General features: G+C 66.8%; 52 protein-coding genes and 1 pseudogene (1 of these 53 only partly in view). 35 read left to right on the forward strand and 18 right to left on the reverse strand.

Features of this window, described 5'->3' with window-relative positions; translation table 11 throughout:
* Positions 1-625: the 3' end of an inorganic phosphate transporter gene (locus BMI01S_RS03825; RefSeq protein ID WP_028230651.1), read on the forward strand. Its footprint begins 965 nt before the window's first position; 625 of the gene's 1,590 nt are visible here — the last part of the coding sequence; its start codon lies beyond the left edge, outside the window; its stop codon occupies positions 623-625.
* Positions 626-710: 85 nt separating this feature from the next.
* Here the strand turns inward: BMI01S_RS03825 and ppk2 are convergent, their stop codons facing one another.
* The 3 genes and pseudogenes from ppk2 to BMI01S_RS03840 form a co-directional block, all read right to left on the reverse strand.
* A complete protein-coding gene (gene ppk2, locus BMI01S_RS03830) occupies positions 711-1,646 on the reverse strand; it encodes a polyphosphate kinase 2 (RefSeq protein WP_028209629.1) in 936 nt (311 codons plus the stop codon).
* An 89-nt stretch (positions 1,647-1,735) separates the two neighbouring features.
* Entirely contained in the window at positions 1,736-2,116 is a 381-nt protein-coding gene (locus BMI01S_RS03835; RefSeq protein WP_036017664.1) for a VOC family protein, read from the reverse strand.
* Between the two features lie 363 nt (positions 2,117-2,479).
* A pseudogene (locus BMI01S_RS03840) lies at positions 2,480-3,142 on the reverse strand (FadR/GntR family transcriptional regulator); the annotation flags it as partial.
* A 253-nt stretch (positions 3,143-3,395) separates the two neighbouring features.
* Here BMI01S_RS03840 and BMI01S_RS03845 point away from each other — a divergent pair.
* From BMI01S_RS03845 to BMI01S_RS03895, 11 genes are all read left to right on the forward strand, one after another.
* Positions 3,396-4,190 (forward strand): (Fe-S)-binding protein, encoded by a 795-nt coding sequence (locus tag BMI01S_RS03845; protein ID WP_028230652.1) that lies wholly within the window; start codon positions 3,396-3,398, stop codon positions 4,188-4,190.
* Entirely contained in the window at positions 4,187-4,921 is a 735-nt protein-coding gene (locus tag BMI01S_RS03850) for a LutC/YkgG family protein (RefSeq protein ID WP_028230653.1), read from the forward strand. The genes BMI01S_RS03845 and BMI01S_RS03850 overlap by 4 nt, the downstream gene beginning before the upstream one ends.
* Positions 4,922-4,983: 62 nt before the next feature.
* The gene (locus BMI01S_RS03855) at positions 4,984-6,444 is read left to right on the forward strand and encodes a LutB/LldF family L-lactate oxidation iron-sulfur protein (protein ID WP_028230654.1); all 1,461 of its coding nucleotides are present in this window, start codon (positions 4,984-4,986) and stop codon (positions 6,442-6,444) included.
* Between the two features lie 91 nt (positions 6,445-6,535).
* Positions 6,536-8,245, forward strand: a complete 1,710-nt coding sequence (locus BMI01S_RS03860) for a lactate permease LctP family transporter (protein WP_028230655.1) — start codon at positions 6,536-6,538, stop codon at positions 8,243-8,245.
* A 192-nt stretch (positions 8,246-8,437) separates the two neighbouring features.
* On the forward strand, positions 8,438-8,923 hold the full coding sequence (locus BMI01S_RS03865) for a hypothetical protein (protein ID WP_063619591.1): 486 nt from the start codon (positions 8,438-8,440) through the stop codon (positions 8,921-8,923).
* A 305-nt stretch (positions 8,924-9,228) separates the two neighbouring features.
* Complete coding sequence (locus BMI01S_RS03870; RefSeq protein ID WP_028230656.1) at positions 9,229-12,030, forward strand: monovalent cation/H+ antiporter subunit A; 2,802 nt, start codon at positions 9,229-9,231, stop codon at positions 12,028-12,030.
* A complete protein-coding gene (locus BMI01S_RS03875) occupies positions 12,030-12,383 on the forward strand; it encodes a Na+/H+ antiporter subunit C (protein WP_028230657.1) in 354 nt (117 codons plus the stop codon). Before BMI01S_RS03870 ends, BMI01S_RS03875 begins: the two co-directional genes overlap by 1 nt.
* Entirely contained in the window at positions 12,380-14,062 is a 1,683-nt protein-coding gene (locus tag BMI01S_RS03880) for a monovalent cation/H+ antiporter subunit D (RefSeq protein ID WP_028230658.1), read from the forward strand. The genes BMI01S_RS03875 and BMI01S_RS03880 overlap by 4 nt, the downstream gene beginning before the upstream one ends.
* A gap of 1 nt (position 14,063) precedes the next feature.
* On the forward strand, positions 14,064-14,558 hold the full coding sequence (locus BMI01S_RS03885; RefSeq protein ID WP_028230659.1) for a Na+/H+ antiporter subunit E: 495 nt from the start codon (positions 14,064-14,066) through the stop codon (positions 14,556-14,558).
* Positions 14,552-14,827 carry a K+/H+ antiporter subunit F gene (locus tag BMI01S_RS03890; RefSeq protein WP_028209638.1) on the forward strand — a complete coding sequence of 92 codons (276 nt, stop codon included), beginning with the start codon at positions 14,552-14,554 and terminating at the stop codon, positions 14,825-14,827. Before BMI01S_RS03885 ends, BMI01S_RS03890 begins: the two co-directional genes overlap by 7 nt.
* A gap of 11 nt (positions 14,828-14,838) precedes the next feature.
* Entirely contained in the window at positions 14,839-15,255 is a 417-nt protein-coding gene (locus BMI01S_RS03895; RefSeq protein ID WP_042288359.1) for a Na+/H+ antiporter subunit G, read from the forward strand.
* 6 nt (positions 15,256-15,261) lie between these two features.
* Here BMI01S_RS03895 and BMI01S_RS03900 read toward each other — a convergent pair whose 3' ends face one another.
* Positions 15,262-16,170 carry a LysR family transcriptional regulator gene (locus BMI01S_RS03900; RefSeq protein WP_028230660.1) on the reverse strand — a complete coding sequence of 303 codons (909 nt, stop codon included), beginning with the start codon at positions 16,168-16,170 and terminating at the stop codon, positions 15,262-15,264.
* A 147-nt stretch (positions 16,171-16,317) separates the two neighbouring features.
* On the opposite strand from BMI01S_RS03900, the gene BMI01S_RS03905 reads away from it, so the two are divergent.
* The 5 genes from BMI01S_RS03905 to BMI01S_RS03925 all read left to right on the forward strand — a co-directional run bounded on the left by BMI01S_RS03905 (position 16,318) and on the right by BMI01S_RS03925 (position 24,429).
* Positions 16,318-18,441, forward strand: a complete 2,124-nt coding sequence (locus tag BMI01S_RS03905) for a 3-hydroxyacyl-CoA dehydrogenase NAD-binding domain-containing protein (protein ID WP_028230661.1) — start codon at positions 16,318-16,320, stop codon at positions 18,439-18,441.
* Between the two features lie 20 nt (positions 18,442-18,461).
* Positions 18,462-19,670: an acyl-CoA dehydrogenase family protein gene (locus BMI01S_RS03910; protein WP_028209641.1), complete on the forward strand. Its 1,209-nt coding sequence runs from the start codon at positions 18,462-18,464 to the stop codon at positions 19,668-19,670.
* Between the two features lie 10 nt (positions 19,671-19,680).
* Positions 19,681-20,829 carry an acyl-CoA dehydrogenase family protein gene (locus BMI01S_RS03915; protein ID WP_028230662.1) on the forward strand — a complete coding sequence of 383 codons (1,149 nt, stop codon included), beginning with the start codon at positions 19,681-19,683 and terminating at the stop codon, positions 20,827-20,829.
* A 65-nt stretch (positions 20,830-20,894) separates the two neighbouring features.
* Positions 20,895-22,109, forward strand: coding sequence for a CaiB/BaiF CoA transferase family protein (locus tag BMI01S_RS03920; RefSeq protein WP_028230663.1), 1,215 nt, complete (start codon positions 20,895-20,897; stop codon positions 22,107-22,109).
* 238 nt (positions 22,110-22,347) lie between these two features.
* Positions 22,348-24,429 carry a VTT domain-containing protein gene (locus BMI01S_RS03925; RefSeq protein WP_028209644.1) on the forward strand — a complete coding sequence of 694 codons (2,082 nt, stop codon included), beginning with the start codon at positions 22,348-22,350 and terminating at the stop codon, positions 24,427-24,429.
* Positions 24,430-24,439: 10 nt separating this feature from the next.
* Here BMI01S_RS03925 and BMI01S_RS03930 read toward each other — a convergent pair whose 3' ends face one another.
* Positions 24,440-24,712 (reverse strand): hypothetical protein, encoded by a 273-nt coding sequence (locus BMI01S_RS03930; protein WP_042288363.1) that lies wholly within the window; start codon positions 24,710-24,712, stop codon positions 24,440-24,442.
* A 170-nt stretch (positions 24,713-24,882) separates the two neighbouring features.
* On the opposite strand from BMI01S_RS03930, the gene BMI01S_RS03935 reads away from it, so the two are divergent.
* Positions 24,883-25,980 carry a Dyp-type peroxidase gene (locus BMI01S_RS03935; RefSeq protein ID WP_028209645.1) on the forward strand — a complete coding sequence of 366 codons (1,098 nt, stop codon included), beginning with the start codon at positions 24,883-24,885 and terminating at the stop codon, positions 25,978-25,980.
* The gene (locus tag BMI01S_RS03940) at positions 25,973-26,776 is read left to right on the forward strand and encodes a family 1 encapsulin nanocompartment shell protein (RefSeq protein ID WP_028230664.1); all 804 of its coding nucleotides are present in this window, start codon (positions 25,973-25,975) and stop codon (positions 26,774-26,776) included. The genes BMI01S_RS03935 and BMI01S_RS03940 overlap by 8 nt, the downstream gene beginning before the upstream one ends.
* A gap of 84 nt (positions 26,777-26,860) precedes the next feature.
* On the opposite strand, the gene BMI01S_RS03945 is transcribed toward BMI01S_RS03940, so the two are convergent.
* Positions 26,861-29,089: a TonB-dependent receptor gene (locus BMI01S_RS03945; protein WP_028230665.1), complete on the reverse strand. Its 2,229-nt coding sequence runs from the start codon at positions 29,087-29,089 to the stop codon at positions 26,861-26,863.
* A 344-nt stretch (positions 29,090-29,433) separates the two neighbouring features.
* Between BMI01S_RS03945 and ppnP the strand changes: the two genes are divergently transcribed.
* The gene (gene ppnP / locus BMI01S_RS03950; protein WP_028209648.1) at positions 29,434-29,754 is read left to right on the forward strand and encodes a pyrimidine/purine nucleoside phosphorylase; all 321 of its coding nucleotides are present in this window, start codon (positions 29,434-29,436) and stop codon (positions 29,752-29,754) included.
* A 77-nt stretch (positions 29,755-29,831) separates the two neighbouring features.
* On the opposite strand, the gene BMI01S_RS03955 is transcribed toward ppnP, so the two are convergent.
* The 4 genes from BMI01S_RS03955 to BMI01S_RS03970 form a co-directional block, all read right to left on the reverse strand.
* Positions 29,832-31,010, reverse strand: a complete 1,179-nt coding sequence (locus BMI01S_RS03955; protein WP_028209649.1) for an enoyl-CoA hydratase/isomerase family protein — start codon at positions 31,008-31,010, stop codon at positions 29,832-29,834.
* A 3-nt stretch (positions 31,011-31,013) separates the two neighbouring features.
* Positions 31,014-31,799: an enoyl-CoA hydratase gene (locus BMI01S_RS03960; protein WP_028209650.1), complete on the reverse strand. Its 786-nt coding sequence runs from the start codon at positions 31,797-31,799 to the stop codon at positions 31,014-31,016.
* 19 nt (positions 31,800-31,818) lie between these two features.
* Positions 31,819-33,528: an AMP-binding protein gene (locus tag BMI01S_RS03965; protein ID WP_028209651.1), complete on the reverse strand. Its 1,710-nt coding sequence runs from the start codon at positions 33,526-33,528 to the stop codon at positions 31,819-31,821.
* 63 nt (positions 33,529-33,591) lie between these two features.
* Positions 33,592-34,725 carry an acyl-CoA dehydrogenase gene (locus BMI01S_RS03970; protein WP_028209652.1) on the reverse strand — a complete coding sequence of 378 codons (1,134 nt, stop codon included), beginning with the start codon at positions 34,723-34,725 and terminating at the stop codon, positions 33,592-33,594.
* Positions 34,726-34,951: 226 nt separating this feature from the next.
* Between BMI01S_RS03970 and BMI01S_RS03975 the strand changes: the two genes are divergently transcribed.
* A complete protein-coding gene (locus BMI01S_RS03975) occupies positions 34,952-35,950 on the forward strand; it encodes an AraC family transcriptional regulator (protein ID WP_036017742.1) in 999 nt (332 codons plus the stop codon).
* A gap of 108 nt (positions 35,951-36,058) precedes the next feature.
* Positions 36,059-36,325, forward strand: coding sequence for a DUF4148 domain-containing protein (locus tag BMI01S_RS03980; protein WP_028209654.1), 267 nt, complete (start codon positions 36,059-36,061; stop codon positions 36,323-36,325).
* 478 nt (positions 36,326-36,803) lie between these two features.
* Here BMI01S_RS03980 and BMI01S_RS03985 read toward each other — a convergent pair whose 3' ends face one another.
* Entirely contained in the window at positions 36,804-37,361 is a 558-nt protein-coding gene (locus BMI01S_RS03985; protein ID WP_036044727.1) for a fimbrial protein, read from the reverse strand.
* A 339-nt stretch (positions 37,362-37,700) separates the two neighbouring features.
* Here BMI01S_RS03985 and BMI01S_RS03990 point away from each other — a divergent pair, with 339 nt between their 5' ends.
* Complete coding sequence (locus BMI01S_RS03990) at positions 37,701-39,002, forward strand: NCS2 family permease (protein ID WP_028230667.1); 1,302 nt, start codon at positions 37,701-37,703, stop codon at positions 39,000-39,002.
* Between the two features lie 171 nt (positions 39,003-39,173).
* Positions 39,174-39,707, forward strand: a complete 534-nt coding sequence (locus BMI01S_RS03995) for a cytochrome b (RefSeq protein WP_028209657.1) — start codon at positions 39,174-39,176, stop codon at positions 39,705-39,707.
* 83 nt (positions 39,708-39,790) lie between these two features.
* Here BMI01S_RS03995 and BMI01S_RS04000 read toward each other — a convergent pair whose 3' ends face one another.
* Entirely contained in the window at positions 39,791-40,084 is a 294-nt protein-coding gene (locus BMI01S_RS04000; RefSeq protein ID WP_028209658.1) for a DUF1488 family protein, read from the reverse strand.
* Between the two features lie 356 nt (positions 40,085-40,440).
* Positions 40,441-40,671 carry a DUF2964 family protein gene (locus BMI01S_RS04005; protein WP_036017668.1) on the reverse strand — a complete coding sequence of 77 codons (231 nt, stop codon included), beginning with the start codon at positions 40,669-40,671 and terminating at the stop codon, positions 40,441-40,443.
* A 250-nt stretch (positions 40,672-40,921) separates the two neighbouring features.
* On the opposite strand from BMI01S_RS04005, the gene BMI01S_RS04010 reads away from it, so the two are divergent.
* The 3 genes from BMI01S_RS04010 to BMI01S_RS04020 all read left to right on the forward strand — a co-directional run bounded on the left by BMI01S_RS04010 (position 40,922) and on the right by BMI01S_RS04020 (position 44,448).
* Positions 40,922-42,877: a sigma-54-dependent Fis family transcriptional regulator gene (locus tag BMI01S_RS04010; RefSeq protein ID WP_028230668.1), complete on the forward strand. Its 1,956-nt coding sequence runs from the start codon at positions 40,922-40,924 to the stop codon at positions 42,875-42,877.
* Positions 42,878-42,964: 87 nt separating this feature from the next.
* Positions 42,965-44,107 (forward strand): VIT1/CCC1 transporter family protein, encoded by a 1,143-nt coding sequence (locus BMI01S_RS04015; RefSeq protein ID WP_028230669.1) that lies wholly within the window; start codon positions 42,965-42,967, stop codon positions 44,105-44,107.
* The gene (locus BMI01S_RS04020; RefSeq protein WP_042288367.1) at positions 44,104-44,448 is read left to right on the forward strand and encodes a 2Fe-2S iron-sulfur cluster-binding protein; all 345 of its coding nucleotides are present in this window, start codon (positions 44,104-44,106) and stop codon (positions 44,446-44,448) included. Before BMI01S_RS04015 ends, BMI01S_RS04020 begins: the two co-directional genes overlap by 4 nt.
* Positions 44,449-44,518: 70 nt before the next feature.
* On the opposite strand, the gene BMI01S_RS04025 is transcribed toward BMI01S_RS04020, so the two are convergent.
* The gene (locus BMI01S_RS04025) at positions 44,519-44,809 is read right to left on the reverse strand and encodes a DUF4148 domain-containing protein (RefSeq protein ID WP_028209662.1); all 291 of its coding nucleotides are present in this window, start codon (positions 44,807-44,809) and stop codon (positions 44,519-44,521) included.
* Positions 44,810-45,192: 383 nt separating this feature from the next.
* Here BMI01S_RS04025 and BMI01S_RS04030 point away from each other — a divergent pair, with 383 nt between their 5' ends.
* Positions 45,193-45,459 (forward strand): DUF4148 domain-containing protein, encoded by a 267-nt coding sequence (locus tag BMI01S_RS04030; protein ID WP_036017745.1) that lies wholly within the window; start codon positions 45,193-45,195, stop codon positions 45,457-45,459.
* Positions 45,460-45,629: 170 nt separating this feature from the next.
* Here the strand turns inward: BMI01S_RS04030 and BMI01S_RS42870 are convergent, their stop codons facing one another.
* From BMI01S_RS42870 to BMI01S_RS04050, 4 genes are all read right to left on the reverse strand, one after another.
* Positions 45,630-46,046, reverse strand: a complete 417-nt coding sequence (locus BMI01S_RS42870) for a hypothetical protein (protein WP_081723382.1) — start codon at positions 46,044-46,046, stop codon at positions 45,630-45,632.
* 139 nt (positions 46,047-46,185) lie between these two features.
* Entirely contained in the window at positions 46,186-46,380 is a 195-nt protein-coding gene (locus BMI01S_RS04040) for a YqaE/Pmp3 family membrane protein (protein WP_028209664.1), read from the reverse strand.
* Between the two features lie 42 nt (positions 46,381-46,422).
* Positions 46,423-46,617 carry a DUF1653 domain-containing protein gene (locus BMI01S_RS04045; protein WP_028209665.1) on the reverse strand — a complete coding sequence of 65 codons (195 nt, stop codon included), beginning with the start codon at positions 46,615-46,617 and terminating at the stop codon, positions 46,423-46,425.
* Between the two features lie 104 nt (positions 46,618-46,721).
* Positions 46,722-47,390 carry a TetR/AcrR family transcriptional regulator gene (locus tag BMI01S_RS04050; RefSeq protein WP_028230671.1) on the reverse strand — a complete coding sequence of 223 codons (669 nt, stop codon included), beginning with the start codon at positions 47,388-47,390 and terminating at the stop codon, positions 46,722-46,724.
* A 62-nt stretch (positions 47,391-47,452) separates the two neighbouring features.
* Between BMI01S_RS04050 and BMI01S_RS04055 the strand changes: the two genes are divergently transcribed.
* The 7 genes from BMI01S_RS04055 to BMI01S_RS04085 form a co-directional block, all read left to right on the forward strand.
* The gene (locus tag BMI01S_RS04055) at positions 47,453-48,088 is read left to right on the forward strand and encodes a glutathione binding-like protein (RefSeq protein WP_036017670.1); all 636 of its coding nucleotides are present in this window, start codon (positions 47,453-47,455) and stop codon (positions 48,086-48,088) included.
* Between the two features lie 87 nt (positions 48,089-48,175).
* On the forward strand, positions 48,176-48,388 hold the full coding sequence (locus BMI01S_RS04060; RefSeq protein WP_028209668.1) for a hypothetical protein: 213 nt from the start codon (positions 48,176-48,178) through the stop codon (positions 48,386-48,388).
* Between the two features lie 321 nt (positions 48,389-48,709).
* On the forward strand, positions 48,710-49,108 hold the full coding sequence (locus BMI01S_RS04065) for a hypothetical protein (RefSeq protein WP_042288371.1): 399 nt from the start codon (positions 48,710-48,712) through the stop codon (positions 49,106-49,108).
* A gap of 415 nt (positions 49,109-49,523) precedes the next feature.
* The gene (locus tag BMI01S_RS04070; protein ID WP_028230672.1) at positions 49,524-50,204 is read left to right on the forward strand and encodes an NADPH-dependent FMN reductase; all 681 of its coding nucleotides are present in this window, start codon (positions 49,524-49,526) and stop codon (positions 50,202-50,204) included.
* Positions 50,205-50,578: 374 nt separating this feature from the next.
* Positions 50,579-50,794 carry a hypothetical protein gene (locus BMI01S_RS04075; RefSeq protein WP_028209670.1) on the forward strand — a complete coding sequence of 72 codons (216 nt, stop codon included), beginning with the start codon at positions 50,579-50,581 and terminating at the stop codon, positions 50,792-50,794.
* 63 nt (positions 50,795-50,857) lie between these two features.
* Positions 50,858-51,778, forward strand: coding sequence for a ferritin family protein (locus BMI01S_RS04080; RefSeq protein ID WP_036044763.1), 921 nt, complete (start codon positions 50,858-50,860; stop codon positions 51,776-51,778).
* Positions 51,779-51,850: 72 nt separating this feature from the next.
* The coding region (locus BMI01S_RS04085; protein WP_042288375.1) for an amidase family protein at positions 51,851-52,407 on the forward strand (557 nt) is incomplete at its 3' end.

Genomic DNA, 52,407 nt, shown 5'->3' on the forward strand with positions numbered 1-52,407 from the left:
AGTGGAGCGCTTCATCGGCACACGCTCGCTCTCCAGCACGACGGTGCCCGCGCTCGCCGCGCTGTCGAACCAGGTGGCGGAGCAGGTTCGCGGCTACGGCTCGCTTGCGGCGGTGCCGCAATCGGTCGTCGACAACGTGCGCAACAACATGTACGTGGTTTCCGAAGCGATCCGCCTGATCGACAAGCAGAAGGCCGTGCCCTTCCCGGCCGAGGACGCGAAGGCGGTCCTCAACTTCCGCAAGCAGATCGACCACGCGACCAAGTTCATCCCTACGTGGGTGAAAGTGGCCGTGGCGATCGCACTCGGCCTCGGCACGATGGTGGGCTGGAAACGCATCGTGGTGACGGTGGGCGAGCGCATTGGCAAGCAGCATCTGACTTACGGCCAGGGCGGCTGCGCCGAGGTCGTGGCGATGGTGACGATCGGCGCGGCGGACGTGTATGGCCTGCCGGTCTCGACCACGCACGTGCTTTCGTCGGGCGTGGCGGGCACGATGGCGGCGAACGGCTCGGGCCTGCAGTGGAACACCGTGCGCAGCCTCGTGATGGCGTGGGTGCTCACGCTGCCCGCTTCGATCGTGCTGGCGGGTGCGCTGTACTGGGTGTTCAAGCACCTCTTCTGAGCCCGAGCGAACCGCATAAAGCAAAGCCGCGCTCTCCCGATGGGAAGCGCGGCTTTCCTCGTGGCACGGCACAAGCGTCAACACCTCAATAGATCTCCGGAACGAACATGTCCTGCGGCACCGGCTGACGAATGTAGTCGGGATGATGCACGCGCGCCGGCAGCGTGACATGCGGGTGCTCGATCTCGTGATACGGCACCTGGGTCAGCAGATGGTGAATGCAGTTCAGGCGCGCACGCTTCTTGTCCACGCCCTGCACGACCCACCAAGGCGCCTCGGGAATGTGCGAGCGCTGCAGCATCACCTCCTTCACGTGCGTGTAGGCCTCCCAGCGGCGGCGGCTTTCGAGGTCCATCGGCGAGAGCTTCCACTGCTTGAGCGGATCTTCGATGCGGCTCTGGAAGCGCACTTCCTGCTCGTCGTCCGTGATCGAGAACCAGTACTTGACGATCTGGATGCCGCTCCTCACCAGCATCTTTTCGAACTCGGGCACCGAGCGGAAGAATTCTTCGTATTCATCGTCGGTGCAAAAGTTCATCACGCGCTCCACGCCCGCGCGGTTGTACCAGCTGCGATCGAACAGCACCATCTCGCCGCCGGCCGGCAGATGCTGCACGTAGCGCTGGAAATACCATTGGGTGCGCTCGCGGTTGTTCGGCGCGGGCAGCGCGGCCACGCGGCACATACGCGGGTTCAGGCGCTGCGTGATGCGCTTGATGACGCCGCCCTTGCCCGCCGCGTCGCGCCCTTCGAAGATGACGACGAGCCGGTGCCCCGTGCTCACGATCCAGTCCTGCAGCTTCACGAGTTCGCCTTGCAGGCGGATCAGCTCGCGGAAGTAGACCCGGCGCAGCGCGCGCGCCTCGTCGCTGATCTGCAGGCCGCTTTCCTGCAGGCGATCGTCGACCTCCATTTCGAGTTCTTCGTCGTACGCATCGATGAGCTCTTCGTCCAGTCGCCGGCGGCGATGCACTTCGGAATCCCGCAGTTCGGCGTCCAGCGCGCGGTCGATTTCATTCATGGCGACTCTCTCCTTGGTCGGTATGCTGACAACTCGCGCCACTATCGGCGCGGCGAGTGTCACGAATATTTCAAATGCCTCGCGGCGGCTCACGCGAGCGGCTTCGCGAAGCTCAGTTCATGGCCGTCCGGATCGAGCAGATGGAAGTAGCGCTCACCCCACGGCGCGTCGCGCGGCGCGAATTCGGGCTGGGCTCCCACGGCCAGGGCGTGGGCGTAAAAGGCATCGACGTCGGCGACGTGGAAAATCACGCGCCCCCAGCCGCTCACCGCGCCATGCGCACCTTCCAGCAGGTTCAGATAGCAGACGCCCGCCGCGCCGCCCAGCTCGAACGATGCGAAGCCCGGCATGGCAGGCCCGGCTTTGCGCACGAAGCCCAGCGCCGCGTAAAAGGGCGCCGAGCGTGCGACGTCGCTGACGGTCAGCGTCACGGCGCTCAACGACAGGATCTGCGCGGCGCGCTCGTTCATATCTCCCTCCAGCCTTTGCCTGGGGCTTCGCGGCCCGATCAGCCGACTTTAGCAGCGTTCGCGGGCCACGGCCGCTGTACTGGCGCAGCGCAGCGATCGTCGCCTGGCAAAAGCGATTCAGCTGCCGCCAGACGGCGGACGGCGCCGCGTGCGCGTTCCATCCATGGTTCGTCCCCCCGGCGCCTCGCGCGTCGTAGCGCTCGCGCTGCGGCTCCCCTTGGCGCGCTTTTCCCGGGTTTCGTCGACATCCGTGGCATTCGACGATTTCGGGGCGCGCCCGCCGCTGGTCCTGCGCCCACTGTCCGGCCACGCCGGCGCCGGCACCGCATCGCCACTGGTTGGACCACTTTCCGGCCAGCCGATCTCCTCGCCTACCCGCGTGCGCACGAAGTCGATGTGCGTCTGCATCGCCGTGCGCGCCTCCTCGGGACGCCGGGCGGCGATCGCGTCGCACAGCGCCCGGTGCTGTTCCAGCAACCGGTCGGGCGCGTCCTCGTTCTGCACGCGCAACCCCGTGCCGTTGATCGTGATGTGCTCGCGCAACACGCCCAGCACGCTCGTATGCAGGTGCAGGAACATCGCGTTGTGCGAGGCCTGCGCAATCGCCTCGTGCAGTTTTGCGTCGGCGTCGGCCTCCGCAGCCTTGTCGTCCACTCGCCGCGTGCGCTCCAGTTCCTCCATCAGCGCACGGATGCGCGCAAGCTCGTCGTCGCTCGCGCGCAACGCCGCGAACCAGGCGGTGGCGCCTTCCAGCACGCGCCTGAATTCGAGGATGTCGTCGCGCAAGGCGGGATGATCGGCCACGAGTTGTCCCCATGGTGAAGCAAACCCCGTGCGCAACTGGTCGGTGACGAACACGCCCGCTCCCGGGCGGCTCTGCACGAGGCCGCGCGCGGCGAGCCGCTGGATCGCCTCGCGCACCGTATTGCGCGCCACCTCGTATTCCACCGCGAGCACGCGCTCCGAAGGCAGCTTCGCGCCCGCGCGCCAGGTGCCGTCGAGCAGCGACGTCTCCATCTGGCGCATCACGGTTTCCACGCGTCCGCGCGAGCCTGCCCTGCTCCTCATTGCCATAGCCATGCCACCCCGTGCCGTCCCCGAATTTCGCTGTCCAGGGCGGCCGTGGTCCAACCAGTTTGAACCGCGCGCCCGAAGCGGGAATTATGCGCTCAAACCAGCGCCCTTCCCCAAGCTGCGGATCCCGCCAACCCAGGCGGTCGCACAGGCTCAGCGGGCGCTACACGGCGTGCACCAACGCGCCAGGACACCGGAGCGAGACATGAAGCCACGGCAATACCCCAGCGCAAAGCGCCCCACCGACGTCTATCTGTTTGCTACCTGCCTCGTCGACCTGTTCGTGCCGCAAGCCGGCCTCGACGCGGTGAAGCTGCTCGAACGCGAAGGCCTCACGGTCCATTTCCCGCGCAGCCAAAGCTGCTGCGGCCAGCCCGCATACAGCAGCGGCAACCCGCGCCAGGCGCGCGAGGTGGCGCTCGCACAGCTCGGCCTCTTCGAAAATCCGTGGCCCGTGATCGTGCCCTCGGGCTCGTGCGCGGGCATGATGCGCCACCACTGGCCCACGCTGTTGGACGACGATGCCGCGAACGCCCGGCGCGCCGCGGCGCTTTCGGAGCGCGTGTACGAGCTCACCGAGTTCCTCGTGCGCGTGCTGAACGTGGATTTCAGTGCGTACGCTGCCAAGGGTTCCGACGGGCAGGCCACTGAAAGCATCGTGCTTCACACCTCATGCGGGGCGCGGCGCGAGATGGGCACGCGCGTGCACGGCGTCGAAGCCGTGGATGCGCTGCCGGGCGTCACGCGTATCGAGCACGAACGCGAGTCGGAGTGCTGCGGCTTCGGCGGCACGTTCTCGCTCAAGCATCCCGACATTTCCGGCGCGATGGTCGCCGACAAGATCGCCTCCGCCTGCGCGACCGGCTGCGAGCGCCTCGTTTCCGCCGACTGCGGCTGCCTGCTCAACATCGGCCACGCGGCGGCGCACAAAGGCGCGCCCCTCGCTGTGGAGCACCTCGCCTCGTTCCTCTGGCGCCGCACCGGCGGGGAGGCCGCATGAGCCTCGACACGACGAGTGCGCGCTCGCGCATGTTAGGACGCCTGCGCAGCCACGCGCCGGCTGCGCCTGCCACGACGGTCGAGGCGCTCGATGCGAGCATCGACGCGCATTTCGCCGCGCGCCGCGCACACGCGCCGCTTGCGCTGAACGAGCGTATCGCCCAGTTCCAGCAGATGCTCGAAGCCGCACACGCCGAGCTGATCCGCGCCGACGCCGCGAGCTGGGCCGCCGAGCTCGCGCAGCGGCTCGCCGCGGCGGGCGTGCGCAGCCTGCTGCTCGACACCGCATGCGCCGAAGGCCAGGCACTCGCGGCGGCGCTCCCCGCCGCCGTGCAGGCGCGCAGCTACGCACAGCCGATCGAGCAGTGGAAAGCCGAACTCTTCGACACCGTCGACGCGGGCTTCACGGTCGCGCGTTCGGGTCTCGCGGCGACGGGCACGCTCGTGGTCGCGCCCGACGCGAACGCGCCGCGCACGGTCTCGCTCGTGCCGCCGCTGCACATCGCGCTGATCCACGCGCGCACGCTGCACGCCGACCTGCACGCCGCCGTGGCGGCGGAGCGCTGGAGCGAGGGAATGCCCACCAATCTCGTGATGATCTCTGGACCGTCCAAGACCTCGGACATCCAGCAGACCACGGCCTATGGCGCGCATGGCCCGCGCGCACTGTGGGTCGTGATCGTGACCGATGACACAGGCGTTGCCAGCGCGCAGCCCGGAGCCGCCCAATGAACACGAACACGAACACGAACACGAACACGAGCACGAGCACGAGCACGACAGCGATCCCGCAGATGCCCCGCGCCCAAGGCCAGGAAAACACGCTCCACTTCGTGCCGACCGAGCAATTCCGTCAGCGCGCACGCGCGGCGCTGGACGACCCGCAACTGCGCAAGAGCTTTCGCGGCGCGATGGACTTCCTGCAAGGCAAGCGCGCCGCGCAGTTCCCCGAAGCCGACGAGCTCGAAGCCCTGCGCGACCTCGGCGAAGCGGTGCGCCAGCACGCGCTCGCGCGCCTGCCCGAATTGCTCGAGCAACTGGAAGCGAGACTGCGCACCAACGGCATCGAGGTCCACTGGGCCGAAACCGCCGACGAGGCGAACCGCATCGTTCACGCCATCGCCCGGCAGCATGCGGCCACGCGCGTGATCAAAGGCAAGTCGATGGCGAGCGAGGAAATCGAGCTCAACCATTACCTCGCGGAGCGCGGCGTCGACTGCATCGAGTCCGACATGGGCGAGTACATCGTCCAGCTCGCGGGCGAGAAGCCCTCGCACATCGTCATGCCCGCCATCCACAAGACGAAGGGCGACATCGGGCATCTCTTCGAAGAGCACATTCCGGATACGCCGTACACCGAAGACGTCGACACGCTCATTCAAACGGGCCGCCGCGCGCTGCGCCGCGCCTTCGTGGATGCGCAGATCGGCCTCTCCGGCGTGAACTTCGCCGCCGCCGACACGGGCACGCTCTGGCTCGTGGAGAACGAAGGCAACGGCCGCCTTTCCACCACGGTGCCCGACGTGCATATCGCGATCATGGGCATGGAAAAAGTGGTGGCGAAGCTCGAGCACATCGTGCCGCTTTCGAGCCTGCTCACGCGCTCGGCAACGGGCCAGCCGATCACGACGTATTTCAACCTGATCAGCAGCCCGCGCCGCGAAGGCGAAAAAGACGGCCCGCGCCACGTGCATCTCGTCCTGCTCGACAACGGCCGCAGCCAGGCCTACGCCGACGAGCAATTGCGCGCCACGCTGCAATGCATCCGCTGCGGCGCGTGCATGAACCACTGCCCCGTGTATGCGCGCATTGGCGGGCATGCTTATGGCACGACGTACCCGGGCCCGATCGGCAAGATCATCTCGCCGCATCTGCTCGGGCTCGACGCGACCGCCGAACTGCCCACGGCATCGAGCCTGTGCGGCGCGTGCGGCGAAGTCTGTCCGGTACGCATTCCGATTCCGCAACTGCTCGTGCGACTGCGCACCGAAGCGAACCGCGACCCCGAGGAAAGCGTCGCGCATCCGCTGCGTGGACAAGGCGCGAATCACAGCAGGAGCGAGCAGTTCATCTGGCGCTTCTGGAGCGGCGCGTTCGCGCACCCGCGCGCGTATCGCGCGCTGCGCTGGGCCGTCACGCGCTTGCGCGGCCTCGCGCCCTCGCAGCAGATGGGCTGGACCCAGCATCGAACGCCGCTCAAGCCCGCACCGCGCAGCCTGCACGACCTGCTGCGCGAGCGCGACCAGCCGCAATAGCGCCCGGTTGATCCGGCATGCGAAACAAATCCCAAAGCATGCCTGACGACCACGGATACATTTTCTACCCGCATTATCGGAGGAGACCGAAGTGCAACCCTGGCACCAGACCTATATCCCACTCGGCAGTCTATGGCTTTCCGCGCTCGTAGCCGCCGTTCCCATTCTGTTTTTCTTCGTCGCGCTCGCCGGCCTGCGCATGAAGGGCCACGTCGCCGCGGCGATCACGCTGTTGCTCGCCCTCGCCGTGGCGATCTTCGAGTACGGCATGCCCGTGCGCCAGGCGCTCACCTCGGCGGGCTTCGGCTTCGCGTACGGCATCTGGCCGATCGCGTGGATCATCGTCACCGCAGTGTTCCTCTACAAGATCGTCGTGAAGACGGGGCAGTTCGAAGTCATCCGCGCCTCGGTGCTCTCGATCACCGATGACCAGCGCCTGCAACTGCTGCTGATCGGCTTCTCGTTCGGCGCGTTCCTGGAAGGCGCGGCGGGCTTCGGCGCGCCTGTGGCGATCACGGCGGCGCTGCTCGTCGGCCTCGGCTTCGAGCCGCTCTATGCCGCGGGCCTGTGCCTCATCGCCAACACCGCGCCGGTCGCGTTCGGCGCGATGGGCATTCCCATCATCGTCGCGGGCCAGGTAACGGGCATCGACCCGTTCCTGATCGGCGCGATGGCGGGCCGCCAGCTGCCCCTGCTGTCGCTCTTCGTGCCCTTCTGGCTCGTCTTCATCATGGACGGCAAGCGCGGCGTCAAGGAAACTTGGCCCGCCGCGCTCGTCGCGGGCGGCAGCTTCGCTGTTACGCAGTACTTCACGTCCAACCACATCGGACCCGAACTGCCGGACATCACCTCGGCGCTCGTGAGCCTCGTCGCGCTCGCCGCGTTCCTCAAGGTGTGGCAGCCGCGCCGTGCCGCGCAAGGCGCGAACGTGCGGGTTGGCGGCGGCGCGGTGGCGCTCGGCGGCTTCGGCGGTGGTATCGGCGGGTCGCGCATGGCGGCCTCGAGCCGCCAGGCTTCGCCGTACAGCGTCGCGCAAACCGTGCGCGCGTGGTCGCCGTTCATCCTGCTCACCGCCATCGTGACGGTGTGGAGCCTCAAGCCGTTCAAGGCGCTCTTCGCAGCGAAGGGGCCGCTCGCCGGCACCGTTCTGAGCCTGCACGTGCCGGGGCTCGACCAGCTCGTCGTCCGCACGGCGCCGATCGTCGCGTCGCCCAAGCCCTATGAGGCCGTGTTCAAGCTCGACTGGCTCTCCGCCGTGGGCACCGCGATCATGATCACGGCGATCCTTTCCGCCATCCTGCTGCGCATGAAGCCGCGTGCGGCCGTGGCCGCGTTCTTCGAGACGCTCGGCGAGCTGCGCCGCCCCGTGCTCTCGATCGGCCTCGTGCTCGCTTTCGCGTTCGTCGCGAACTACTCGGGCATGTCGTCGACGCTGGCGCTAGCACTAGCCGGCACGGGTGCCGCGTTCCCGTTCTTCTCGCCGTTCCTCGGCTGGCTCGGCGTCTTCCTCACGGGTTCCGATACCTCGTCGAACGCGCTGTTCTGCTCGCTCCAGCACACCACGGCGCACCAGATCAACGTGTCGGACACCCTGCTCGTGGCGGCCAACACCTCGGGCGGCGTGAGCGGCAAGATGATCTCGCCGCAGTCGATCGCGGTGGCGTGCGCGGCAACGGGCCTCGTCGGCAAGGAGTCGTCGCTGTTCCGCTTCACGCTGCGTCACAGCCTGTTCTTCGCTGCCGTGGTGGGCGTGGTGACGCTGATACAGGCCTATGTGCTCACGGGCATGATTCCGCAGTAATCGCGAAGTCGCTTGCAACGCGCCGTAATGAAAGCCGGTGCCCGCCGTATGCGGGCACCGGCTTTTTCGCCTGCAACGGGCCGAAGCGAAAACACCTTGTTTTAAGGCACTTTTAAGCCGCCCTGCCTACCCTCTATTCATCCGGCACGCATTCGCGCCGGCATTCGGTCAACGAAACGATGGAGGTCAAAAATGAAAGCACGTTCAACTCCGTGGATCGGCGCGGCGCTCGCGCTCGCCGTGGTGGTCGGCACACCGGGCGCGTGGGCGGCTACCCCGGCAACCGGGACGAACGGCGCAAGCGCAAACGACACGGCCGCGACCGCCGGCGTCCTCCCGCCCGCGCAGCACATGGGCGACATCGCGTATGTCTCGGGCGGCATCGGCAGCGACCAGTCCGCGGCATTCAAGGCGGCGATGCCTCGATACCCGCTCTCGCTCGAATTCGCACAGCACTCGGCGGACGGCAACGAGTATCTCGCGGACGTCCCCGTGAAGATCGCCGACATGCATGGCAACCCCCTTCTCTCCACGCGCACGCGCGGCCCGTTCATGCTCGTTTCGATTCCCGATGGCCGCTACATCGTGACCGCGAGCCACGACGGCAATACCGAACGGCGCACGGTGGACATCGGCAAGACGACCCGCGCTCACGAGACCGTCGTCTGGCCGATGTGATGGATCGAGCGTAATACAGCCGGCTCTTCGCGCGGCGTGCCCCGCCGAAGGGCAGCTTTGACGTGGACGCCATGCGCTTGAGCGAGGCGTACACCCACCACGTCAATGGCCTTTCCATCGCCACACCCGCTCGAATCGCTGATGCGTCGCGAGACCCTCTGCGAGATGGCCTGACCCGCTGCACTGCATGGAGCGCCGCGCGTGTGCATCCATGCCACATGAATGAACTCCGTCCCCGATTGCGGCTATGATCGTGAACTGCGGCGCGCCGGCGCGCCGCCCAGTGGGATTCCGGGGGAGTGCGCATGGCAATGGGGTGGCTCGTCGTTTTACCGTTCGTCGCTGCGGCGCTCGTCGCGTTCGCGGGACGTCACGCGCCCGCCTCCGGCACCTGGATCGCGTTCGCAGCCGCACTTCTCGGGCTCGGCCTGCTGGGCAGCGAACGAGTGGGCATGGCCAGCCACGGCGTGCTTCAATGGCAGGCCGAATGGATCCCGCAGCTCGGCCTCTCGTTCTCGCTGCGGCTCGACGGTCTCTCGTTCATGTTCGCGCTGCTCGTGCTCGCGATCGGCCTGCTCGTCTTCATTTACGCGCGCTACTACCTCGCGGGCAGCGATTCGCTGCCGCGCCTCTATGCGCTGCTGCTCCTCTTCATGGGCGCGATGCTCGGCGTCGTGCTGTCGAACAATCTCCTGCTGCTCGTGATCTTCTGGGAACTCACGAGCGTCGTGTCGTTCCTGCTGATCGGTTTCTGGCCGTCGCGCCCCGAAGCGCGGCGCGGCGCGCGCATGGCGCTCACCATCACGGGTGCGGGCGGACTCGCGCTGCTTGCCGCCGTGCTGCTGCTCGGCCGCGTATGCGGCAGCTACGATCTCGGCGTGGTGCTCGCGCATGCGGGCACAGTCCAGCGCGATCCGCTTTATCCGGCCATTCTGCTGCTCGTGCTCTTTGCGGCCTGCACGAAGTCGGCGCAATTCCCGTTTCACTTCTGGCTGCCGCACGCCATGTCGGCGCCCACGCCCGTCTCCGCCTATCTGCATTCGGCGACCATGGTGAAGGCGGGCGTTTTCCTCATCGCGCGTTTCTACCCGGTGCTCGAAGGCACCGACTGGTTCTTCTATGCCACGAGCCTGATCGGCCTCGTCACGCTCACCAGCGGCGCGGCGCTCGCGCTCGTGCAGCGCGATCTCAAGGGGTTGCTCGCGTATTCGACCATCAGCCATCTCGGACTCATCGTGCTGCTGTTCGGCCTCGACACGCAGCTTTCCACCGTCGCGGCGCTCTTTCACACCTTCAATCACGCGGTATTCAAGGCCTCGCTCTTCATGGCCGCGGGCATCATCGACCACGAAACCGGCACGCGCGACCTTGGCCGTCTGCGCGGATTGAGGCGCTTCATGCCGCATACCGCCGTGCTCGCCAGCGTGGCGTCGCTCGCCATGGCAGGCGTGCCGCTGCTCAACGGCTTCCTCTCGAAGGAGATGTTCTTCGGCGAAACGCTCGCGCAAGGGCTGCTCGGCGATTTCAACTGGGTCATCCCCGCACTCGCCGTCATCGCCGCCGGGCTCTCGGTGGCTTACTCGCTGCGCTTCGTGTGGGGCGTGTTCTTCGACGGCGAGACGCCGCACGACCTCCCGCACTATCCGCCGCACGAACCCCCGCGCTTCATGAAGTTGCCCGTCGAGATACTCGTCGTGATCTGTCTGCTGGTCGGGCTCCTGCCGGAGCGGACCATCGGACGGATGCTCGATTCCGCCGCGTGGGTCGCGCTGGGCGGCGTCGTGCCCTCCTACAGCCTGAGCCTGTGGCACGGCATCAATCTGCCGCTGCTCATGAGCGGCGTGTCGTTCGTCGGCGGCGCGCTGCTGTTCTTCTTTCGCCGCGACGCGTTCCGCCATCATCGTTCGCGGCTCTCCGAGATGAACGCGAGCGAAGGTTTCGACCGCTTCGTCCAGCAACTCGAGAAAGCGGCCGCCGTTGTGGTGAGCCTCTTCGAAACGCGCTCGCTGCCGTCGTATCTTGCCTGGATGATCGCCGCGATGCTGATCGTGCCAGGCGCGGCGCTGCTCGCGCTGCCCTCGCTAGATGGCGCGTACCGTTCGGTCCCGCTCGACGCGATCACGCTTATCGGCCTCGGGCTGATGGCGCTGCTGGCCGTGGGCGTCGTGCTCGTTCGCGCGAATACGCTCTACGCGCTCGTGATGCTGAGCACCTGCGGGCTGCTCGTCACGCTCGCGTTCGTGCGCTTTTCCGCACCGGATCTCGCGCTCACGCAGATCTCCGTGGAAGTGGTGACCGTGCTGCTGCTCGTGCTCGCCATCTACTTCCTCCCTGTCGTGCAGCGCGCGCAAGAGTCCCTGACCGCGCGGGTGCGCAACGCCGTGCTCGCCGTCGCCGGCGGCGCAATGATCGCCGGGGTGGCGTACGCCGTCATGACGCGCGCGCCGGTGGCCGGCGTGGGCCGGTACTTTCTCGCGAACGCGCTGCCCGGCAGTGGCGGTCACAACGTCGTGAACGTGATTCTCGTGGACTTCCGCGGCTTCGACACGATGGTCGAGATCAGCGTGCTGGTGGTGGCAGGGCTCGCCGTGAAGGGGCTGCTGCGCGGCCTGCGCCTGAAAGCGCCCGACACCGGGCCGGGCGGCCTGCCGTGGTCCTCGCAATCGCACCCCCTGCTGCTCGCCATTCTGGCGCGCCTCATGTTGCCGCTCACCACGCTCGTTGCCGTGTTCATCTTCCTGCGCGGCCATAATCTGCCGGGCGGCGGTTTCATCGCCTCGCTCGTGATATCGATCGCGCTCCTGCTGCAATACGTGGCGAGCGGCGTGCTGTGGACGGAGTCGCGCATCCGCATCAGCTATGGCGCGCTGGCCGGCCTCGGCATTCTCGTTGCGGCCGCAACGGGTGCCGGTGCGATCGTGCTCGGCCAGCCGTTCCTCACGAGCGCGTTCGGCCATTTGCATCTGCCGCTGATCGGCGAAATCGAGCTGAGCACGGCCATGCTGTTCGACCTCGGCGCGCTCGGCGCCGTGGTCGGCACGACGCTCACGATCGTCTCGCATCTGGGCGTGCGCGACAAGGACATGCAACACGTGGAGAAAAGCTGATGGAAGCCGCCTTCGCCATAACGCTCGGCGTGCTCTGCGCCTGCGGCATCTACCTGCTGCTGTGCGCGCGCGTGCTGCCGGTGATACTCGGCATCACGCTGTTCTCGTATGCGATCAACCTGTTCCTGCTCGGCATGGGCCGGCTCTCCACCGGGAAGCCGCCCGTGATCGCGCCAGGCGGACAATATGCCGACCCGGTGCCGCAGGCGCTCGTGCTCACCGCCATCGTGATCGGCTTCGCAATGACGGCCTTCACGGTCGTGCTCGCGCTGCGCGCGCTCGCGATCGACGGCACCGACCATGTCGATGGCGGCACGCGCCAACGAATCGGCACGGAGATGCGCGGCGAATGAACCACGCTCTCGTCCTCCCGATCCTGATCCCGCTCTTTGCCGCCGGCGCGATCGTTGCGCTGCCGCTGCGCGCGAAGCGCCTGCAGCGTGCGATCAACGTAATTGCCACGCTCGCGCTGCTGCCGCTCGCGGTGGCATTCGCCGAACACGCGGCGCAAGGCGGGATTTCCAGCTATGCGCTCGGCGCGTGGCCGGCGCCCTTCGGCATCGTGCTGCAGATCGACCGGCTCGGCGCGCTCATGCTCGTGCTGACCGCGCTCCTCGCGTGCTGCTGTCTGCTCGGCACGACGAGCGCGGACGCGCGGCGCGGGCGCTACTATCGCGCGCTCGTGCAGTTCGAGCTGATGGGCCTGAACGGCGCGTTTCTCGCGGGCGACCTCTTCAATCTGTTCGTGTTCTTCGAGCTGCTGCTGATCGCCTCCTACGCGCTGCTGCTGCACGGTGGCGGCCGCCGCCGCGTGCGCAATGGCCTCCATTACATGCTGCTGAACCTCGTGGGCTCGTCGTTCTTCCTGATCGCGCTGGGCGTGCTGTACGGGCTCACGGGCACGCTCAACATGGCCGAAATGGGTGAGCACCTCGCGCATCTGGACGTCGCCTCGCTGCCGCTCGCCCGGTTCGCGGGCGCGACGCTCATGCTCGTGTTCGGCCTCAAGGCGGCCGTGTTCCCGATGTCGTTCTGGTTGCCGCAGGCGTATCGCAGCGCAATCGGGCCGGTGGCCGCGCTGTTCGCGATCATGACCAAGGTGGGCATCTACGCGATGCTGCGTTGCGACGCGCTCGTGTTCGGTGCAGCGGGCGGTCCCGCGGGCTCGGGCGGCATGCTCGACGCGTTCATGCATGACTGGGCATGGTGGCTCGCGATCGCGACGATCGTCTATGGCGCGCTCGGCGCGCTGGCGGTGTCGAGCCTCAAGACGACGACGGGCTTTCTCGTGCTGGTCTCCGTCGGCCTGCTGATCGCCGCCGTGACGCTGCAAACCGTGCTCGCATGGAGTGCGCTGCTCTACTATCTCATCAGCACGACGTTATGCACGGGCGCGCTGTTCCTGCTCGCCGATACGCTGGAGTCCGAAACAATCGAACCGGTCGCCGTGGCGGCCGCCGCCGAAACGCGCGAACCCGCTTCGCTCGAATCGCTCGATGACGCCACCGCACCCGCCATCACGCCCGAGGCCGACGAGGAGCCGGTGACGACGCCGCCGACAGCGGTGGATGTGGAAAAGAAGCCCGCGCCGTGGCCCTCGAACGCCGCAGGCATGCTCTATCTCGCGGCAGCCGTGGGCGCGGTCGGTCTGCCGCCGCTGTCGGGCTTTCTCGGCAAGGCCATGGTGCTCGCCGCCACACCGCTTTCGCAGGCCTTCGTGCTGTGGCCCGCCGTGCTGCTCTCGGGCCTCCTTTCGATCGTCGCGCTGAGTCGAACCGGCACGCGCCTCTTGTGGGCGATCCCCGCATCGCGCGCTTACACAGGCGCGCCCGATGTCGCGCCGCACGGCAGCCGCGCCAAACTCGGCGCGTGCGCGCTATTGCTCGCGGGCGTCGTGGCCGCAACGGTGCTGGCGGGCCCGCTCAAGCACTATCTCGACGCCACCGCCGCGCAATTGCTCGACCGCGAAGCCTACGTCCAGGCGATCCTGCCCGCGCAGGCGCCGCAACCCTCGCAGGGCGGAGGAAGCTGAAATGCTGAAGAGGCTCTTTCCGCACCCCTGGCTCACGATCGTACTGCTCGTTTGCTGGGTATTGCTGATGAACGACGTTTCGCCCGGCAACGTGCTGCTCGGCTTCGTGCTCGGCACCACAATCGCCTTCCGCGTGGGCGAAGGCCTGTGGCTCACGCCCGTGCGCTTCGGCAAACCGTGGCTGCTCGTGCGGCTCTTCGGGCACGTGCTCTACGACATCCTCGTGGCGAATCTCGAAGTCGCCCTGCTCGTGCTCGGCCCGATGAAGCGCCTGCGCCCCGCGTTCATCGAAGTGCCGCTCGACAGCACCCACGAAATCGCGCTCACGGCGCTCATCAGCATCGTTTCGCTGAGCCCCGGCACGCTGTGCGCCGAACTCGCCGACGACCGCACTCGCCTCGTCGTGCACGTGCTCGACCTCGAAGACGAAGCTGCGCTCATCGCCTCGATCAAGTCCCGTTACGAAGCCCCGCTCATGGAGATCTTCGCATGCTAGCCATCGTCATTCCGGTGTCGTTCGCGATCCTCGGGCTCGCCTTCCTGCTCACGCTCGTGCGCCTCGTGCGCGGGCCCTCGCTGCCCGACCGGCTCGCCGCGCTCGACACGCTCAACATCAACGCGATCGCGCTGATCGTCGTCTACGGCATCATGCTGCGCTCGACGGTCTTCTTCGAGATCGCGCTGCTCATTGCGGTGATGGGCTTCGTCGCGACGGTCGCGTTCACGAAGTACCTGCAGCGCGGCGATATCATCGAACTGAACTAGCGGGGCTCGTCATGCAAACCTTCATCGAAGCCATCGTCTGCGTGCTGCTTTTGCTGGGCAGCGCGTTCACGCTGATCGGCGCGATCGGCCTCGCACGCCTTCCGGACTTCTATATGCGCCTGCATGGCCCGACCAAGTCGACCACACTCGGCGTGGGTGGCGTCGTGCTCGCTTCCGTGGTCTATTTCAGCGCGCATAGCGATTTCGCCAGCCTTCACGAAGTGCTGATCCCGGCGTTCCTGTTTCTCACCGCGCCCATCAGCGCCCACATGCTCACCAAGGCCGGCATTCAGCAGCGGGTTGCGATTTCGGCCGTCACGCGCGGACGGCCGGCCGTCACCGGCGCCAGCGCCAGCGCCAGCGCTAACGCAAGCGGCGAACGCGCGCAAGACGCAAGCATGGATGAGAAACCGGCGCGCGACGCGTGAGGCCCGTCACGCGGCCGCGCCGCGCCCGGTCTTGCGGGCCTCGCCCAGCACGTAATCGATGAAAGTGGAGGCCGCCCGCGTGTGGTGGCGGTTCGGCATGTAGAGCATGTACATGTGCGTGCCGAAGATGCTCAAACGCCACGCATCGAGCGACGTGACGGCCGCGCCCTGGCGGATGTCGTCATGCATCACGTAGTCGGGCACGATGCCCACCCCGAGGCCGGCGAGAATCGACTGGCGCAGAAACAGGAAGTTCTCCGAAATGATCGATGGCTCGAGCAGCACCTCGTGCCGGTCCTCGTTCAGATAGCCGGCAAGGCGCAGTTGCCGCCCCACCACCGTTGCCGTAATGACGGGCGCGCGCGCGAGATCTTCGAGGGTTTGCGGCATGCAGTGCCGCTCGGCCCACGCCGTGCAGGCGCACGCGATGTACTTCACCGGCCCCATGTCGCGCGCCACGAGATTTTGCGGCGGCTCGTGCATCACGCGCACGGCGATATCCACTTCGTCGCGCAGCAGGTCTTCCACGCGATTTTCGAACATCACGTCGAGCACGATGCCGGGATACAGGCGCTTGAACTCGATGAGCCAGTCCGACATGACGAGCTGCCCATAGCCGCTCGGCACCGACAGGCGCACGCGCCCCTGAAGGCTCTGGCCCAGGGTGGAAACCGATTCGCGCGCCGCGAGCAGCGCGTTCTGGATGGCGCGCCCGTGCTCGTAGAGCTTAAGCCCAATCTCGGTCGGCTCGACGCGGCGCGTCGTGCGGCGCACGAGCTGCAAGCCGATCGACTTTTCCAGGTGATTGAGGTGATAGCTCACGTTCGCGCGGCTCATCTTGAGCCTGCGAGCGGCCTCGCTCAGGTTGCCCGCGTCGAGAATTTCGACGAGCAGGGTCAGCGCATTGACGTCCATGGCAAGTTCGCTGTCAAAGGTTCTTTGACAGTCTGTCAATCAACGATGGGATTGTCAATTAGCCCTGACGCGCCGAGAATCGACCCGAACATAGAACACTTGCGGCCTGGCGCCCTAGTCCGGCCCTCATTCTGGAGACAGCATCCCATGGCATCCGATCCGCTGAACGCCTCGCCCGTCACCCACGAACTGCGCGGCAAGGTGCTGCTCGTCACCGTCGACAATCCGCCCGTCAATGCGCTGGGCGTGGATGTGCGCCGCGGCCTCGCCGCCGCCATCGAGCACGCCGAGGCGAACGACGCCGTGCAGGCGGTGCTGATCGTCGGCGCGGGGCGCAATTTCATCGCCGGCGCGGACATTCGCGAGTTCGGCAAGCCGCCTCAGCCGCCCGCGCTGCCCGACGTGTGCAACCGCATCGAGGCGTGCCACAAGCCGGTGATCGCCGCCATTCACGGCGCGGCGCTCGGCGGCGGCCTCGAAGTGGCCCTCGCGGCGCACTACCGGCTTGCCGTGGCGGGCGCGAAGCTCGGCCTGCCCGAAGTGCAGCTGGGCCTGCTGCCCGGCGCAGGCGGCACGCAGCGCACGCCGCGCCTGATCGGCGCCGAAGCCGCGCTTTCGCTCATGCTCAGCGGTCGCCACGCAAGCGCACAGGAAGCGCTCAAGCTCGGACTCGTCGATCGTGTGGGCGCGAGCGACGACGTTCTCGCCGAAGGCCTCGCGTACGCGCAGGAACTGCTCGCGAGCGCGGCACCGGTGCGCCGCACGCGCGACGCGCAGGCGCTCGCGGACCGCGCCGCCGCGCAAGCCGCCATCGACGCCGCGCGCGCCGACACCGCGAAGAAGTCGCGCGGCCTCTTCTCGCCGCTGAAGATCGTCGATTGCGTGCAGGCCGCGCTCGATCTTTCGTTCGACGAAGGTCTGCGCTTCGAGCGCAAGCAGTTCGTCGAATGTCTCGAAAGCCCGCAGCGCGCGGGCCTCGTGCACGCGTTCTTCGCCGAGCGCGAAGTCCAGAAGGCCCCCGAAACGAAGCGCGCGAAGCCGCGCGCGATCGAATCGGTGGGCGTGGTCGGTGGCGGCACGATGGGCGCGGGCATTGCCGTGGCCGTGCTCGACGCAGGCCTGCCCGTGACGATGATCGAGCGCGACGACGCCGCGCTCGCTCGCGGCCGCGCGCACGTGGAGAAGGTCTACGACGGCCTGATCGCCAAGGGCCGCATGAAGCCGGAAGCGAAAGACCAGATTCTCGTGCGCTTAAATGGCAGCACCTCGTATGACGCCCTCGCGAACGTCGATCTCGTGATCGAAGCCGTGTTCGAGGACATGGCCGTGAAGCAGGCCGTATTCGCCGAACTCGACCGCGTCTGCAAGCCGGGTGCCGTGCTCGCGACCAACACCTCGTATCTCGACATCGACGCCATCGCGGGCAGCATCGAGCGTGCGCAGGACGTGGTGGGCCTGCACTTCTTCTCGCCCGCCAACATCATGAAGCTGCTCGAAATCGTGGTGCCGAAACAGGTGAGTGCCGACGTCGTGGCCACCGCGTTCGAGTTGGCGAAGAAGCTGCGCAAGGTGCCCGTGCGCGCGGGCGTGTGCGATGGCTTCATCGGCAACCGCATTCTCGCGGTGTTTCGCACGGCCGCCGATCATCTGATGGAAGACGGCGCCTCGCCGTACCAGATCGACAAGGCCGTGCGCGAATTCGGCTTTCCGATGGGCCCGTACCAGGTGGTCGATCTCGCGGGCGGCGACATCGGCTGGGCCGCGCGCAAGCGCCGCGCCGCCACGCGCGACCCGAAGGCGCGCTATGTGCAGATTGCCGACCGCATTTGCGAGCGCGGCTGGTTCGGCCAGAAGACGGGCCGCGGCTTCTATCTCTACCCCGAAGGCGCGCGCACCGGCACGCCCGATCCCGAAGTCGAGGCGATCATCCGCAGCGAGCGTGAGCGCGCCGGTGTCGAGCCGCGCAGCTTCACCGACGAAGAGATCATGCGCCGCTACATGGCCGCGATGATCAACGAAGGCGCGAACGTCGTGCACGAGAAGATCGCGCTGCGCCCGCTCGACGTGGACGTCGCGCTGCTCTACGGCTACGGCTTCCCGCGCTATCGCGGCGGCCCCATGAAATACGCCGACACGGTGGGGCTCGCCAACGTGCTCGCCGATATCCGCGAGTACGCTAAGGAAGACCCGATCTTCTGGCGCCCCTCGCCGCTGCTCGTCGAACTCGTCGAGCGCGGCGAGAATTTCGCGAGCCTCAATCAATCGGCCTGACACGCACGGAGCACCGGCACATGGACCTGAAATTCACCGCCGAGGAAGAAGCGTTCCGCAGCGAGGTGCTCGCGTTCCTCGCGGCGCGTCTGCCGCAGCGCATCGCCGACAAGGTGCGTAACGGCAAACGCCTCACGCGCGACGACATGGCCCAATGGCATGCCATCCTCAACGAAAAGGGCTGGCTCGCGAATCATTGGCCGAGGGAGTATGGCGGCCCCGGCTGGAGCGCCGTGCAGAAGTTCATCTTCGAAAACGAATGCGCGATTGCGGGCGCGCCGCGCATCGTGCCGTTCGGCGTGAACATGCTCGGCCCGGTGCTCATCAAGTACGGCAGCGAGGCGCAAAAACGCTACTGGCTGCCGCGCATTCTCGACGGCGCCGACTGGTGGTGCCAGGGCTATTCGGAGCCGGGCGCGGGTTCCGACCTCGCTTCGGTGCGCACGACGGCGGTGCTGAAAAAAGATAGCGACGGCGACCACTACGTGGTGAACGGCCAGAAGACGTGGACCACGCTCGGCCATTACGCGAACATGATCTTCTGCCTCGTGCGCACCGCGACCGACGTGCGCAAGCAGGAGGGCATCAGCTTCCTGCTGATCGACATGAACTCGCCGGGCGTCGAAGTGCGGCCGATCATCACGCTCGATGGCGAACACGAAGTCAACGAGGTGTTCTTCACCGACGTGCGCGTGCCGGCGGCGAACCTGGTTGGCGAAGAGAACAAGGGCTGGACGTACGCGAAGTATCTGCTCACCTACGAGCGCACCAATATCGCGGGCGTGGGCTTCTCCGTGGCCGCGCTCGACCGTCTTAAGCGCGCGGCGCAACGCGTCACGCGCAACGGCAAGCCGCTCGCGGAAGATCCGCAATTCGCGGCGCGCGTCGCGAAGGTCGAGATCGACCTGGAGAACATGAAGACGACGAACCTGCGCGTGATCGCCGCCGTGGCGGGCGGCGGCGTGCCGGGCGCGGAGAGCTCCATGCTCAAGATTCGCGGCACCGAGATCCGCCAGGAGATTTCGTCGCTGCTGCGCCGCGCGATGGGCCCCTACGCGGCGCCGTTCGTCGAGGAAGCGCTCGAAGAAGGTTATGCGGGCGAGCCGATCGGCCCCGACGAAGCCGCCAGCGCCGCCGCGCAGTACTTCAACAACCGCAAGCTGTCGATCTTCGGCGGCTCCAACGAAATCCAGAAAAACATCATCTCGAAGATGATTCTCGGTCTTTGAGAGGCTCGCCATGGACTTCCAGCACACTGAAGACCGCCGCATGCTTGCGGATACGCTCAACCGCTTCCTCGCCGAACAGTACAGTTTCGATACACGCGATACAATCGCGCGCTCCACGGCAGGATTCAGTGCCGACATGTGGCGGCGGTTCGCCGAACTGGGCGTGATCGGCGCACTGTTCGACGAGGCCGACGGCGGCTTTGGCGGCGCGGGCTTCGATGTCGCCGTCGTGTTCGAAGCGCTCGGGCGCGCGCTCGTGATCGAGCCGTTCCTCGATACGCTGATCGTCGGCCGTGCGCTCGCGCATGCGGGCAGCGAGGCGCAGCGTGCGCGCATCGCGTCGTTCATCGACGGTACGCAGATCGCCGCGCTCGCGCACGACGAGCCGGGCTCGCATTACGAGGACGCACGCGTCACGACGCGCGCGGAAAAGGACGGCGCGGGCTGGGTGCTGCGAGGCGCGAAAGGCGTCGTGCAGCACGCGGAACATGCAGACGTCCTGCTCGTTTCGGCGCGCACCGCATTCGACAACCCCGGTGGCGAATTCGACGAAGCCGGCATCTCGCTCTTCCTCGTGCCGCGCGAGGCCGCGGGCGTGAGCGTGCGCGGCTATCGCAGGATCGACGGCGGACGCGCGGGCGAAGTGACGCTCGACAACGTCAAGCTCGGTGCCGATGCACTCGTCGGCGCGCAAGGCAGCGGCTTCGCGACGCTCGAGCACGCGCGCGGTTACGGCCTCCTCGCGCTGGCGGCGGAAGCCGTGGGCGCAATGGACGTCGCGCGCGACTTCACGCTCGAGTACCTGCGCACGCGCAAGCAGTTCGGCGTGGCCATCGGCAGCTTCCAGGCGTTGCAGCATCGCATGGCGGACCTGCTGCTCGAAATCGAGCAGGCGCGCTCGGCGGTCATCAACGCGGCAGCGGCCATCGACGCGCCACGCGCGCAACGCGAGCGCGCGCTTTCGGCGGCGAAGTACACGATCGGGCGCATTGGCGCGCGCGTGGCCGAAGAGGCGATCCAGCTGCACGGCGGCATTGGCATGACGTGGGAGTTGCCGCTCTCGCACTATGCGAAGCGACTCGTGATGATCGATCATCAGCTCGGCGATGAGGATCATCATCTCGCACGCTATATCGCGTTCGCGCGCGTGGCGGCCTGAGCCTGTATGAGGAGGACGAGGCGAAGGCACACCCTTCCCTCCTCGACGAACCCGGAGACTTGCTCATGCAAGGCGACACCCAAGGCCTGCCGCTGTCAGGCGTGCGCGTTCTCGATCTGTCGCGCGTACTGGCGGGACCCTGGAGCGCGATGGTGCTCGGCGACCTCGGCGCGGAAGTCATCAAGATCGAGCACCCCGAGCGCGGCGACGACACGCGCGACTGGGGCGTGCGCGTCGGCCAGACCGAAACCGCGTACTTCAACAGCGTGAACCGCAACAAGCGTTCGATCACAGTCGATCTGCAAACGCCCGAAGGCCAGCAGATCGTGCGTGAGCTTGCGAAGACGAGCGATATCCTCGTGCAGAATTTCAGGTTCGGCGGCGCGGAAAAACTCGGCGTTGGCTATGAGCAGCTGAGCGCCGAGAATCCGCGGCTCATCTATTGCTCGATTTCCGGCTACGACCGCACCGGCCCGGAAGCGAAGCGACCCGGTTACGACCTCGTCGTGCAGGGCGAAGCGGGCCTGATGGCGATGAACGGCGAAGCGGGCCAGGCGCCCTTGAAGTTCGGCGTCGCCGCCGTCGATCTGTTCACCGGCATGTACTCGGCGCAGGCAATCCTCGCGGCGCTCTATGAACGCGAGCGCACCGGCCGCGGGCGCCACATCGAAATGGCGCTGTTCGATTGCGGCCTCATGATCACGGCGTACTACGGACTCGAAGCGCTGCTGATCGGCGAGGACCCGCCGCGCTACGGCAACGCGCATCCGTCGATCGTGCCTTATGGCGTATTCGATGCGGCAGATGGTCCGCTCGTCATCACGGTTGGCAACAACGCGCAGTTCGAGCGCTTTTGCCGCGAGGTGATCGAGCGCCCCGACCTCGCCGGCGATGCGCGCTACACGACCAACATCCTGCGCGGGCGGAACCGCGAAACGCTCTTGCCGGAGCTCACGCGCGAACTGGGCAGCCGGCCTCGCAGGCTGCTGCTCGAACGGCTCGCGCGCGCGGGCATTCCGTGCGGCGAAGTGGCGGGGCTGCGCGAGGCGCTGCTTTCGCCGCGCGCGACACAAGGCGGGCTCGTCACGCAGCAGCCGCATCCGCATACGGAAAGCGGCACGACGCCCGTGCTCGCGCCGCCCTGGCGCTTCGACGGCGAGCGCATGCCAGTGCGGTACGCACCGCCGCAACTGGGCGAAGCCACGCAGTCGGTGTTGCAATCGGCACTCGGCTATTCGGCGGAGAAGCTGGCCGAGCTGAAGGACAAGGGCGTGATCTGATTCGTCCCGGGCGCGGCGCGGCACTCTCATCGCCAAATGGCGGCCGGGCGCGCCGCCTGCGCTCTTTGCGCGCCGCCCCCGGCGCTGGGCCTCCTGCCGCACGGAGTTGCGCGCGCCCGGTAATATGGCGCCTGAAGGCGCGCGCGCCGCTTGCTGCCGTTGGCTACGAGCGGCGCGCCGGCATCCCTCCAACCTCGCGGCTCCTTGCGCGAGCGCCAAAAACGAACCCGCCCCGCCGATGGAGCACGCCTACGATCATTTGCTGCACCTGCTGGCCGCGCATGCCACGTGGACGCTCGCCTTTGTCTTCGTCGCCGCTTTCCTCGAATCGCTCGCGTTCATCGGCACCTTCATCCCCGGCAGCACGGCGATGTTCATCGCGGGCGCGTTCGCGGCCACCGGTACGATCAATCTCGGCTGGCTCTTCGCGTACGCGATCGCGGGCGCCGTGGCCGGCGACGGCGTGAGCTTCTGGATCGGCCATCGCTACCGCGGCTCGCTCACGCAGATGTGGCCGTTCAGCCGCCATCCCGCCATTCTCGAGCGCGCGCAGGCCTATTTCGTGAGCCACGGCGCGCGCAGCGTGATCCTCGCGCGCTTCATCGCGCCGCTGCGCGCCGTGGTCCCGATCGTCGCGGGCATGGCCGGCATGACGCCCATGCGCTTCTTCGTCATGAACGTGGTCTCCGCGCTCATCTGGGCGCCCGCGCACATCGTGCCGGGTGTCGTGTTCGGCGCGTCGCTCCAGCTCGCGGGCGCGGTGTCGTTCCGGCTCGTCGTCGTCATCGGCATCGTCGCGCTGGCGGTTTGGCTCATCTGGCGCGTCGTGCGCATGCTGCTCCTGCACATCGACAACTGGGCCAGCGAGTCGCGGCGCAGCGCGGCGCAGTGGGCAGCGCAACATCCGGGGCCCGCCGCGCGGCGGATCTCCCGCCTGCTCGACCCGGAGCAGCCCGCGCTCCTCCCCGTCATCGTGATGACGGGCCTCGTCCCCGTCTTCGCGGCCGTGTTCTCGTATGTGCTCGGCAACGTGCTGCGCGGCGCGCCGCTCGTGCAGGTCGACCAGTCGGTGCGCCAGTTCCTCCAGTCGGTCCGCACCACCTGGGCCGATGCGGCGCTCGCGCGCGTCGAAACGCTCGGCAGCACGTGGACGCTCGCGGCGCTCATCGCGACCGCGGCCATCTGGATGCTGCTCGAGCGGCGCTGGCGCACGATCGCTTACTGGACGATCGCGGCCGCCGTTTCGCAACTGCTCATCGTCATCCTGCGGTTCGCGATCCACCACGCGGCGCCGGGCGGCGGCGTCAGTGTCGAAGCCTATGTGTTCCCGAGCGACCGCGTGGCGTCGATGGTGATCGTCTACGGCTTCGTGATGTTCCTGCTCGTGCGCCGCGCGAGCATGCTCGAAGCCGCGCTAGTCGCCGCGCTGGGCAATGCGATCATCGTGTCCGTGGCGTTTGCGGGGCTCTACTTCGACCGCTTTCTGTTCTCGGACGCCATTGGCGGCGCCGCCTTCGCCTCGATCTGGGTGGCGGTCGTGGTGCTCACCTCGCTGTGGCGCTATCCCAAGCGGCCGCCGCAGCGCGTGTTCGTGCCGCCCATCGTGCTCCTCGTCCTGGTCGCCGCGTTCTTGCTGCAGACGGTGGGGCCCGGGCGCCCAAGCGTGCCCCCCACGACGGCCTCCAGCGCGCCACCCGTCGTCGTCACGCAGCTCCAGTGGAGCGATTCGCTGTGGCGAACGCTGGCGTGCTATCGCTTCGATATGAAAGGCGTGCGCCGCGAGCCGATGACGATCCAGTGGGCAGCGAGCGCCGACGATCTGCGCGCGGCGCTGCGCGACGCGGGTTGGACCGAGGGCCCGCAGATCACGGTGAGAAGCGTGCTATCGCTCGTCGCACCGAACGTCGACGTGATGACGCTGCCCCTCCTGCCGAAGCTGAACAACGGCGTGCCCTCGCCGCTGGTGTTCGCCCGGGCGCACCTCTCCAGCGATACGGGCGATAAGGGCGATGCCGGCGAGCCGGGCAACAAGCGCGACGTGCTGCGCTTGTGGCCGTCGGGCTATGCGCTCGCGCCGCGTCACGCGGCAAACGGCGAAGGCGGCGAGCCCACGCCGGTCTGGGTCGGCTCGCTCGTGCACGAGCGGCTGCGCCGCGGATCCTGGCCGTTCAACGTGGTCGCGACCTACACCACGGACCTCGCCGCCGCCGCCGACCTCGCTGCGCCCGGCCAGCCTGCGGACTGGCGCACGCTCAGGTTGCCGGGCGCAGTGGGCTGCGACGGGCGGCCCGTCAAGCTGATCGTGCAAGGCGGCCGGTAAACCCGCAGGCTCAAGCCGGGCTCTCGCCCCAGCTTCCCGTGGCATGGAAGCGGTCGATGCGCTTGCGCGCGTCCGCGTAGGCGGCGTCGAGCGCGGCGTCGGGGCCCGTGTAGTTGCGCATCATGTCGTGAAAGCGCACGCTGCGCCCTTCGACGTGCGCGTCCGCGCCGTGGCGGCAAATGTAGCCGCTGTAGTGGAACAGCGGTTCGGGCGAACGCGGCCCGAACGCCGGAATCGGCAGCACCCAGATCTCGAAGCCTTCATGCTCGGTGTGGTCCCACATGGCGTGTCTCCTGTCGATCCCTGACGCCGATTATCGTCGCACGGCTGACCACTCGCCTGCAAACGGCCCGTTTGCGCGAGTTTGGCTAAACTACGCGGGCGCAGCGGAATGCAAACCCCGCTTCACGACCCGGCTTCACAGCCCGACTCTCCAGCGAAACCTACATCATCATGACGCCGGCCTCACTTACGCAGGAACCGCAGTCCGTCTCAAGCGCCGTCACGCGCAACGCGTTTTTCATCGTCGCGACCGTCAACGAAGACGCCGCGAGCCGCGCCACGGTGCGCGCCTGGTGCGCCGACGTCGCCAACCTCGTGCGCGCGGTCGGCAAGCGCGTGCCGGCCGGCAATCTCTCGTGCGTGGTGGGCTTTTCGTCCGACGCCTGGGACAAGCTGTTCGGCGAACCGCGGCCGGCCGAGCTGCATCCGTTCCGAGAATTCGGCTCGGGCGAGCGCAAAGCCATCGCCACGCCGGGCGACCTTTTGCTCCACATTCGCGCCGACGAAACCGACCTGTGCTTCGAGCTCGCCACGCAGCTCATGACGCGCCTGGAAGGCGCGGTCACGACCGTGGACGAAGTGCACGGCTTTCGCAACTTCGACATGCGCGCGATCATCGGCTTCGTCGACGGCACCGAGAATCCCACTGGCAACGAAGCGGCCCATTTCACCGTGATCGGCGAGAACGAGGATCCAGACTTCCGCGGCGGCAGCTACGTGCTCGTGCAGAAGTACCTGCACGACATGAAAGGCTGGAACGCGCTTTCGGTGGAGGCGCAGGAGCACATCATCGGGCGTACCAAGCTCGATGACATCGAACTCGACGAAGCGGTGAAGCCCAGCTGGTCGCACAGCGCGCTCACGACGCTCGAAGACGACGCGGGCAACGAAATCAAGATCCTGCGCGACAACATGCCGTTCGGCCGGCCCGGCTCGGGCGAATTCGGCACCTACTTCATCGGCTACGCGCGCTCGCCGAAGCCGATCGAGCAGATGCTCGAAAACATGTTCGTCGGGCTGCCGCCCGGCAACTACGACCGGCTGCTCGACTTCAGCCGCGCCGTGACCGGCGGCCTCTTCTTCGTGCCGTCGCAGCCGCTGCTCGAAGCGCTCGCCGCGGTCGACCCCGCAGTCGACCCGGCCGCCGCGCCAGGTGTCGAGACGAGCGCCGCCGATTCATCGGAAACACAAACCGAGCCTGCCGCCGCGGCCTGCGCGGACGGCTCGCTCGCCATCGGATCCCTCAAAGGAGCACCCCGGTATGAATAACCTCCATCGCGAGCTGGCGCCGATTTCCGCGGCCGCGTGGTCGCAAATCGAAGAAGAAGTCGCGCGCACCTTCAAGCGCTCGCTCGCGGGACGCCGCGTCGTGGACGTCAAAGGGCCTGGCGGCCCGGCGCTCGCCGCCGTCGGCACCGGCCACCAGAACGGCATCGCGCCGCCGGTCGAAGGCATCCGCGCGCGCCAGCGCGAAGTGAAGGCGCTCGTCGAACTGCGCGTGCCGTTCGAGCTCTCGCGCGACGCCATCGACGACGTGGAGCGCGGCGCCGAGGACTCCGACTGGCAGCCGGCCAAGGACGCCGCCACGCGCCTCGCGTTCGCGGAAGACCGCGCGATCTTCGACGGCTACGCGGCCGCGCAGATCACGGGCATTCGCGAAGGCACGTCGAACCCGGTTCTGCCGATGCCCGCCGACATCGCCAGTTACCCCACGGTCATCGCCAGGGCGCTCGAACAGTTGCGCCTGCAAGGCGTGGACGGCCCGTACGCGGTGCTGCTCGGCTCCGACGCCTACACGTCGGTGAGCGAAGCGAGCGACATGGGCTATCCGATTCTCGAGCACATTCGCCGGCTCGTGAACGGCGAGATCATCTGGGCGCCAGCGATTCAAGGCGGCGCGATCCTGAGCACGCGCGGCGGCGATTTCGCGTTCCACCTCGGGCAGGATGTCTCGATCGGCTATGCGTCGCACGACGCGGACAGCGTGAAGCTCTATCTGCAGGAGAGCTTCACGTTCATGATGCTGACTTCCGAGGCTTCGGTGGCGGTGCGCGCCGCGGAGTGATCTCGCATCGACGTACCGTCGATACGATACAAAAGGGGGCGCTTCTTTGCGAGCGCCCCTTTTTCGTGACTCGCCGTTCGCGTGTCACTGATAGAAGTTCAAGGTCACCACCGCCGAACGGCCCGGCGCCCACGTCGCGTAGATCGGGTAGGCGCTCTGGTAGTAGGCCTTGTCGAAGATGTTGTTCACGTTGAGCTGCACATCGATCTTCTTCGACACGCGCCACGTAGCCGCGGCATCGAAGCGCGCATAACCCGGTATCCACTTACGCGTAGTCGCCGAAACCGACGCATACGTCAAGCTCGAAACCGTTGCGCCCGCACCCACCGTGAGTTTCGGCAGCACGTCGTAGCTCGTCCACAGCGTGAAATTATGCTTTGGCACCATCACCATCGGCAGGCCGGAGAGCGTCGGGCTCGCCGGGCCCGCGTCGGTCGTGATCGCGTCGAGGTACGAGTAGCCGCCGAACACGGACCACTTGTTCGTCACGTTGCCCGCGAAGCCGAATTCGAAGCCGCGCACGCGCTGTGAACCCGCATTGATCGTGCCGCCGAGACCGTCGCTCACGCGCGCATTGGTCTTTTCCGTCTGGAACAGCGCCGTGGTGAGCGAGAGGCGCTGGTCGAGCACGTCCCATTTCGCGCCCACTTCGATATTGCGCGAACGCTCGGGCGCGAGATCCTTGTTGGTCGCCGTGATCTGGTCGGTGCCGCCGCCAAGACCCGAGTTCGAGCCCGGCGGATTCGCCGAGGTCCCGTACGACGTATAGAGGCTCAAGTTCGGCATCGGCTTGAACACGAGGCCGAACTGGTAGCTGAAGAGATTCGACGTGTTCGAGAGATCGGCCACGCCCGCCTGCTGGGCGGTCACGTCGTGGCGGTCGAAGCGCAGGCCCGCGTTGAAGATCCAGCGCTCGGCAAGCTGCACGCTGTCGAACATATACGCCGAAGCGGTATTCGTCTGCGTATGCGTGGCGGCTCCGGGGAAGCTCTTGTCGCCGTTGAGGACGATGCTGCCCGTCCACGGATTGTCGGGATTCCAGTTGTTGATCGACGCGCAGTTGAACGCCACCGTGCACGGGCCGCCCGTGCGGATGTTGTTGCCCGCCGAATCGCGCACGAGATAGCCCTCGTACAGGTTCTGCTCGTGGCTGAACTCCACGCCCGCCGTGAACGTATGGCGCATGCCGTAGAGGTCGAACTTCCCGTTTGCCTCGGTCTGGTTGGCGACGCTGTTGGTCGCGTACTTGCCGCTCTTGGCCTGCAGGCTGAGGATGTTCGAGGTCGCGCTCGTCAACTGCGGATTGGTCGCGACGTAGTCGAGCGTCGAGCGCCCGAACATCGTCGTGTTCCTGATCTTCCACGCGTCGTTGATGCGGTGCTCCACTTTCACTTCGCCCGTGTCGGTCTGGCCGTAGCGGTAGTCGCGCGTGTTCAGGCCGTAGAACTGGCCGCGGTTGGACGACACCGGCGTGCCGCCCGTCGAGCGGAACGGCACGCTGAAGTCGGGCATGTCGTAGCTGTTCAGGTGGTAGTAACTCACCGTGACCGTGGTCGGCGTGTTCAGGCCGAACGCGACCGAGGGCGCGACGCCCCAGCGCTTGCTGTACACGTCGGTGCGGCCCGGCTGGTCGGCGTCGTGGCCCATTGCGTTCAGGCGGATCGCCGTGGTGTCGTTGAGCTTCTGGTTCCAGTCGACGGTGGCGCGGCGGTAGCTATCGGTGCCGAGACCCACGCTCCCGTTGATGAAGTTGTCGGCCTGCGGCGTTTTCGTCGTGATGTCCACGCTGCCGCCAACCGCACCGCGCCCGGCATACACGGAGTCCGGGCCCTTCACGACGCTGATGTTCTGCACAGCGAAGGTTTCGCGGTTTTGCACGCCCGTGTCGCGCATGCCATCCACGAAAATCGAATTGCGCGATTCGAAGCCGCGAATCACGGGACGGTCCGCCGACGGATTCGCCGCCGCGTCGCCGCCGAGGAAGGTGATGCCCGGCACCGTGCGCAGCGCGTCCTGAAACGTCGTGACGTTCTTCTCCTTGAGCACTTCCTCTGGAATCACGGTGATCGAGCGAGGCGTGTCGATGAGCGGCGCGGTGAACTTGTACGAATCGAGCGTTTTCGTCTGCATGTCGGACGGCGCCGAGATAACCTTCACCGCGGGGAGCGTGCCCTCCGCGGCGGCGGTGGACGGTGCGGCAGGTGGCGTATCGGCGGCGGGCGCCGTCTGCGCGTGAACGATTGACGATGCGAAAAGACCGGAGCAGTAGAGCGCGGCGGCCGCGCGCCTGGGCGTCGGGAAATGGACGGGCATGAGTGTGCGAGCTGGTCGGTGACGGACCTCCTTTCGCTGCAGCGAGCGTCACACACCCCCTGCGCTATGGAAACCCGGCGGATTGTCTTTTTTTGCGAATGCGTATGATTCTCATTCGTGATTGCGATTGTAATGACAGGTTAGATTTGTGTAAATACGTGGTGAGAAATTTGCCGCAAATGACTCGACGGCCTGCGAAGCGCCTCGCATCGGCTCGCAGCGGCCGCCAACGCCCGAGCGGCGTTGCCCAGACCGCCGCGACTGCCGGTATGATGGCGGCCTTGCCCCGGACGACGCGTCGTTCCGGCGCCCGATTCCATCCACGAAGACAGAGGAAGACCGCCATGACGGCAGCAGCGCAATTCGATCAGGTTTCCGTAATCAAACGTGCGAACGTCTATTTCGACGGCAAGTGCGTTTCGCACACCGTGCTGTTCGCCGACGGCTCGCGCAAGACGCTCGGCGTGATCCTGCCGGGCACGCTGAACTTCGGCACCGACGCCGCCGAGCTGATGGAAGTGCAGGCCGGCCAGTGCCGCATCCGCCTGGCAGGCACCGACGAGTGGAAGACCTACGGCGCCGGCGAGTCGTTCTCGGTGCCGGCCAGGAGCCGCTTCGACATCGACGTGATCGAGACGCTCGACTACGTTTGCAGCTACCTGTAAGCGCTGCGCTATCAACGAAAACGCCCGCCGCGTGACTCGCGGCGGGCGTTTTCGCTCCCGGCGTTTTCGCTCCCGGCTTACGCGCCGAGATCCGCGAGCGGATGCGCCTCGCCGCGCCAGGGCGAAGCAAGAAAATGCCGCACGCGCTCGCTGCGGACTTCGACGAGCGTTGCGGGCGCCCAGCGCGGCTTGCGGTCCTTGTCGACGAGATGCGCGCGCACGCCTTCGCAGAAGTCGCCCTCTTCGATCGCGCGGCCAACGATGCCAAGCTCCATGCGGAAGCACTCGGCGAGCGTCATCTGCCGCCCGCGCAGCAGCGCCTCGCGCGTGACTTCGAGCATCGTGGGGGAATAATGCGTGAGCGCTTCGAGCGTGGCTTCGAGCCAGGCCCGCTCGGACTGCGAATGCACGCGTTCGAGATCGGCTCGCAGCGAGGCGACGATCTGCTCCACGCTCAGGCGGGGGTCGAAATGGCGCACGATGGCCGGCGTGAGTGCAGCGAGCGCGCCTTCGCCCGCCTCATGGCATGGCGCGACGAACACCTCGCGCAACACAGCGCGCACATCGCCTGTCCACTGCGCGGCCGCGAGGCGCGCCTCGTACCCATCGAGCCATTCGCCGGGCACGCAGGCGTCCGCCAGGCGGCAGTGCACGGCATCGGCACCGGCGAGCATCGCGCCGGTCAGGCCCACGTAAAGCTCCAGCTCGACAGGCATTTTCGCGAGGAAATGCGTCGCGCCCACGTCGGGCAAGAGGCCGATGCGTGTTTCCGGCATCGCGATCTTCGTGCGCGACGTTGCTATGCGCAGCACCGCCGCCTGGCCGAGGCCCATGCCGCCGCCCATCGTCACGCCGTCTAGCAGCGCGACGACCGGCTTGGGGAATGTGTGCAACCGATAGTCGAGCCGATACTCGTCGACGAAGAATTGCTGCCAGCCGTCAGCGCCGTCGCGCGCGCTTTCGCGTGCAAGCTGGTAGAGCGCGCGCACGTCGCCGCCCGCGCAGAAGCCCTTCGGGCCCGCGCCTTCCAGCACGAGCGCGACGATGGCGTCATCCGTGCGCACATGCTCCAGCAGTTGGGTCAGTTCGCGCACCATGGCGTGCGAAAGCGCGTTGAGCGCGGCCGGACGATCGAGCGTGACGATCGCCACGCGGTTGATCACGCGAAACAGCACCTCCTTTTTGGCTTCCGTAGTGGCCGGCTGAGGTGCGGCCGGCTGAGGTGGGGCCTCGACGGAAGCGGGTGTTGCATTCATTGCTTAGTTCTCCGTTACAATATGCCAGCGCGGCTTGCGTTTCGCGAGGAACGCGTTGACGCCTTCGCGCTGGTTGGGCGAATCGAACAAATCGACGAAGCGCTCGCGCTCGACCGCGAGCGCCGCGCCGCGCGGCACGCCATTGCGCGCCTGATGGATCAGCGATTTGCTGGCGCTCACCGCTTCCGGGCTCAGCCCGGCAACGCGAGCCGCCATCGCGAGGGCCGCGTCACGTGCGCCGCCCGTCGCGACGACTTCCTCCACTAGACCGATGCGCAGCGCCGTTTGCGCATCCACGCGCTCGCCCGTGAGGATGATGCGCTTGGCCCAGCCCTCACCAACCAGCCACGGCAAGGTTTGCGTGCCGCAGCCGCAAGGCAGCAGCCCCACGGCGGGCTCGGGCAGCGCGAGCTGCGCGTGCTCCTCGGCGATGCGGATATCGCACGCGAGCGCGCACTCGAGGCCGCCGCCCATCGCATAGCCGTTGATCGCGGCGATCACCACGGGCCGCGCCTTCTGCAGCGCCTCGAACGCCGCGCCGAACGCGCTTGCCGCCGTACGGGCGACGTCGCGGTCGCCATCGGCGAAGGCATTGAGGTCTGCGCCCGCGCTGAAGAACTTCGGCCCGCTGCCGGTGACGACGACGGCCCGCACCTGCGGCTCGCGGTCGAACGCCTCGATCACCTGCTGAAGCTGGCGCAAGCCGTCGATCGTGAAGGCGTTCGCCGGCGGGCGAGAAAGCGTGAGCAGCACCACCGCGCCATCATGCGCGTACTCGAATTCGATCATTTCGGACTCCGTTTTGATATCAGCGCAGCTCGGGGAAATCCTCTTCCCAGTACTCGTCCGGCTGGCGCGCAGGTTCGGCGCTGCGCTCCATTTCGCGGCGCCGCAACTCGACGCGGCGGATCTTGCCCGAGATGGTCTTGGGCAGGTCGCTGAACTGCAGCCGGCGAATGCGCTTGTAGGGCGCGAGCTTCTCGCGCGAGAAGCGGAACACTTCGCGCGCGAGATCGGGGCCGGCTTCATAGCCCTGGCGCACGATGACGAAGGCCTTCGGCACCGAGAGACGCAGTTCGTCCGGGCTCGGCACGACGGCCGCCTCGGCAATCGCTTCATGCTCGATGAGCACGCTTTCCAGCTCGAACGGACTCAGGCGATAGTCGGACGACTTGAACACGTCGTCGGCGCGGCCGACGTAGACGTAGTAGCCGTCGTCGCGGCGCATGGCGACATCGGAAGTATGGTAGTAGCCGTTGCGCATGGCGTACTCGCTCGCCTTCGCGTTGTTCGCGTAGCCCGTCATGAGACCGAGCGGCCGATGCAGCAGCGGCAGTGCTATTTCGCCCTCGCTCACGGGCTGATCGTCCGGATCGACAAGCTCCACGCGATAGCCGGGCAGCGGCCGGCCCATCGAGCCGGCCACCACGGGCTGGCCAGGCGGGTTGCCGATCTGGCAGGTCGTTTCCGTCTGACCGTAGCCGTCGCGAATCGCGATGTCCCATGCATGGCGCACGCGCTCGATGATCTCGGGGTTGAGCGGCTCGCCCGCGCCCACGATCTCGCGCAGCTTCACCGCGTAAGAAGCGAGCGGCTCCTGCACGAGCATGCGCCACACCGTGGGCGGCGCGCACAGCGTGGTCACGCCGCATTGAACGAGCGCGGCGAGCGTGTCTTTCGGCACGAAGCGCGCGTAGTTGTAGACGAACACGCAGGCCTGCGCGTTCCAGGGCGCGAAGAAGCAGCTCCATGCATGCTTGGCCCAGCCCGGCGAGCTGATGTTCCAGTGGATGTCGCCCGGCATGAGGCCGATCCAGTACATCGTCGAAAGATGGCCAACGGGATAGCTTTCGTGCGTGTGTTCGACGAGTTTGGGCTTCGAGGTCGTGCCCGAGGTGAAGTAGAGCAGGAGCGGGTCGCTGGCGCGCGTCGGGCCGTCGGGCTCGAAGGCGGGGCTGGCATCGTAGGCGCGCGAAAGGTCGATCCACTCGCTCGCGCCGTTCGTGCCGCCCACGGCGATGCGCTTCACGCTCTTGTCCAGCGCTTCGAACTTGCCGAGCTCGGCAGCGTCCACGACGACGTAGCGTGCGCCGCCCGTTTCCACGCGCTCGCGCACGTCGTCGGGCGAGAGCTGTGTCGTGGCGGGCAGCACGATTGCGCCGAGTTTCATCGCCGCCAGCATCACGTCCCAGAGTTCGACGCGGTTGGGCAGCATGAGCAGCAGACGGTCGCCGCGCGCGACACCCTGCGCGCGCAGGAAGTTCGCCATGCGCGAGGAGCGCTCGGACATCTGCGCGAACGAATAGCGCGTGCCGCCGTTCGCGAGGTCGTCGACGATCCAGAGCGCCGGGTTGTCGTTGCCGCGCGCCATCACGTCGAAGTAATCGAGCGCCCAGTTGAACGTGTCGAGCTTCGGCCACGCGAATTCGGCGTACGCGCGTGCGTAGTCGGTGCGGTGACGCAGCAGCAGATCGCGTGCGTCGATGAAGGCCTGCGCGGAAGGGGTGAACCCGGTCATCGTCGTCTCCATTTGCGCGTGTGCGCGCTCGATTTATTTTCGCTTCGTCATCCTCACTGCTTCTCAAAGCTGCCGCGCGATCACCATCCGCTGGACTTCGCTCGTGCCTTCGTAGATCTGCGTGATGCGCGCATCGCGATAGTGCCGCTCCACCGGATAATCGTTGAGGAAGCCATAGCCGCCGTGGATCTGGATGGCGTGCGAGCACACTTCCTCGGCCATTTCGGAAGCGTAGAGCTTGGCCTGCGAAGCCTCCGAAAGACACGGCTTGCCAAGCGTGCGCAGCCGCGCCGCGTGATGCACGAGAAGGCGCGCCGCGTTGATGCGCGTGTGCATGTCCGCGAGCATGTTCGCCACGCTCTGATGCTTGATGATCGGCTCGCCGAACTGCACGCGCTCGTGCGCATAGGTGCGCGCCGCGTCGAAGGCCGCGCGCGCGATGCCGAGCGCCTGCGCCGCAATGCCGATGCGCCCGCCTTCGAGGTTCGCGAGCGCGATCTTCAGGCCCTCGCCGCGCTGGCCAAGCAGATTCGCCTCGGGAATCGCGCAGTCGACGAGCGAGATCGGGCAGGTGTCCGAAGCGCGGATGCCCATCTTCTTCTCGTGCGGCCCGACGTTGAAGCCCGGCGTGTCCGTCGGCACGATGAACGCCGAGATGCCGCGCTTGCCCGCGTCGGGATCGGTCACGGCGAACACGATGGCGACGCTCGCGCGCGAGCCGTTGGTCACGAACTGCTTGTTGCCGTTCAACACCCACTTGCCGTCGCGCAGCTCCGCGCGCGTGCGCAGGTTGTTCGCCTCCGAGCCCGCCTGCGGCTCGGTCAGGCAAAACGCGCCGATCAGCTCGCCGCTGGCGAGCTTGCCTAGCCAGCGATCCTTTTGCGCGTCGGTGCCGAACTGCAGGATCGGCCCGCAGCCCACTGAGTTGTGCACGCTCACGAGCGTCGCGCACGAGGCGCAGCCCGCTGCGATTTCCTCCATCGCGAGCGCGTACGCCACGTAGTCGGTGTAGGAACCGCCCTGCTCCTGCGGCACGATCATGCCGAGAAAGCCCAGCTCGCCCAGCTGCTTGACCACCTCGTCGGGCAGCTTGCCCTCGCGGTCCCATTGCGCTGCGTTCGGCGCTAGCTGCTCGCTCGAGAAGTCGCGCGCGGCGTCGCGAATCATGCGCTGGTCGTCGGTATAGAACTCGTCCATGTGTGTCCCCTTCCTGTGTCTCTTGCGCTTGCCTTCCACTGTGGCGCGATGGCGCCCCGGCTGCAAGGCTTGCGAAAAGTGTAGGCATGGGGACGCGCGCATTCGATGCCCGCCACGCTCAAAATCCTTGATCGGATTTACCATAGAGGCTAAGAAAACCTTAACGGAGGCGGCTCCCTTGCAACCGGCGAAACCCGATACGCTGAGCGAAAAAGGCACGATCTCGATGCGCCTCGTGAACGAGACGCTCGCGCTGGCGCGGGCGGGCGGCCTCGAAATCGCGCCGCTCGCCGAAGCGGCCGGCATCTCTGCGGCCGTGCTGTGCGCGCCGCAGGCCCGTGTGAGCGCGGCGCAATACGGCCTGCTGTGGTCGGGCATCGCGCGCGCGCTCGACGACGAATTCTTCGGCCAGGACTCGCACGCGATGAAAAGCGGCAGCTTCATCGCCATGACGCACTCGGCGCTCGGCGCCAGCACCGGGCGCCAGGCGCTGCAGCGAGCGGTTCACTTCATGCGGCTCGTGCTCGACGACCTGGCCGGCGAGATCGACATCGACGCCACGCGCGTGCGCGTGACGCTCAAGCATCGCGCGGGCAGGCCCACGCCCACGATGTTCGCGTACGCCACCTGGTTCATCCTCGTCTATGGGCTCGTGTGCTGGCTCGTGGGCCGGCGCATTCCGCTGCTCGCGGCGCGCTTTTGCTGTCCGCAGCCCGATGCCGCGCACGACTATCAACTGATGCTCTGCGACGACATGACGTTCGACCAGGCGGCCACGTGCTTCGACTTCGCGCCAGCCTTTCTCGAGCTGCCCGTGATCCAGACCGCCAGCTCGGCGCGCGCCTTTTTGCGCAACGCGCCCGGCAATTTCGTCGTGAAGTACCGCAACCCCGGCTCGTTCGCGACGCGCGTGCGAAGAACGCTGCGCGCGCTTCCCGCCGCCGCGTGGCCCGATGCCGACGCCATCGCGCGACGTCTGAACGTGGCGCCCGCCACGCTGCGTCGGCGGCTGAGCCAGGAGGGCCACAGTTGCCAGTCGATCAAGGACGAATTGCGCCGCGACCTCGCGATCGCAGCGCTGCTGGACCCGCGCCGCTCGGTTGCCGACATTGCGGCGGCGGTTGGGTTCGCGGAGCCGAGCGCGTTTCATCGCGCGTTTCGCAAATGGACCGGACAGCGGCCGACCGACTATCGCGCGGCGCAGCTTCGCAAGCGCGCGCAGTGAGCGTTTCGCGGTTCGCCCGCACCGGCACGGCGAGTCTCGATCCACCTTTCAGTTATTGAGATAGCGCCTATAATTTTTAGGGATATCCCTAATACGAAAGGTCTTGCCATGAACACTCTTCCGCGTGTAGCGCTCGGCGTGCTTGCCGGAGCATGCTGGTTCGCGTCGGCTGCGGCGCTGGCACAACCGTACGATCAGTCAGGGCCGTTGACGCGAGCCCAGGTGCGCGCAGACCTGATCGAGTGGCGGCAAGCGGGCTACGATCCGATGGACTGGGTCAACTATCCGGAAAACGCGCAACGGGCAGGCGCCATCGTGGCGCAGCGGCGCGCGTCACGCGCGCCGGGTGGTGCCGGCGGGCAGATGTCGCAGTAGCGCCCGCTAGCCAGCCACACGCAGCAGCGCAGCCATTCGGCATCGGGCGATCCGCGCCCGGAAGTTCGCGCGCGCATCGTTGTATTGCGACTGCCGCCCCCGGAGCGCTGCTGTGGCTCGAAATGACCGGTTGCGACGTTCGGTCTGTGGCATACAGGCGACTTCAAAACGTTCCTGCCAACGCGTGGGCAGGCCGCCTCCGCGGAATCAAGCGCAGCGTCGATCAGGCGTTTCAGTGCGTCTAAGCGCGGGTCCGGGCGAATTCAAGCATGCGCCGGATTTGTATTGCAGTCCTAATTAAATATCGGGTAATCGAATTCCCTCACGGACGTGAAATGCTGAGGGAATTCGGACGAAAAAGTCTCCGGGCCTGGCTCGATGCGCCAGACCCGGAGGGGCCGATCGCCCAGGTCTTACTCTGAGGTCTTACTCTGAGGTCTTACTCTGAGGTCTTACTCTGAGGTCTTACTCTGACGTCTTACTGATAGCTGACCGCGTACTGCACGGTGCCGAACACGGAACCGGCGGTCGCATTACCCGTTGCGCTGTAGTAGCGAACCGCGAAGTCGTGCGTCGACGCCGTCGCGCCGGCTGCGAGGTTCAGACCGGCTGCGGCGTAGCCCATGGCGCCGGAGAGATTGAAAGGCGTGGAGGGCGCAGCCGGGTCCAGCAGTTGCAGCGCGACGTTGGTTGCGGTCCCGGTATTGCCAAGGTTGCCGTTGCTATCCACCTGATTCCCGACGAACACCGTCTTGATCGGCAGCGCACTGGCCGGCGCGGTGCAGCCGGTCACGCCGATCGTGAAGTTCGTCATGCCGGCGTTGCTGCCCGCAGCCTGGAGGACCGAGACCGACACCGGGGGCAACGGGACCGTCGGGTTTGTCGCGTTGCCGTTGACCGTGACCTCGCAGGTCTGGGTCGCCACTTCGCCCTGGAAGTTGAGCGTATTCGCGCTCGCCGCCAATACGCTGGCCGGAACGGCGGCGGCGGCAGCCACACAGACGGCGACAGCGGCGATCTTCTTGCTATGAAGCATAGATGATTCCTTTCTTGGCTGAAAAATCAAGAAGTCTAAACGTAAGACTTGTCGAAAGGTATCAGCCATTTCTTAAACAATATGAGCGTCGTCAAACGAACGCGATCGGGCCATCGCACGAAGCGGCGCGCATCAACCGATTCGAATGTCGATTGACGTTTCATGCGGTGGCCCTGGCGTTCTGCCCATCCCACAATTGTTTACAATCGCGCCCGTAGCCATACGCCGCGGCATCCGCGCACATCGAAGCGTGCTCCTGCCGGCGGTGATTGCACACAACAACCAAGCAACGCAACCAAGCAGCGAATAACCCGCTCGACTCTCAAGGGCCCGATCTTCATGGACGCCATCAAACGCTATTTCGGTTTCGAAGAAGCAGGCACCAACCTGCGCACCGAACTGCTCGCCGGTATCACCACATTCCTCACGATGGCCTACATCATCTTCGTGAACCCTGCCATCCTTGGCGACGCCGGCATGCCGAAAGAAAGCGTGTTCGTCGCCACCTGCCTCGTCGCGGCGCTCGCCTCGCTCGTCATGGGCCTCTACGCGAACTACCCCATCGCGCTCGCGCCCGGCATGGGGCTGAACGCGTACTTCGCCTATACGGTCGTGAAGGGCATGGGCTTCACGTGGCAGGCCGCGCTCGGCGCGGTGTTCATCTCCGGGTGCCTGTTCTTCATCGTCACCCTGCTGCGCGTGCGCGAAGCCATCGTCAACGGCATTCCGCATTCGATCCGCGTGTCGATCACAGCGGGTATCGGCCTCTTTCTCGCGATCATCTCGCTCAAGACCTCGGGCGTGGTCGTCGGGAGCCCGGCCACGCTCGTCGAGCTCGGCAACCTGCACGATCCGCATACGATCCTCGCGATCATCGGCTTTTTTGCCATCGTCACGCTCGACGTGCTGAAAGTGCGCGGCGCGATCCTGATCGGCATCGTCGGGGTCACGATCCTCTCGTTCTTCTTCGGCGGCAACCAGTTCCACGGCATCTTCTCGCCGCCGCCATCGATCGCGCCGACGTTCGCGCAGCTCGACATCAAGGCGGCGCTCTCCACGGGCGTGCTCAATGTCGTACTCGTGTTCTTTCTCGTCGAGCTGTTCGACGCGACCGGCACGCTGATGGGCGTCGCGAACCGCGCGGGCCTGCTCGTCCACGGCAAGATGCACCGCCTGAACCGCGCGCTGCTCGCGGACAGCACCGCGATTCTCGCGGGCTCGGTGCTCGGCACCTCGTCCACCACGGCGTATATCGAAAGCGCCTCGGGCGTGCAGGCGGGCGGCCGCACCGGCATGACCGCGCTGACCGTGGCCGTGCTGTTCCTCGCGTGCCTGTTCGTCGCGCCGCTCGCGGGCGTGGTGCCGGGCTATGCCACGGCGCCGGCGCTGCTCTACGTCTCGTGCCTGATGCTGCGCGAACTCGCCGATCTGCCCTGGGAAGACGCCACCGAAGTCGTACCCGCCACCCTCACCGCGCTCGCCATGCCGTTCACCTATTCGATCGCCAATGGCGTGGCGTTCGGCTTCATCTCGTATGCGGGCCTGAAGCTGCTGACGGGCCGCGTGCGCGAGGTAAAGCTGATCGTCTGGATCATCGCGGCCGTGTTCCTGTTCCGGTATTTCTATCTCGGCAGCGCGTAAGGGAAGACGGTTGTTCGCAAGGACGTCTACGCGGCCCGGGAGCATTCGGGCCTCCCATCGTCCCTTCATACCCCGCTACGTCAAGCTTCCCGGCTATATCGCTGCACGGCGCGGCACCTGCTCCTTATCATAGGAACGATTGCCAGCACCCCCGCACACAGGAGCCGCCACGTGGCAACTTTCCCCGCCGCATCCGAACGCTACACGAAGCCCGCGATCTTGTTTCACTGGGCCATTTTTCTGCTCGTCGCGCTTGCTTATCTCGCGATCGAAGTGCGCGGCCCCAAAGGCACGGACAGCCGCGTGTTCTGGAGCAATGTGCACTACTGGGCGGGCACGCTCGTGCTCGCGCTCGCCGTGCCGCGGCTGCTATGGCGCCTCTGGCGCGGCGCGCCCGCCGGCATCGACTCCAACCGGCTGCTCTCGTTTCTTTCGCGCGTCGTGCATCTCGCGCTTTATCTGTTTATTTTCGTGCAGCCCCTGCTAGGCATTCTGACGATCAACACGGCAGGCCATCCGGTCAGGCTCGCGGGGCTCGATCTGCAACTCACGCTCGCTGGCCCGGATCCCGCCGCACGCAAATTCATCAAAGACACGCACGAACTCTTCGGCAACCTCTTTTACTGGGTGATCGGTTTGCATGCGCTCGCGGCGATCGCGCACCACGTCGTGTTCCGCGACAACACGCTGCGCCGCATGGTCTGAGGGCGCAAAAAACGAAAGCCGCGCCCCGAAGGGCGCGGCGAGAAGCAAAAAGGCTGTAAAGAACGCCGTTGTCTACGACGCGTTCAGGACGCGCTGCCGTGCGCCTGGACGAAGCGCACGTAGCCGCTGCGCAGCACGAGACACTGCGCACGCGTTTCGGACAGCAAGCGACGCGCACAAGCCTCGATGCGGTCGCGGTGATGGTCGAAGGCATTGAGCATGTCTTCGGCGCGCGGCGAGGCCGCCCCGAAGTGGTCTTCCAGCGCCGCCGCCGTGATCAGACACTCCACCCTCTCTCCATCGACCATCGCCGGAAACGCCAAGGTAAGGTCGGGACCCGAGTATTCGGGCGCCTCGTTCGGAAACATGATCTGCATGGGGGTCGCCTTAGTTGAGGGTGAATGGGCCGCGCTCAGCCGCCTCGGACTGCCCCCGGACAGCGCGGGTGACACTCCGATCCGGAACGCGCGGATCAACGTCAGCCGCCGTGAAAGACACGTTTGCGGCGGTTGATTTGATTCACTTTAGACGACTTCCTGCGGCCCGCAAGCTCCGCGTTGTCACACGCCGGAAATAGCCCGCAATGCGCGCTGGAAGACCTGACTTGAGCGCTTGTTTTTCGCAGGTGCAGCATCCGTATCGCTAGTTGCCCGCGCAAACACTGCCTCCCCGGCCTCTGCGCCAATGTGCCCGGCCGGTTGTCGCATCGCAACATGCGCGCCGCAAGGGCGCGTCACGATTCGCGATGCCGGTGCCGATCGAGGTGTTGGAGATCCTCGAGGTCTTTCGGGTGCAGCGTGAGCATCACCACGAACGCAGCGATCGCAAGGGCCACGGTCACCATTCCGGAAAGCACGACGTCGTTCTCGTCGAAGATCAATCCGTCAATTGCGTACCCGAGGCCAAAGAGCGCAACGAACGTGGCGAGCGCCGCCACCACGATCCTCAATTCGCCGTGCACCATGACGTACTCCAGAACGGAGCGGGCGGTGAACCAGCACCGCCGGGGGCGCGACGCGAATGCGCCCTCACCTTCATCCTGGCACCCGCGCGAATAAACTCAAGGGCGATTGACGGCGGAGCGACTTCGGTCCCCGCTTTAATCCGGATTGGCAGGCGGCTCGTATCCTGTACCATGAACCGGCCCAAGAGCCCCCGCTAGCGCCAGGCCGTGTTGCGCTGCAACGGCGGACCCATAACGACTGGAGACAGGAGTGACTCGAAACCCCGTCACGCCGCACCATGCGGCCCGCGCGGACGCCATCGCACAAGCTCACGCGCGCTCGCGCGCACTGGGACTGCGCGCCGGCGAAGCGCCCGAATTCGATGCGCTCACCCCCGTGAACCTGCGCGATCTCATCGACACGAACCGCGCGCTCTACCATCAGGCCCGGCCCGTGATGGACGCGCTGCACGCGCAGATCGTCGACACGCAAAGCATGGTGCTGCTCACCGACCGCAACGGCGTGATCCTCCACAGCCTCGGCGACAGCGATTTCATCGAGAAGGCACAGCGCGTGGCACTGCGCCCGGGCGTTTCATGGGCCGAGCAGCATCGCGGCACGAATGCGATCGGCACGGCGCTCGTGGACGGGCAGCCCACCACCGTGCACGCGCGCGAGCATTTTCTGCGCGCCAATCACATCCTCACGTGCTCGTGCGCGCCGATCGCCGATCCGTACGGCCGCACGCTCGGCGCGCTCGACGTCAGCGGCGAATCGGGCGGCTTTCACAAGCACACGCTCGCGCTCGTGCGCATGTCGGCGCAGATGATCGAGAACCAGCTGTTCAGCACCGATTTCGCCGATGCCATCCGGCTCCAGTTTCATGTCCGCGCGGAATTCATCGGTACGTTGTACGAAGGATTGGCCGCCTTTTCCGCCGACGGCACGCTGCTCTGCGCGAACCGCAGCGCCCTGTTCCAGTTCGGCGCGCCGCTCGCGGACCTGCAGCGGCGCGAGTTCGCGGCGCTTTTCGGGCAGCCGTTCGCGGCCTTCATGCAGCAGCTCATGCGCGCGCCCGGTGAGCCGCTCACGCTTGCGCTCCCAAGTGGCGTGCGCGTGATCGCGCGCGCCACGCCCGGCGCGGCCACCCTGGCGCGCTCCGCAATCCCCGCATCGTCCCGCGCGCCAAACGCCGCACACGCGTCGTACACACCGCCCGCCGCTGCAAAGACGGCCGCCGCCGACGCGACACCGCAGCCCACGCTAGCCGAACTCGACACCGGCGACGCGCGGCTCGCCGCCGCGCTGCAGCGCGTGGCGCGCGTGCGCGGCCGCGACATTCCCGTGCTCGTGCTCGGCCGCACCGGCACCGGCAAGGAATGGCTCGCGCGGGCGCTGCATCGCGATTCGCCGCGCCGCGACGGGCCGTTCGTCGCGCTCAACTGCGCCGCGCTGCCCGAGACGCTGATCGAAGCCGAACTGTTCGGCTACGAAGACGGCGCATTCACGGGTGCGAAGCGCCGCGGCAGCGCGGGCAAGATCGCGCAGGCGCATGGCGGCACGCTCTTTCTCGACGAGATCGGCGACATGCCGCTCGCGCAACAGGTGCGGCTCATGCGCGTGCTGCAGGAACGCGCCGTCGTGCCGCTCGGCGGCACGCGCGCGGTGCCCGTGGATCTGCGCATCGTCTGCGCGACGCACCGGGATCTGCGCGCGATGATCGCCGAAGGCACGTTCCGCGAGGATCTGTACTACCGCATCAACGGCCTCGTGGTCACGCTGCCCGCGCTGGCCGAGCGCACCGATCTCGACGCGCTCGTCGCCCGCATGCTCGACATCGTGCGGCGCGAGGTGCCGGCTGCGCCCACTCGCCTCACGCCAGCAGTTGCGGCGTGCTTCGCGCGCTGCCGCTGGCCGGGCAATCTGCGTCAGCTCGCGAGCGCGCTGCGCACGGCGGCGATCATGGCCGAAGGAGAAGACGCCATCGACATCGAGCATCTGCCCGAAGACCTGATGCACGATTGCGATCCCGCGAGCGAATGGGAGGCGCCGCACGCTCCGACGGCGACGGACCGCACCGGATCCGAGCCCGCGCGCCTCTCCGTCTGGCAGTCACGGCTCATCGAAGACACGCTCGCCCGCCACGGCGGCAACGTCTCGGCAGCGGCGCGCGAACTCGGGCTCGCACGCAACACCATCTACCGGCACCTGCGCCAGCGGCGCTGAGCACGCCGGACAGGCACATCGACGCGCGGCTTCTGACCCGGGCCGCGCCAGGGTAAGCTTGGCGGATCGTCTTTTTCACCCGCGCCCATGGCCACCGCCCAGGAAATCAAGCGCTTCCGGCGTAATCTCGCCGACGAACTCGATAGCGCCGCCGTCTACGACACGCTCTCCGCCGTCGAAAGAGACGACGAACGCCGCCGGATCTTCGCCGAACTCGCCGCCTCGGAGCGCGAGCATGCGAGCGTCTGGCGCGAGAAGCTGGCGGCCAACGGCGTCGCAGTGCGACCGCACCGGCGCAGCGCCAAAACGCACCTGCTGCAGACGCTCACACGCACGTTCGGCCCCTCGCTCGTGCTGCCCACCGTCGCCGCCGCCGAGTACGCCGACCGCGACCGCTACGCGCGCGAACCCGGCGCGGAACGGCTCTCCGCCCAGGAACAGCAGCACGCGGCCATCGTGCAGGCGATCGTCGCGAAGAAGCGCGAACCCGAGCACGGCCACGGCAACGGCAACGGCGAGGTAACGGGCGCCACCGAGTCGTGGCACAAGGGCGCGACCGCGGGCAACGACCTGCGCGCGGCCGTGCTGGGCGCGAACGACGGGCTCGTCTCGAACTTCTGCCTCATCATGGGCGTGGCGGGCGCGGGCAGCGTCAATCGAACGATTTTGCTCACGGGGCTGGCGGGCCTCGTGGCCGGGGCGTGCTCGATGGCGCTCGGCGAATGGCTCTCGGTCACCAACGCGCGCGAGCTTGCGCGCACGCAGATCGCGAAAGAAGCCGACGAACTCGAACATACTCCCGACGCCGAGCGCCACGAGCTGGCGCTCATTTATCAGGCGAAGGGCATCGACCCCGAGGAAGCCCATCGCGTCGCCGCGCAGATCATGCGCAACAAGGACGAAGCGCTCAATACGCTCGCGCGTGAAGAGCTGGGCATCGACCCAAAGGAGCTGGGCGGCAATCCCTGGACGGCGGCCGCCGTTTCGTTCGGCCTCTTCGCGATCGGCGCGGCGTTTCCGACGGCCCCGTTCCTGTGGGCGCACGGCGTCCCGGCGATCGCGCAGTCGGTCGCGCTGAGCGCGTGCGGGCTCGCGCTCGTCGGCGTGTTCACGTCGCTCTTCAACGGACGCAGCGCCACGTTCTCGGCGTTCAGGCAGATCGTGATCGGGCTCGCCGCGGCGGCATTCACGGCCGGGGCGGGGCGCCTGCTCGGGGTTTCGATTTCATGAGCGATGAGTTTTCGGCGGACCGCGCACCGCTCAATCCCCGCAGGGCCGAAGCGTCCACCGTACCCATCGTGCGCGTGGAGCCGCTCGGCCGCAGCTTCGAAGCGCCGCCCGAGCTGACCCTGCTCGAAGCGGCGGCGTTCGCGGGCATCCGCCTGCCGCGCATGTGCCGCAACGGTACGTGCCGCACCTGCCTGTGCCGTGTGGTGAGCGGCGAAACGCGCTTCACGATCGAGTGGCCCGGGTTGAGCCGCGAGGAAAAAGCCGAGGGCTATGTGCTGAGCTGCGTGGCCGTCGCGCGCACGGACCTCGTGCTCGACGTGCCGGACGCCGAGGCAATGTGAGACGGAAATGCGAAGCGGCCCGCGACGTCGCGTCGCGGGCCGCTTGTGCACTCCGGCACTTCGGGCGGGCTTACTGGCCGCCGAAGTACACCGATTGCGGACCCGTGCGAGCCGCTTCGGAAACGAAACGGCCGCCCGCAGCCGACGACGTGCCGCTCACGCCGCCAAACGAGCCGTCGGTCTGGGCGCCGGGCGCCGCCGCCTGGGCGCCGGCAGCAGCCTGATTGCGGCTCGATTGCTGGAATTCGACGAGTTGCTGGCGCACCTGCTCGCGGGTCAAGCCTTGATCGGCTTGCGCAAAAGCGGCGAGGGGAGCGGCAAGAGCAACGGTTAGGGCAACGGCCTTGACGAGCGACTTCATGGTGACAACCTCCGGAATTATTCGACGTCGATGCGCAACGACGGTGCGCATCCGCGTATTCGCTGGGCCGGCTCGCTGCGACTCGCTGCAACGGCTGGCTGCGACTGGATTCTAGGTAAGTTGCCGTTCCGGATACAGGCTGTTTCGGGCGAATTGGAATTACCGATTTCGCAACAATCACCCGCGCTTCCAAGGGCCGACGCCTGAACCCGGTCTCATGCGGTTATCGCAATACTTCAGACGATTTCGTGCCCGATTGTTGTTGCCAGGAGAACACTGAATTCGTGATCTAAGTATTTACCCTCATCCTCCGTAGGCTTACATTGAAGAAGCTGAGCCACGCAGACGCGATGGCTCCTCACAAAAGATATTGGAGGTTAGTCATGAAGTCGCTTATGAAGGCAGCAGTGCTCGCCGCCATCGTCGCCGTGCCGGCCGTTTCGTTCGCGCAGGTGCAAACCCAGCAACAACCGTTGACCCGCGCGCAGGTTCGCGCCGATCTCGCGCAAGTGCGCGCCGCCGGCTATGACCCCAGCGACTGGATGCACTACCCGGAGAACATCCAGGCGGCCGAAGCGAAGATCGCCGCGCAGCGGGCCGCGACGGCGTATGGACCGTCGACGAACGGCACGTCGCAATCGGGACAGTAAGTTTCGCCGTAACCCCGGCTTCGCAGCCGGGTTCCCGCGCAAAGCATCAGGCCCGCCTCTCTCACGAGGGCGGGCCTGATGTGTTTTGAAATGGTGGATTGGCGGCTCGTGGCGCGGCATGCCCGCGCCGCCGGGCTCATGCGCAATGCGCACGGGGCTCGACACCTGCATTAGCGGCCACCGGGGCCTCCCCCGCCATGACCGCCACCGCCGTGGCTTGCGCTACCACCGCCGACGTGGCCACCGCCGGGGCCGCGTTCTCCAGGCCCATGGTTGCCGCCCGGCGGCCCCCATGGTCCGCCATGACTGCCGTCGTGGCCGCCCGGACCACCAGCGTGCCAGCCACCTCCGCCGCCATGCCAGTCCCCGCCGTGATGGTCACCGCCGTGATGGTCAGGTCCGCCGCCACCGCCCCACACGCCTATGTTGACGCTGCCGTAAGCCGGCGCGTAACCTGGCGCGTAGCCGCTGTAATAGCCGGTGGTATAAGGCTGGCCATACCCGCCGTAGCCGTAGTCGTAGCCGGGGCCCGTCGCGCACCCGGCAAGGAGCGCCATCGCGCTCACGGTAAAAACGATCTTGAACATAGCAGACTCCCTTTCTATCTGTAAGAAAGGGAAGCCCGCATTAAGTTCTTGTTGAATTGTTAGCCCGGATTGCGCCTGTCATTGCGCAAACCGGCTCTGCGCGGCGCAGACGGCACGAGCGCAGCGCAGGATGCGCGCTTTAGCCGCGCCGGCCGAGCGCGTCTTCGATTTTCCGGTCGGTCTTGTACTGGCTGAGCGAATAGACGGCCCAGATCGCGGCGGGAATCCAGCCGATCAGCGTGATCTGCAGAATCAGGCAGACGATGCCCGCAATGGGCCTTCCGATCGTGAAGAACAGCAGCCAGGGCAGGATGAGCGCAATCAGTAGACGCATGTTCGGCGAAACCTCCAAAGCGTGGAAAAAATATTCGAAGAATCAGTTGACGGGCGCGAAGCGCGGCACGAGCGCACCTTCGTATTCGACCAGTTCGAAGAACACGGTGGAAGGCCGCGTCCAGATCGTGCCATTCGCCGCGCGATACACGACCATCGTGACCGAGGGATCCGCCTCGAGCGTCGCCTCGCACACCAGTTCGTAAATGCCACCCTTGTAGTGCCGATAGCGCACCATCGCGTTCCCCCTCTCCGAGTGCGCAAGCGTTCCCTGCGCGACTGCGCCAGTGTAACAAGGGATAAGCGCAACGGGACCGGCGTGCGCGTTCGTGATCCTTCGCGCTACTTCTCGCGCCGGCGAGGCGCGCGCCCTTCGGCGTGAGCCGGTGCATCGCCGCAGATCAGCGCAATGCCCGCCGCCGCCATGGCGCGCAGCGAAGACCGCGAATCGCCGGCCCGTGCGCGCAGCGCCATGCTGTGCAATAGCGCGGAAGCAAGGCGCGCCAGCATCGGCGCGCTCGCATGCGGCGGCAACTCCCCTTGCGCAAGCGCCGCCCGCAAGCGCTTCTCGAACGCCTTGTCGAATGCGCGCAGGCCGGCGGCCAGGCGCTCGCGCACCTCGTCGTCATTGACGGCCTCCACGGCCGCCGTGCCGATCAGCAGGCAGCCGCGCGCTGCGTCGTGCGCCGGCAAATACCAGCCGAGCGCGCCGTCGAATACGCGCATCAACGCCTCGCGCAGCGGCAGTTCGCCTTGCAGCGCGTGGTCCATCGCCGCGCGGCCCGCTTGCACGTAGCGATCGATGGTTTGCAGATAGAGCGCATGCTTGTCGCCGAACGCGCCGTAGAGACTCGGCCGGTTCATGCCGGTCGCGGCGCTCAGATCGTCGAGCGACGTGCCTGTGTAGCCATTGCGCCAGAAAGTATCGCGCGCGCTGGCCAGCGCCTCTTCCGGATCGTAGGCGCGCGGGCGCCCGCGCCGGTGGCTATCCTTTTTTGTACTGTATTGCATATAAATATTGGATCGATGATTTTTGTTCACTATAGTACAAAAACCTGAAACGGAGGATGACGATGGATCTCTCGCTCGATCTCTATTTCGCCCCGCTCGCATGCTCGCTCGCCACGCGCATCGCGCTCTACGAGGCCGGCGCGCAGGCGCGCTACATCCAGGTCGACACGCTCACGAAACAGCTCACCGAAGGCGGCGACTTCTTCGCCGTCAACGCGCTCGGCCAGGTGCCGGTGCTGCGCGAGGGCGACGGCTGGACGCTCACCGAAAACCCGGCCGTGCTGCAATGGGTGGCGGACCGTTTTCCGCAGGCGCGGCTCGCGCCGCCAGCGGGCACCCGCGAGCGGGCGCGCCTGCAACAATGGCTGGGTTTCATCGGCACCGAGCTGCACAAGGCCGTGTTCGTGCCGCTGCTCGGCAAAGATGTGGACGAGGCGGTGAAGGCCTATGCACGAAACAAGATCCCGCGCCGCTTCGACCTGCTCGCCCATCACCTCGAATCGCGCAGCTTCCTGCTCGAAGCGTTCAGCGTGGCGGACGCGTATCTCGTGACCGTGCTGAACTGGGCGCCGTACGTGGGCATCGATGTTTCTCAGTGGCCGGCCATTGCGACGTACGCGCAGCGCGTGCGCGAACGGCCCGCGGTCGCAAAGGCTTTTGCGGACGAGTACGAAATCTTCAAGCGCGCGAGGCATTGAGTGCGCGTGGCGGCGATTTTTTCCCGCGTGGCACGGCCAATTTTGTCGTGCGATAACCGTGCGATCACCACTCGCCGGAGCCCCGTAATGGCCACGCTCGAAGCGTTGCGCATCGTCCTCGACGACCCGCATACGCCCGAAATCATCCGCAATCATGTTATCGATTCGTTGCAGTACGCGCTGCGCAATCATGGCCAGGTGTTCGCCGCAAAAGAGATTGAATGGCTCGCCACCTGGGACGATGCGCGCATTCCACTTGCGGCTTCGAAGGAACTGCGCCGGCGCGTCGGGGAGGGCTGACGCGCTGGGCGCGACCCCTGCCTGAACTGCCACCGGACTCATCCCCCAGCGCGGAAGCCAGCGCTTTAGCGAGCCCTGACTTCGCGCTCGCACTGCATCCCCGGGGCTCTCCAACGCCTCCAGGCGTATCCGTGCAACACATCGCCGACGCAGGTCGTGAAACGTTTGCATAAGCGCCTGTATGAATGTACAGTGCGTGCAGCCGGCCATTCGTGCCGCCCGGTCGCCGTACCGGGTCACGCCGCTCTGAGACTTGCCCGCCGGCCTCGTGCCCGCACCAGGGCGCGGCTGGGGCCTGTACATCGAAACGGAGAACACGACGTGCGATTCTTCATCACGGGGACTTTGCTGGGCGTCCTCGCGTCCACCGCGATCGCCGGGGAACACTACATCGAGATCTGGAATCCGCCCGAAGCGCGCACGCCCTCGGCACACGCGGGCAGCGCCGCGAAGAAGGCGCACCATGGGTCGAAGCACAAGCTCGCTTCCGCCGACCGCCTCACGACACGCAAGGTTGCCGAACCCGCCGTGCGCGCGCCCGCGCCCACGCTGCCGGTCACGCCGGGCGGCGCCGGCACATCGGGGGCCCCCGCCCAGAGCGCGCCGGGCAACGGACGCATGCCGGCCATCCCGCCGCAAATCGGCCCAGACGGCAACGTGCTCACGGTGAGCTACCGCGTACCCGCGCATCGCACTGCAACGCCGATGCGCGCGCAATAAGCGCAACGTCGTAAGCGCAACGTCGCTGCACGAAGCGCCGCATCGCGCAGCTTCCAGTTCGCGCCAGGCCTCGAGCGGCACTCCCCGCCTCGAAGCCACATCCTCCGGTCTTGAGAAAAAAAAAGCGGCCCCGTCACCCAGGAGGTGCGGGGCCGAATCCCATGTCAAGGAGATGTCATGGAGGAGACGGGTCCATCTTAGCCATCGCCCGTCGAGCGACCAACCAATGGTTTCGCATATGCATATCGGGCCGCGTCGCACGGCGCAACGTAGCCACGGCGGCATATGGTTAGAACAAAAAGTCGTTTCGCGCCGCGCGGCGCGCTCTCTAAGATGACCCTTTCAGGTTCCACGCTTCGAGGCTTCGCTGGCAATCCGCGTGAGCCACGGCCCATCGCACATGAGGGAGCACCGCTTGAGCATCTCCGATTCGCAACGCCGCCCGCTCGTGGTCGGCATCGGCGGCACCACGCGCGCCGCCTCGTCGACTGAGCGCGCGCTCGCTTTCGCGCTGCGCGGCGCAGAAGAGGCCGGCGCGCGCACCCACCTGTTCGGCGGCACCTTCCTGCACACGCTGCCGCACTATGCGCCCGAAGACCCCGCTCGCACCGACGCGCAACTCGAACTGATCGAAGCCGTGCGCGCCGCCGACGCCATCATCATCGCGACGCCCGGCTATCACGGCGGCGTGTCCGGTCTCGTGAAAAATGCGCTCGACACGCTCGAAGAGCTTCGTGCCGACAGCCGTCCCTATCTCGACGGCCGCGCCGTGGGCTGCATCGTCACGGCCTACGGCTGGCAGGCCGCGGGGTCCGTGCTGACTTCCCTGCGCTCGATCGTCCATGCGCTGCGCGGATGGCCCACGCCGTTCGGCGCGGGCATCAACACGCTCGAGACGCGTTTCGAGAGCGCGCACCAATGCTCGGACGCGAAGGTCGCCGACCAGCTCGCCACGGTGGGTCGCCAGGCGGCGCAGTTCGCGCTCGCGTTCGGCAGCCAGCACGCGGCGCCGCCTGTGAGCGCCTCCAGCACCGTCACTACCGCGCACGCCACCCAGGCGTCGCACAACGAAAAACGCCTGAGCCTCGCAGTCTGATCCGCGCGGCGCACGTGCATCCACGGGCGCCGCACCGCGAGTGCGGGCGGCGCCGCTCGCTACGTTCCCTGGCCCACATTGCCGACGCTGCGCGGCGCGCCACGCGTGCGCCATCCCACAGACGGCGCACCGCGCCTGATCCACATTGAAGCCGGATTCTCAGCTCGCCTCATCCGGATCATTCTGCTGACCGATCCCAGGCCACACGTGATTTGCTTGCGACGAATGATTGGTTCCATCGACACACGGCGGCCCGTAGGCTGAGTCGTGTCGGCGCGCGAAGCGAACGCTCAGCGGACCCCGCGCCACCCAGATCGAGAACCCAGGAACAAAGACAGCAGCAAGTCAGCAGACGCTCTGCAGGAAGCGCGGCCATGAATACACCATTACGCTACAAGGGCTACGTCGTCGCCCCGAGTGCACAGCAGCTCCCGAACGGCCTTTTCGCCGCCAATCTCACCATCGGCACGCAGCCCGGTGCGCAGCATTCGTTCGACGCCCTCGACTACTTCTTCGAGGAACGGCACGCGCTCGCCTACGCCTGCCGCTGGGCGCGCATGTGGATCGGCCAGCAGCGCCGCTGCGCGTGACGGCGCAGGCTTCCTTACGGTTGTGACAGAATAGGAGTCGTGCCCCCTTCACGTTTGATGCTCATGTCCGAGACCCTGACGCATCCGGACGAAGGCGATGCCTTCATCTCCGACCGGGACGCCGCGCTGCGGCGCTGGACTCATGACACGCCGGGGCCCATCACAATCGGATCGGACGAACATCGCAGGATGTTCTGCCGGATGCTGCTCGACACGCACGACCCCTACCGCCCCGCCGTTCTCGACTGGCCCAGGCTCGGGCCCGACGCACTCGGGCGCCTCACATCGCTGCCGATCTGGGACATCGCCGTCCAGACCGAAGGCCGCGCGTCGATCCGCGTGCTGACCTACGCGCGAACCGTGACGGACCCCCTGCTGCGCGAAGCGATCGAAATGAACGCCGCCGAGGAAGCACGCCACAAGCTCGTGCTCTCGAACCTCGTACAGGCTTACGGCATCGAACTTGCGCCCGAACCCGCATACCCGCCGCCCAGGCAGGCCGAATGGGCGTGGATGTTCACCGGCTATAGCGAGTGCATCGACAGCTTTTTCGCCTTCGGCCTGTTTCGCTCGGCACAGCGCTCGGGATTCTTTCCGGCGGACCTCGTCGCGACCTTCGAGCCGGTGATCCAGGAAGAGGCGCGCCACATTCTCTTCTTCGTCAACTGGGTGGCGTGGTATCGCAAGACCCTGCCATGGTGGCGCAGGCCGTGGCACGCCGTGCGCGTGGCCGCGATCTGGTTCATGCTGGTGTGGGAGCGGCTCGCGATCGCGCGCGGCATCGACGCACAGGGCCACGCCCACGACTCGAACTTCCTGCCCGCGAACCGCGAGGTGCTGGGCGACTCCCTCAAGCCGCGCGAGATGATCGAGCTGTGCCTCGCGGAGAACGCGGAGCGCATGAGCGGCTATGACGCCCGCTTGCTGCGGCCGGCGCTGGTGCCCGCGCTCGCTCGCTTCGCGTTGCGTTTCATCAAGCCGTAGCGCGACGACACCACCGCGCGGCAATACGGTGCCGCGTGGCAGGCGTCGCCGCTAGCGCAAGGAGAAGGCTGCATGACCTGGACTGTCGACCAGCAACTGGAACTGAGCGCAACGCAAGCCGTCGAGGCCATCCGCGCGGAGCAGCTCAAGGCCGTCGACTACGTGGCCACGCTGCTCGCGCGCGCGCAGGCGCTCTCCAACCTCAACGCGCTCACCGTGCTCGACGTGGAAGGCGCGCTCGCCGCCGCGCAGCGCATCGACGCCCTGAACGCCAACGAACGCGCGCGCCTGCCGCTCGCAGGGCTGCCCGTGGTCGTGAAGGACAACATCAACACGCGCAGCCTGCAAACCTCGGCGGCCACGCCCGCGCTCGAAGGCTTCCTGCCTGCGCGCCACGCACCTTCGGTGCAGCGTCTCGTCGACGCCGGCGCGATCTTGCTCGGCAAAGCCAATATGCATGAGCTTGCGTTCGGCATCACCAGCACGAATCTTGCGCCGCATGCGGGCCCCGTGCGCAATCCCTGGGATCCCGAACGAATTCCCGGCGGCTCGTCCGGTGGCACGGCGGCCGCCATCGCCGCGCGCATCGTCCCCGCCGGGCTCGGCACCGACACCGGGGGCTCCACGCG

Origin of the sequence: Paraburkholderia mimosarum LMG 23256 = NBRC 106338, from assembly GCF_000739815.1 — a bacterium.
GTDB classification, from domain to species: domain Bacteria; phylum Pseudomonadota; class Gammaproteobacteria; order Burkholderiales; family Burkholderiaceae; genus Paraburkholderia; species Paraburkholderia mimosarum.

Coding starts and splice junctions, on each gene's coding strand:
- BMI01S_RS03845 (WP_028230652.1), top strand. CDS start 3,396: ATGAAGCCACGGCAATACCCCAGCGCAAAGCGCCCCACCGACGTCTAT.
- BMI01S_RS04015 (WP_028230669.1), top strand. CDS start 42,965: ATGGCCACCGCCCAGGAAATCAAGCGCTTCCGGCGTAATCTCGCCGAC.
- BMI01S_RS03975 (WP_036017742.1), top strand. CDS start 34,952: ATGCGCCTCGTGAACGAGACGCTCGCGCTGGCGCGGGCGGGCGGCCTC.
- BMI01S_RS03940 (WP_028230664.1), top strand. CDS start 25,973: ATGAATAACCTCCATCGCGAGCTGGCGCCGATTTCCGCGGCCGCGTGG.
- BMI01S_RS04020 (WP_042288367.1), top strand. CDS start 44,104: ATGAGCGATGAGTTTTCGGCGGACCGCGCACCGCTCAATCCCCGCAGG.
- BMI01S_RS03965 (WP_028209651.1), bottom strand. CDS start 33,528: ATGACCGGGTTCACCCCTTCCGCGCAGGCCTTCATCGACGCACGCGAT.
- BMI01S_RS03955 (WP_028209649.1), bottom strand. CDS start 31,010: ATGAATGCAACACCCGCTTCCGTCGAGGCCCCACCTCAGCCGGCCGCA.
- BMI01S_RS04055 (WP_036017670.1), top strand. CDS start 47,453: ATGGATCTCTCGCTCGATCTCTATTTCGCCCCGCTCGCATGCTCGCTC.
- BMI01S_RS03905 (WP_028230661.1), top strand. CDS start 16,318: ATGGCATCCGATCCGCTGAACGCCTCGCCCGTCACCCACGAACTGCGC.
- BMI01S_RS03890 (WP_028209638.1), top strand. CDS start 14,552: ATGCTAGCCATCGTCATTCCGGTGTCGTTCGCGATCCTCGGGCTCGCC.
- BMI01S_RS03990 (WP_028230667.1), top strand. CDS start 37,701: ATGGACGCCATCAAACGCTATTTCGGTTTCGAAGAAGCAGGCACCAAC.
- BMI01S_RS04000 (WP_028209658.1), bottom strand. CDS start 40,084: ATGCAGATCATGTTTCCGAACGAGGCGCCCGAATACTCGGGTCCCGAC.
- BMI01S_RS04080 (WP_036044763.1), top strand. CDS start 50,858: ATGTCCGAGACCCTGACGCATCCGGACGAAGGCGATGCCTTCATCTCC.
- BMI01S_RS03895 (WP_042288359.1), top strand. CDS start 14,839: ATGCAAACCTTCATCGAAGCCATCGTCTGCGTGCTGCTTTTGCTGGGC.
- BMI01S_RS04040 (WP_028209664.1), bottom strand. CDS start 46,380: ATGCGTCTACTGATTGCGCTCATCCTGCCCTGGCTGCTGTTCTTCACG.
- BMI01S_RS03970 (WP_028209652.1), bottom strand. CDS start 34,725: ATGGACGAGTTCTATACCGACGACCAGCGCATGATTCGCGACGCCGCG.
- BMI01S_RS04030 (WP_036017745.1), top strand. CDS start 45,193: ATGAAGTCGCTTATGAAGGCAGCAGTGCTCGCCGCCATCGTCGCCGTG.
- BMI01S_RS03885 (WP_028230659.1), top strand. CDS start 14,064: ATGCTGAAGAGGCTCTTTCCGCACCCCTGGCTCACGATCGTACTGCTC.
- BMI01S_RS03870 (WP_028230656.1), top strand. CDS start 9,229: ATGGCAATGGGGTGGCTCGTCGTTTTACCGTTCGTCGCTGCGGCGCTC.
- BMI01S_RS03915 (WP_028230662.1), top strand. CDS start 19,681: ATGGACTTCCAGCACACTGAAGACCGCCGCATGCTTGCGGATACGCTC.
- BMI01S_RS04025 (WP_028209662.1), bottom strand. CDS start 44,809: ATGAAGTCGCTCGTCAAGGCCGTTGCCCTAACCGTTGCTCTTGCCGCT.
- BMI01S_RS03900 (WP_028230660.1), bottom strand. CDS start 16,170: ATGGACGTCAATGCGCTGACCCTGCTCGTCGAAATTCTCGACGCGGGC.
- BMI01S_RS03875 (WP_028230657.1), top strand. CDS start 12,030: ATGGAAGCCGCCTTCGCCATAACGCTCGGCGTGCTCTGCGCCTGCGGC.
- BMI01S_RS04050 (WP_028230671.1), bottom strand. CDS start 47,390: ATGCAATACAGTACAAAAAAGGATAGCCACCGGCGCGGGCGCCCGCGC.
- BMI01S_RS03925 (WP_028209644.1), top strand. CDS start 22,348: ATGGAGCACGCCTACGATCATTTGCTGCACCTGCTGGCCGCGCATGCC.
- BMI01S_RS03835 (WP_036017664.1), bottom strand. CDS start 2,116: ATGAACGAGCGCGCCGCGCAGATCCTGTCGTTGAGCGCCGTGACGCTG.
- BMI01S_RS03865 (WP_063619591.1), top strand. CDS start 8,438: ATGAAAGCACGTTCAACTCCGTGGATCGGCGCGGCGCTCGCGCTCGCC.
- BMI01S_RS04005 (WP_036017668.1), bottom strand. CDS start 40,671: ATGGTGCACGGCGAATTGAGGATCGTGGTGGCGGCGCTCGCCACGTTC.
- ppk2 (WP_028209629.1), bottom strand. CDS start 1,646: ATGAATGAAATCGACCGCGCGCTGGACGCCGAACTGCGGGATTCCGAA.
- BMI01S_RS03850 (WP_028230653.1), top strand. CDS start 4,187: ATGAGCCTCGACACGACGAGTGCGCGCTCGCGCATGTTAGGACGCCTG.
- BMI01S_RS03855 (WP_028230654.1), top strand. CDS start 4,984: ATGCCCCGCGCCCAAGGCCAGGAAAACACGCTCCACTTCGTGCCGACC.
- BMI01S_RS03910 (WP_028209641.1), top strand. CDS start 18,462: ATGGACCTGAAATTCACCGCCGAGGAAGAAGCGTTCCGCAGCGAGGTG.
- BMI01S_RS03880 (WP_028230658.1), top strand. CDS start 12,380: ATGAACCACGCTCTCGTCCTCCCGATCCTGATCCCGCTCTTTGCCGCC.
- BMI01S_RS04045 (WP_028209665.1), bottom strand. CDS start 46,617: ATGGTGCGCTATCGGCACTACAAGGGTGGCATTTACGAACTGGTGTGC.
- BMI01S_RS03945 (WP_028230665.1), bottom strand. CDS start 29,089: ATGCCCGTCCATTTCCCGACGCCCAGGCGCGCGGCCGCCGCGCTCTAC.
- BMI01S_RS04060 (WP_028209668.1), top strand. CDS start 48,176: ATGGCCACGCTCGAAGCGTTGCGCATCGTCCTCGACGACCCGCATACG.
- BMI01S_RS03920 (WP_028230663.1), top strand. CDS start 20,895: ATGCAAGGCGACACCCAAGGCCTGCCGCTGTCAGGCGTGCGCGTTCTC.
- BMI01S_RS03930 (WP_042288363.1), bottom strand. CDS start 24,712: ATGTGGGACCACACCGAGCATGAAGGCTTCGAGATCTGGGTGCTGCCG.
- BMI01S_RS03960 (WP_028209650.1), bottom strand. CDS start 31,799: ATGATCGAATTCGAGTACGCGCATGATGGCGCGGTGGTGCTGCTCACG.
- ppnP (WP_028209648.1), top strand. CDS start 29,434: ATGACGGCAGCAGCGCAATTCGATCAGGTTTCCGTAATCAAACGTGCG.
- BMI01S_RS03985 (WP_036044727.1), bottom strand. CDS start 37,361: ATGCTTCATAGCAAGAAGATCGCCGCTGTCGCCGTCTGTGTGGCTGCC.
- BMI01S_RS04075 (WP_028209670.1), top strand. CDS start 50,579: ATGAATACACCATTACGCTACAAGGGCTACGTCGTCGCCCCGAGTGCA.
- BMI01S_RS03935 (WP_028209645.1), top strand. CDS start 24,883: ATGACGCCGGCCTCACTTACGCAGGAACCGCAGTCCGTCTCAAGCGCC.
- BMI01S_RS03980 (WP_028209654.1), top strand. CDS start 36,059: ATGAACACTCTTCCGCGTGTAGCGCTCGGCGTGCTTGCCGGAGCATGC.
- BMI01S_RS42870 (WP_081723382.1), bottom strand. CDS start 46,046: ATGTTCAAGATCGTTTTTACCGTGAGCGCGATGGCGCTCCTTGCCGGG.